General features: G+C 72.8%; 38 protein-coding genes and 3 tRNA genes. 26 read left to right on the forward strand and 15 right to left on the reverse strand.

From position 1 onward, the window contains the following. Window positions 1-779: SCO2400 family protein (locus JFN87_RS14395; protein WP_209340434.1), on the reverse strand; the 779-nt coding region annotated here is incomplete at its 3' end. A 103-nt stretch (window positions 780-882) separates the two neighbouring features. Here JFN87_RS14395 and JFN87_RS14400 point away from each other — a divergent pair. From JFN87_RS14400 to JFN87_RS33680, 5 genes are all read left to right on the forward strand, one after another. Continuing rightward, a complete protein-coding gene (locus JFN87_RS14400) occupies window positions 883-1,539 on the forward strand; it encodes a hypothetical protein (protein WP_245179640.1) in 657 nt (218 codons plus the stop codon). Between the two features lie 151 nt (window positions 1,540-1,690). Continuing rightward, window positions 1,691-2,734 (forward strand): rod shape-determining protein, encoded by a 1,044-nt coding sequence (locus tag JFN87_RS14405; RefSeq protein ID WP_209340435.1) that lies wholly within the window; start codon window positions 1,691-1,693, stop codon window positions 2,732-2,734. Between the two features lie 14 nt (window positions 2,735-2,748). Beyond that, the gene (locus tag JFN87_RS14410; protein ID WP_245179642.1) at window positions 2,749-4,245 is read left to right on the forward strand and encodes a GAF domain-containing sensor histidine kinase; all 1,497 of its coding nucleotides are present in this window, start codon (window positions 2,749-2,751) and stop codon (window positions 4,243-4,245) included. A 139-nt stretch (window positions 4,246-4,384) separates the two neighbouring features. Beyond that, complete coding sequence (locus tag JFN87_RS14415; RefSeq protein WP_209340436.1) at window positions 4,385-4,978, forward strand: DUF1906 domain-containing protein; 594 nt, start codon at window positions 4,385-4,387, stop codon at window positions 4,976-4,978. Between the two features lie 219 nt (window positions 4,979-5,197). Further along, window positions 5,198-5,638: a helix-turn-helix domain-containing protein gene (locus tag JFN87_RS33680; RefSeq protein WP_209340437.1), complete on the forward strand. Its 441-nt coding sequence runs from the start codon at window positions 5,198-5,200 to the stop codon at window positions 5,636-5,638. Between the two features lie 399 nt (window positions 5,639-6,037). On the opposite strand, the gene JFN87_RS14425 is transcribed toward JFN87_RS33680, so the two are convergent. The 5 genes from JFN87_RS14425 to lxmK all read right to left on the reverse strand — a co-directional run bounded on the left by JFN87_RS14425 (window position 6,038) and on the right by lxmK (window position 10,154). Next, the gene (locus tag JFN87_RS14425) at window positions 6,038-6,211 is read right to left on the reverse strand and encodes an LxmA leader domain family RiPP (protein ID WP_209340438.1); all 174 of its coding nucleotides are present in this window, start codon (window positions 6,209-6,211) and stop codon (window positions 6,038-6,040) included. A gap of 83 nt (window positions 6,212-6,294) precedes the next feature. After that, window positions 6,295-6,456, reverse strand: a complete 162-nt coding sequence (locus JFN87_RS14430) for an LxmA leader domain family RiPP (RefSeq protein ID WP_209340439.1) — start codon at window positions 6,454-6,456, stop codon at window positions 6,295-6,297. Between the two features lie 273 nt (window positions 6,457-6,729). Further along, window positions 6,730-8,034: an NAD(P)/FAD-dependent oxidoreductase gene (locus JFN87_RS14435; protein ID WP_209340440.1), complete on the reverse strand. Its 1,305-nt coding sequence runs from the start codon at window positions 8,032-8,034 to the stop codon at window positions 6,730-6,732. Window positions 8,035-8,050: 16 nt separating this feature from the next. Next, the gene (locus JFN87_RS14440) at window positions 8,051-9,031 is read right to left on the reverse strand and encodes a T3SS effector HopA1 family protein (RefSeq protein ID WP_209340441.1); all 981 of its coding nucleotides are present in this window, start codon (window positions 9,029-9,031) and stop codon (window positions 8,051-8,053) included. Then, window positions 9,021-10,154, reverse strand: coding sequence for a class V lanthionine synthetase subunit LxmK (gene lxmK / locus JFN87_RS14445; protein WP_209340442.1), 1,134 nt, complete (start codon window positions 10,152-10,154; stop codon window positions 9,021-9,023). Before lxmK ends, JFN87_RS14440 begins: the two co-directional genes overlap by 11 nt. A gap of 164 nt (window positions 10,155-10,318) precedes the next feature. Here lxmK and JFN87_RS14450 point away from each other — a divergent pair, with 164 nt between their 5' ends. The 8 genes from JFN87_RS14450 to JFN87_RS14485 all read left to right on the forward strand — a co-directional run bounded on the left by JFN87_RS14450 (window position 10,319) and on the right by JFN87_RS14485 (window position 18,866). After that, on the forward strand, window positions 10,319-11,587 hold the full coding sequence (locus JFN87_RS14450; protein WP_209340443.1) for a M16 family metallopeptidase: 1,269 nt from the start codon (window positions 10,319-10,321) through the stop codon (window positions 11,585-11,587). Further along, window positions 11,584-12,825, forward strand: coding sequence for a M16 family metallopeptidase (locus JFN87_RS14455; protein ID WP_209340444.1), 1,242 nt, complete (start codon window positions 11,584-11,586; stop codon window positions 12,823-12,825). The genes JFN87_RS14450 and JFN87_RS14455 overlap by 4 nt, the downstream gene beginning before the upstream one ends. A 4-nt stretch (window positions 12,826-12,829) precedes the next feature. After that, entirely contained in the window at window positions 12,830-13,684 is an 855-nt protein-coding gene (locus JFN87_RS14460) for an ABC transporter ATP-binding protein (protein WP_307865448.1), read from the forward strand. After that, window positions 13,681-14,466 (forward strand): ABC transporter permease, encoded by a 786-nt coding sequence (locus JFN87_RS14465; RefSeq protein WP_209340445.1) that lies wholly within the window; start codon window positions 13,681-13,683, stop codon window positions 14,464-14,466. Before JFN87_RS14460 ends, JFN87_RS14465 begins: the two co-directional genes overlap by 4 nt. Window positions 14,467-14,555: 89 nt before the next feature. Beyond that, window positions 14,556-15,524 carry an LLM class flavin-dependent oxidoreductase gene (locus JFN87_RS14470; RefSeq protein WP_307865449.1) on the forward strand — a complete coding sequence of 323 codons (969 nt, stop codon included), beginning with the start codon at window positions 14,556-14,558 and terminating at the stop codon, window positions 15,522-15,524. After that, window positions 15,521-16,099, forward strand: a complete 579-nt coding sequence (locus tag JFN87_RS14475) for a flavoprotein (RefSeq protein WP_209340446.1) — start codon at window positions 15,521-15,523, stop codon at window positions 16,097-16,099. Before JFN87_RS14470 ends, JFN87_RS14475 begins: the two co-directional genes overlap by 4 nt. Continuing rightward, the gene (locus JFN87_RS14480; RefSeq protein ID WP_209340447.1) at window positions 16,096-17,127 is read left to right on the forward strand and encodes a hypothetical protein; all 1,032 of its coding nucleotides are present in this window, start codon (window positions 16,096-16,098) and stop codon (window positions 17,125-17,127) included. Before JFN87_RS14475 ends, JFN87_RS14480 begins: the two co-directional genes overlap by 4 nt. Beyond that, on the forward strand, window positions 17,124-18,866 hold the full coding sequence (locus JFN87_RS14485) for an ABC transporter ATP-binding protein (protein WP_209340448.1): 1,743 nt from the start codon (window positions 17,124-17,126) through the stop codon (window positions 18,864-18,866). The genes JFN87_RS14480 and JFN87_RS14485 overlap by 4 nt, the downstream gene beginning before the upstream one ends. Window positions 18,867-19,058: 192 nt before the next feature. On the opposite strand, the gene JFN87_RS14490 is transcribed toward JFN87_RS14485, so the two are convergent. From JFN87_RS14490 to JFN87_RS14500, 3 genes are all read right to left on the reverse strand, one after another. After that, window positions 19,059-19,132, reverse strand: a tRNA-Ile gene (locus JFN87_RS14490). Window positions 19,133-19,300: 168 nt separating this feature from the next. Beyond that, window positions 19,301-19,373, reverse strand: a tRNA-Asn gene (locus tag JFN87_RS14495). Window positions 19,374-19,378: 5 nt separating this feature from the next. After that, window positions 19,379-19,451 (reverse strand) — tRNA-Asn (locus JFN87_RS14500). 213 nt (window positions 19,452-19,664) lie between these two features. Here JFN87_RS14500 and JFN87_RS14505 point away from each other — a divergent pair. The 5 genes from JFN87_RS14505 (at window position 19,665) to JFN87_RS14525 (ending at window position 26,019) form a co-directional block, all read left to right on the forward strand. Beyond that, window positions 19,665-19,979 carry a YtxH domain-containing protein gene (locus tag JFN87_RS14505; protein ID WP_209340449.1) on the forward strand — a complete coding sequence of 105 codons (315 nt, stop codon included), beginning with the start codon at window positions 19,665-19,667 and terminating at the stop codon, window positions 19,977-19,979. 87 nt (window positions 19,980-20,066) lie between these two features. After that, on the forward strand, window positions 20,067-21,578 hold the full coding sequence (locus JFN87_RS14510; RefSeq protein ID WP_209340450.1) for an FGGY family carbohydrate kinase: 1,512 nt from the start codon (window positions 20,067-20,069) through the stop codon (window positions 21,576-21,578). 419 nt (window positions 21,579-21,997) lie between these two features. Then, window positions 21,998-23,731 (forward strand): ABC transporter ATP-binding protein, encoded by a 1,734-nt coding sequence (locus JFN87_RS14515; protein WP_209340451.1) that lies wholly within the window; start codon window positions 21,998-22,000, stop codon window positions 23,729-23,731. Then, a complete protein-coding gene (locus JFN87_RS14520) occupies window positions 23,731-25,680 on the forward strand; it encodes an ABC transporter ATP-binding protein (protein ID WP_209340452.1) in 1,950 nt (649 codons plus the stop codon). Before JFN87_RS14515 ends, JFN87_RS14520 begins: the two co-directional genes overlap by 1 nt. A 168-nt stretch (window positions 25,681-25,848) precedes the next feature. Next, window positions 25,849-26,019 (forward strand): hypothetical protein, encoded by a 171-nt coding sequence (locus tag JFN87_RS14525; protein WP_209340453.1) that lies wholly within the window; start codon window positions 25,849-25,851, stop codon window positions 26,017-26,019. Window positions 26,020-26,135: 116 nt separating this feature from the next. On the opposite strand, the gene JFN87_RS14530 is transcribed toward JFN87_RS14525, so the two are convergent. The 4 genes from JFN87_RS14530 to JFN87_RS14545 all read right to left on the reverse strand — a co-directional run bounded on the left by JFN87_RS14530 (window position 26,136) and on the right by JFN87_RS14545 (window position 32,416). Further along, a complete protein-coding gene (locus JFN87_RS14530; protein WP_372449232.1) occupies window positions 26,136-27,452 on the reverse strand; it encodes an RNA polymerase sigma factor in 1,317 nt (438 codons plus the stop codon). A gap of 67 nt (window positions 27,453-27,519) precedes the next feature. Then, a complete protein-coding gene (dnaG, locus tag JFN87_RS14535) occupies window positions 27,520-29,454 on the reverse strand; it encodes a DNA primase (RefSeq protein ID WP_209340454.1) in 1,935 nt (644 codons plus the stop codon). Between the two features lie 134 nt (window positions 29,455-29,588). Next, window positions 29,589-30,860, reverse strand: a complete 1,272-nt coding sequence (locus tag JFN87_RS14540) for an NAD(P)/FAD-dependent oxidoreductase (RefSeq protein WP_209340455.1) — start codon at window positions 30,858-30,860, stop codon at window positions 29,589-29,591. Window positions 30,861-31,009: 149 nt separating this feature from the next. After that, window positions 31,010-32,416: a deoxyguanosinetriphosphate triphosphohydrolase gene (locus JFN87_RS14545; protein ID WP_209340456.1), complete on the reverse strand. Its 1,407-nt coding sequence runs from the start codon at window positions 32,414-32,416 to the stop codon at window positions 31,010-31,012. Between the two features lie 124 nt (window positions 32,417-32,540). On the opposite strand from JFN87_RS14545, the gene JFN87_RS14550 reads away from it, so the two are divergent. The 3 genes from JFN87_RS14550 (at window position 32,541) to JFN87_RS14560 (ending at window position 35,208) form a co-directional block, all read left to right on the forward strand. Continuing rightward, the gene (locus tag JFN87_RS14550; RefSeq protein ID WP_245179644.1) at window positions 32,541-33,356 is read left to right on the forward strand and encodes a SanA/YdcF family protein; all 816 of its coding nucleotides are present in this window, start codon (window positions 32,541-32,543) and stop codon (window positions 33,354-33,356) included. Window positions 33,357-33,601: 245 nt separating this feature from the next. Next, window positions 33,602-34,363 carry a GVDTG sorting domain-containing protein gene (locus tag JFN87_RS14555; protein WP_209340458.1) on the forward strand — a complete coding sequence of 254 codons (762 nt, stop codon included), beginning with the start codon at window positions 33,602-33,604 and terminating at the stop codon, window positions 34,361-34,363. A gap of 182 nt (window positions 34,364-34,545) precedes the next feature. Continuing rightward, window positions 34,546-35,208 (forward strand): class F sortase, encoded by a 663-nt coding sequence (locus JFN87_RS14560; protein WP_209340459.1) that lies wholly within the window; start codon window positions 34,546-34,548, stop codon window positions 35,206-35,208. A 59-nt stretch (window positions 35,209-35,267) separates the two neighbouring features. On the opposite strand, the gene JFN87_RS14565 is transcribed toward JFN87_RS14560, so the two are convergent. Then, the gene (locus JFN87_RS14565; protein ID WP_209340460.1) at window positions 35,268-35,684 is read right to left on the reverse strand and encodes a VOC family protein; all 417 of its coding nucleotides are present in this window, start codon (window positions 35,682-35,684) and stop codon (window positions 35,268-35,270) included. Window positions 35,685-35,778: 94 nt separating this feature from the next. After that, on the reverse strand, window positions 35,779-36,222 hold the full coding sequence (locus JFN87_RS14570) for a MarR family winged helix-turn-helix transcriptional regulator (protein ID WP_209340461.1): 444 nt from the start codon (window positions 36,220-36,222) through the stop codon (window positions 35,779-35,781). A 203-nt stretch (window positions 36,223-36,425) separates the two neighbouring features. Here JFN87_RS14570 and JFN87_RS14575 point away from each other — a divergent pair, with 203 nt between their 5' ends. The 5 genes from JFN87_RS14575 to pcaB all read left to right on the forward strand — a co-directional run bounded on the left by JFN87_RS14575 (window position 36,426) and on the right by pcaB (window position 40,686). Continuing rightward, window positions 36,426-37,262 carry a CoA transferase subunit A gene (locus JFN87_RS14575; protein WP_209340462.1) on the forward strand — a complete coding sequence of 279 codons (837 nt, stop codon included), beginning with the start codon at window positions 36,426-36,428 and terminating at the stop codon, window positions 37,260-37,262. A gap of 74 nt (window positions 37,263-37,336) precedes the next feature. Further along, on the forward strand, window positions 37,337-38,083 hold the full coding sequence (locus JFN87_RS14580) for a CoA-transferase subunit beta (RefSeq protein ID WP_245179665.1): 747 nt from the start codon (window positions 37,337-37,339) through the stop codon (window positions 38,081-38,083). Further along, window positions 38,080-38,844 carry a protocatechuate 3,4-dioxygenase subunit beta gene (gene pcaH / locus JFN87_RS14585; RefSeq protein WP_209340464.1) on the forward strand — a complete coding sequence of 255 codons (765 nt, stop codon included), beginning with the start codon at window positions 38,080-38,082 and terminating at the stop codon, window positions 38,842-38,844. The genes JFN87_RS14580 and pcaH overlap by 4 nt, the downstream gene beginning before the upstream one ends. Next, a complete protein-coding gene (gene pcaG / locus JFN87_RS14590; RefSeq protein ID WP_209340465.1) occupies window positions 38,844-39,419 on the forward strand; it encodes a protocatechuate 3,4-dioxygenase subunit alpha in 576 nt (191 codons plus the stop codon). Before pcaH ends, pcaG begins: the two co-directional genes overlap by 1 nt. Beyond that, complete coding sequence (gene pcaB, locus JFN87_RS14595; protein ID WP_209340466.1) at window positions 39,406-40,686, forward strand: 3-carboxy-cis,cis-muconate cycloisomerase; 1,281 nt, start codon at window positions 39,406-39,408, stop codon at window positions 40,684-40,686. The genes pcaG and pcaB overlap by 14 nt, the downstream gene beginning before the upstream one ends. The last annotated feature ends 95 nt before the right edge of the window (window positions 40,687-40,781 follow it).

Genomic DNA, 40,781 nt, shown 5'->3' on the forward strand with positions numbered 1-40,781 from the left:
ACCAGACGCTGAGACGTGCGCCCACCCGACCTGCGCGCGCCGTCCGTCGGCGACGTCCCTGAGGCGCCCTTGCTCGCGCCGGGGCCGGGGCTGCCGCTGCCGTCGGACGCGGACGGGTCGGCGCCCGGCGTGGCGGAGCCCGAGGCGCCGGCGTGCACGTTCTTCGCCGACGGATCGCTCACCGGGGCGCCGGAGACGGCGGGACCGCCCGAGGCCGACGGGCCCGAGTCGGGATCCGTGCTGTCGCCGCTGACGGCGGAGCCGCCGAGGCCGGTACCGGAACCGGAGCCCAGGCCGTGGTGCCCCGGATCGAGCGCCAGTTGCGCGAGGCTGAGCGCGCCCGCCGCGAGGACGACGCCGAGCGTGCCGATGACGATCCTGCGGCCGCGTTTGCTGCGCGCCCTGCGCGGCGCGGAGCGCGGCCTGCGGCCCGCGCGGCGGTGGCCGTGCCCGGGCTGCTCGCCGGGCGGCACCGCCGGGGTCTCGCCGGCCTCGCCCCGGGGTTCGGGCGGGGCAGCGGGCTCCTGCGCGTCTCCAGCCGCCGCTCCGGGCGCGTTCCCCGCTTCGGCCCCGTTCGAGGGGCCCGGCACTTCCCGCGCTTCCGGCACTTCCCGCATTCGCGGCGCCTGTGCGGCGGCCGCCGGGGCGCTCGCGGCTTCCCCGGCCGCCGGGTCCGGCCCCGGCGCCTGCGCGGGTCGCAGGTCCTGCGCGTACCTGCCGCATCCGGCGCAGGCCAGCGCGCCGTTGAGGTGCCTTCGGCAGTGTTCGCAGTAGTCCATGGCGCTGGCAGGGTATGCGGCGGGACGGCGCGGCGGGCAGCAGCACGTGTGGAGATCTTGTGCGAAACCCCGGGTTCGGCACCGATCTGCCCGATTGGGGAGGATGGCACGCATGACTCAAGGCAGCCAGGCGGCTTTCGGCCCGCACGCCTTCCAACTGGTGCTCCTGCGCAGGATGGCGGACCACCAGCCCGGTCTCGTCGACGAGGCACGGCGCGAACTCGGCGCCTCGCGCGCCGACATGCGGGAGGCGAACCGCCGCTGGCAGGCGATGGTGCGTGCGCCGCGCGGCCGGGGCGCACGGGCCAGGTACCGGTCGGTGCTCGGCCCACCCGAGCGCGCCTTCCCGCGCCGGGTCGGTGACCTGGAGTGCGAGGCGCTCCAGTGGCCGGTGCCGCTCTGGCCGGGGCTGCGCTTCGAGATCATGGTCGCGCCCGGCGGCGCCGTGTGGAACGAGTGGCTCGTACGGGCGCCCGGCGTGCCGGGGCCCGAGCTGAGGACGGCGGCGGACCTGCGCCCGTGGGCGTGCACCGTGGACGAGGTGGCGCGGGCGTTCCCGCCCGCGCGGCCGCTCGAGGGCACGGCGCCGACCCGCTTCGGGCTGGTGTTCGAGGCGCCTGCGGCCCCTCCCGGAGCGCAGGACGGACCGGGAGCGAAGAACGGGCCGGGAGCGCAGGACGGGCCCGGCGTGCCGGCGCCGCCCACGCGGTACGCGGCCGAGTTCACCTGGGGTCTGCTCCAGCGGTGGGCGCCCGCCTGACCCGCTGCCGCCCGGCCGGTGTGGCGCGCACCGCGCCGTGGTACGCCGACCGGCTCAGCCCAGCGCGCGCCGGGGCCCGTACGGCAGCAGGATTTTCCTCAAGGACCGGCCGCGCCGCCGGTGACCGTCCCAGCCGCTCGGGAGATCCGCCGTGACCGTCAGTCTTGAGAATCTGCGCCGCTGCCACATCGCCGTCGACATGGGAGCCGCCAGGACGCGGGTCTTCGTGAAGGGGGCGGGGCTCGTCGTCGACGAGCCGAGTTGCGCGGCGGTGAACACCCGTACCGGCTCGCTGAAGGCGGTCGGCACGCTCGCGGAGCGGATGACGGGCCGCACACCGGACTACATCCGCGTCGTGCGGCCGGTCACCGGCGGCACGGTCATCGACATCGAGATGGCGCAGCGCATGCTGCGCCATCTGCTGGGCGACAAGCTCAGGCGCCAGCTGCGCCGCAAGCCGCGGTTGCGCGCGGCGGCCTCCACCCCGCACGACAGCGACCCGCTGGCGCAGCGCGCGACGATCGAGACGCTCGTCGGGCTCGGCGCGAGCCGGGTCGAGCTGGTGGACACCGTGATCGCCGCGGCCGTCGGCTGCGGCCTGCCGGTCGAGGACGCCACCGCCACGATGATCATCATGTGCGGGGCGGCGACCACGCAGGTCGCGGTGTTGTCGATCGGTTCGATCGTGACGGCGCAGCGCATCCCCGTCGGCGGCAACGCGATCGACCAGGCGGTGCTGCAGTACCTGCGCCACCACCACGAGCTCGTGCTGCCGAGCCAGTCCGTCCGTCCGCTGCAACTCGCCCTGAGCGGCAACGGATTGACGGAGGAGGGCCCGATGACCACGGAGATCAACGGCCGGGACGTCGCGACGGGCGTGGCCAGGTCGGTGAAGGTGGACACGGCGGCCGTGCGTGAGGCGATCTACACGCCGCTGACCGCGGTGAAGGACGGGATCGGGCGCGTGCTGCGCGAGTGCCCGCCCGATCTGGTGGCCGACCTGGCGGACACGGGCATCAGGATGGTCGGTGGCAGCGCGCTGCTGCCCGGCCTCGACCGCCTGCTGGGGGACGCGACGGGCATGCCGGTCGCGATCGCGGACCAGCCCGACCTGTGCACGATCCTCGGGATGGGCGCCATGCTGGACGGCAAGGTCCAGCCGCTGGCCGTCGACCCGACGGCGTCGGCGCACTGATCGGTCCCACCACGATGCCCGGCCGCGACGAGGACGGCCGCGACGAGGGCGGCCCCGGCGCGGGCGCCGACCGGCTGCCGATGCTGCTCGAGGCGGTGCTGGGCATCGGCACCGACCTCGAACTCGGCGTCACGCTCCAGCACATCGTGGACACGGCCGTCGAGCTGGTCGGGGCGCGCTACGCGGAGCTCGGCGTCGTCCAGCCGGAGAGCGCGCCGCTGACCGAGCTGTTCTCGGCGGGCACCGACGAGGGCGGTCCACGCGCCGAGGTGGAAGTGCGGGTCGCGGACGAGGTGTTCGGGCACCTGAGGGTGACCGGCACGCGCGCCGACGAGACAGCCGCGGGCGGCGGTACGGCTGCGCGCGCCGTCGGGTTCACCGCGCACGACGACGTGCTGCTGCGCACGCTCGCCGCGCAGGCGGGCATCGCCATCGGCAACGCGCGCACGTACGGCAGGGCGCGCAGGCGCGAGCGGTGGATCCAGGGCGCGGCGGCCGTCACCACCGCGCTGCTGACGGGCGAGTCCGCGCAGGACGCGCTGGCGACGGTGGCCGAGTCGGCCCGCGTGCTGGCCGACGCCGACGCGGGTGCCGTCCTGCTGCCGACGCCGGAGGGCGGCATGCGGATCGTCGCCGCGTCGACGGCCGACCCCGCGATCGCCGACGGCATGGTCGGCACGACGATCCTGCCCGGCTCCGCGGTTCTCGAACAACTGCTGGGCGGGGAACCGGTGTTCATCGAGGACTCGGCGTCCGATCCGAGGATGACGACGGCGGTGCGCGAGCGGTTCGGGCCGAGCATGATGCTGCCGTTGCAGCACGGCGGCCGGCTGATCGGCACCCTCACCGTGCCGCGGTCGCGCGGCAGGCGCCCGTACACGTCCGTGGACCGGCTGCTGGCCTCGCAGTTCGCCTCGCAGGCGGCGCTCGCGCTCGTCCTGGCCGACGCCCAGCACAACAGGGAGCGGCTGGCGGTGTACGAGGACCGCGACCGGATCGCACGTGACCTCCATGACCTGGTCGTGCAGCGGCTGTTCGCGACGGAGATGATGCTGGAGTCGACGCGCAGGCGGGCGGGTGCGGGCGAGACGGCCGCCCTGCTCGGGCGGGCCACCGACGAGCTGGACTCCACCATCCAGGAGGTGCGGACCGCCATCTTCGCGCTGCAGCAGCCGCCCGCGGAGGCGCCGACGGGGGTGCGTGGCCGGGTCCTGCGGGAGACCGACGGCGCGGCGGCCCTGCTGGGCTTCCGCCCTTCCGTGCGTTTCAGGGGCCCGGTGGACTCGGCGGTCTCCGAGCCCGTCGACGCTCGACTGCTGTCGGCGCTGCGGGGAGCGCTCGCCGCGGCGCACCGCAGGGACGGCGTCACGGCGGTCGAGGTCGAGGTCGACGCGGGCGTCAGGCTGCCCGACGGACGCGCCGCGGTGCGTCTCGTGGTGCGGGACGACGGGGAGCGCGAGGACGGGACGGGCACGGGCACGACGGCGGCCTGGCAGTCCCCCGAGCTCTGACGGCGCGCGCCTCGTCGCGCTGACGCTACGCGTGGCGCGCCCGAGCGCCCCCACCGGCTCCGGTTCGCACGGCATGGGGCGGGTAGATGACGCGGTGACATCGAACGGACACGAACGGTCACGGAAGGAAGTGTCGACGATGGCCGGCACCGCGGGAGTCGACTACGCCTGGTCACATCCGGGCGGGGCGGCGCTCAAGGCGGCGGGCAAGAAGTTCGCCTGCCGGTACCTGAGCAACGACTCGGCCAAGAACCTGACGAAGACGGAGGCCAACGACCTGACGTCGCACGGCGTCTCGTGCGTGGTGGTGTGGGAGTCGACGGCGCGGCGCGCCCTGTCCGGAGAGGCGGGCGGCGCGGCGGACGCGCGCGAGGCGCGACGGCAGGCGGCGGACGCGGGCATGCCGGGCGACCGTCCGATCTATTTCGCGGTCGACTTCGACGCGACGCCGGGCCAGCAGGCGGCGATCGACTCCTACCTGGACGGCGCGGCCGGCATCCTCGGCCGGGACCGTGTCGGCATCTACGGCGGCTACTACCCGGTCAAGCGGGCGCTGGACGCGCACAAGGCGGCCTGGGCCTGGCAGACCCCGGCCTGGTCGGGCGGCCAGTGGGACGAGCGCGCGCACATCAGGCAGGGCGCCCAGGAGACGATCGGCGGCGCGAGCTGCGACCTGGACACGGCGACCGCGGCGGACTTCGGCCAGTGGAAGCTGGGCCGAGGCCGAGGCTGAAGCTGAAGCTGAGGCCAGAAGCAACACCCCAGCTTCACATGTGCGTTGCAATCGGGACGGGCGCAAGTCACCTGCGGCGCGGGCCCGTAGGCGGCACCCGAGCGGGACGGCCGGATTCCGCCTGCCATCAGAAAACGGCACTCGACCAGCGCTTTCGCCGCCGTCTTCACATTCCGTTCTACGCGCGTTAGGTCGCGTTGAGGCAAAGATTACTTCCCCGTGGCGGACCAGGGGCTTTCGCTCCGCCACCGAAAATGTTTACATATGGCTGGTCCGGGGCCAGTCATCGACATCCGGGCCGTTTCACAGGCGACAAAACGGGGAGAAGACTTGTCACGGCCACCCGCGCTGCCCGCGACCAGAAAAACGGACATCATCCTCATGCACTTCAGAGGGGAACTGACCATATCCGCCGCCGCGAAGCTCGCCGGCGTGTCAGAGCAGTCCATAGGCAACTGGAAGCGGAAGTTCATCAGCGCCGGAAGAGAAGCACTCGAATCGGCATCGCACGACGGCGCCGTCCATGTGAGCGACCGCGAAAGACAGCTGCGCAAAGAGGTGCACAACCTCAAAGCCGCACTCGGGGACGCATTCCTGCAGCTCCGCGCCATCAAGGAAGCGACCAGGCGCGACATGGCGACAAGGACGTGGAACCCTTGAGGCATTAATGCCCCGGGAGTTCGGAGAGCGTTAACCCCCACAGGAAACACAATGGCTGGCCTCCGCATCAGGAGACCAGCCATCAGGCTTTCGGAAACCAGTCCGCCGCGCCTAGTGACCTCGGAGTGTCACCCAGAGCAGGACCAGCAGTCCCGTCAGCAACGACAAACCGATCATTCCGTACGCGAGCAACATCGAAGCGTTGTTACCCATACCGTTTCCGCCCTTTTTGGAACTCACCGGCCGTCCCCCTTTTTTGGTCATGTCGCGAAAGCAAAGTCTAGCATCCTGCTACCGCCCAACGGGAAGAACGCACGCGGCGGCCGCGCGAGGTGCTCGTACGACCGCCGCATTCCGGTTCACCGGATCGAACGTGCTGTTTCAGCGGTTGCCGCCGGCTCAGCAGGAGTGCTTGATGCTCTCGCCGATGCTGACGCCGACGCCGGCGCCCGAGAGGGCGCTGCCCGCGATCGAGAGGGCGACCGTGACGGGCGTGGCCGGCGCCTGGCCCGCGGCCTGGATCTCCTCGGCGGAGGCGTAGGCGGCGTATCCCTCGATCAGCTGGTCAGTCATGTCTGCTCCTTGTGATGGTGTTGTTGTGACGTCAGCACCGCGTGGACGGCGGCACTGCGGGCCTGGGCCCGGGGGTGTGTGGGTCAGCAGTTGCCCGCGACGGTGGCGGCGCTGGCGGCCAGCGAGGTGGAGAACGCGCCCGAGATGGCGATGGTGACGGGCGTGGCCGGGGCCTCTCCCGTGGCCGCCACCAGTTCGTCGGCCTCCGCGTAGGCGGCGTAACCGGAGATGAGGTCCTGAGTCATGGTCGTTTCCCCTCGTGTCAAGGAAGTGGATGACCGCGTTCCCGTGACTGCCCGGCAAGTGGTGCGACCGCGCGGTGGGGGTGGTATCTCCGTGCGGCCACGCCGCCCCCACCGCGTGCTGTGCGGTGTGTCCTGCCGGCCGGGGAACTACCGGCCGGGGCATACGCTGCCAGGCCGGTCCGGGCGTTCCAAGGGCCGCAAGAAACGGGTAACTTGCCTTCCTTTCCCGCTTCTTCGCCGGTGTGGCGGCCCTGCGGCGCCCTCGGGGCCAAGTTAAGAAAGTTCCGGCTCGGCCTGCGGGGCGTCCTGGTTGATGCCGACCTTCTTGCCGACGTCGAGCAGGTTGTCCGCCCCGATCGGGTCGAAGTTCAGGACGTCCGGCAGGCTGCTGATGCCCGAGATGAGCGAGATGAATCCCAGCTCCGACTGCTCCGAGACCATCTTGGTGGCCGCGTTGGCCTTGGCCAGGTAGTCCTCCTTGTTCCGCTTCGGGTCGTAGAAGTAGCGGACGTAGGCGAAGATGTCCTTGCCGATCTGCCGGTACACGTTCTCGAACTTCTCCATCGCGAACGGCTCGGCGGCGGGGTCGGCCAGGGACGCGAGCAGCGCCTTGGCGCCCAGCCAGGCGCCCGAGGTGCCCAGCCACACGCCGGAGGAGAACAGCGGGTCGACGAAGGCCGCCGCGTCGCCCACGGCCATCCAGCCGGGCCCGTGGAACGACTCGGTGGAGTAGGACCAGTCGCGGGTCGTGCGCAGGTCCTCCTTGCGCACACCGTCCTTGACAAGGTCCTTGAGCACCTGCGTGGTGGCCAGGCGCCGCTCGTAGATGTCGGCGGGCGACGCGCTCTTCACGGCGTGCGCGTAGACGTCGGTGTGCATGACCATCCCGACGCTCATCTCGAACTCGGAGACCGGGATCGCCCAGAACCACCCGTCGTCGAACGCCTCGACCATGATGTGGGAGTGCAGGTCGCCGGGGAGCGGCGCGTACGGGGTGTAGTAGGACCACACGGCCACCGAGTTGAGGTCCTCGGCGCGCTCGACGCGCGTCAGCATCCGCGACACCGCGCGTGCCTGACCCGACGCGTCGACGGTGTAGCGCGCGGTGGTGGTGTGCTCCTGCCCGGACGCGTCGCGCCACCGCACGCCGGTCACGGTGCCGTCGCCGGTGCGCAGCACGCCGTTGACGGTCGCGCCGTAGGTGATGTCGGCGCCGAGGGCGGCGGCGCGGTTGGCGATCAGGGCGTCGAACTCGGCGCGGCGCACGTGCCAGGAGTACTCGTAACGGCCGGCGTCGCGGAACTTGGTCGACCACGGGGTGGGGTCGTTGCCCCACACCAGGGTGATGCCGTACTTCTTCGGGAACCCCATGTTCTCGAGTTCCTCCCTCAGGCCCAGCTCCTCCATCACCGGGAGCATGCCGGTGATCATCGACTCACCGATGTGGTAGCGGGGGAAGAACTCCTTCTCCAGTACGGTGACGCGGTGGCCCTCCCGGGCCAGCAGCCCGGCGGTGACGGCGCCCGCGGGCCCCGCGCCGATGATGAGGACGTCCATGTCGGTGGTGCGGTTCGCCATGGTGGGGTTCCCTTCCTCAGGCGGGTATGACGGGGGTGACGGGTGAGCTGAGGTTGCGTGCCGGGTTGAGCGGGTCGATGGACGCGTCGTTGCACATCGCGACGATGCGGCCGGTCAGGCTCTGGCCGTCGTCTGCGGCCGCGTGCGTCACCAGCGCCTCGGCGAGTACGCCGCAGCGGTGCTGGCCGAAGCTGAGGCTCTCGCGTCCCGGGCGCTTGTCGGACGGTTCGAAGGCCGCGCCGACCGACGCGGTCAGCGGGTGGGTGAAGGCGGAGGTGCCCTTCGCGAGGTCCCCGCCGCTCTCCAGCAGCGCGGCCAGGTCGCGCGCCGCGACCCACGACACGCGGGGCAGGTAGACGACGACGGCGTCGGTGCGCGGGTAGAGGCCGCGGTTCGACGACGCCTTGGCCTGCCAGGGCAGGCCGCGGTCCTCCAGATGCCCCGCGACCTTCGCGAGCAGGCCGGGGGCGTGGCCGGGGTCGGCGACGTGCGCGTACAGCCGCATCAGCCCGCCGGTGCGGCGCGGCATGGGCGCCGCGCAGGAGGTGAGGAAGAAGAACCCGGGCGACAGGGCGGGCCTGGCCCAGCTCAGGCGCAGAAACGTCTCGCCATCCTCCTGACCTTCCTGGCCTTCCCGGTCGAGGCTGTCGCGGGGGACGGTGACGCGTACCCCGTCGAGTACGACGACGGCGTGCTCGCCGTCCTCCCGGGCGACGCGCACCTCCCGGCGGGTGTCCCGCTCCCCCACCGCTTCGTGGAAGAGGCGGTCGAAGCCGGGGTCGGAGAACGTGCGCGGTGTGAGGCTCTTGCCGTGGTCGAGGCGGGCGTGGGCGCACTTGTAGAGCAGGGCGCCGAGGTCCGAGGCGACCTTCTGGGCGCTTCCGGCGAGGTGCTCGCCCTGGAAGGAGGCGGTGACCTCGTCCTCGTCCGTCGCCGTGACGGTGACCTCGGCGGCCAGCTCGGCCACTGCCGGGGCGAGTTGGGCATCAAGCAGCATGGGCGGGGATCCTTAGTCCGATGGTGTCGAGGAACTGCCGCGGGTCGAGGAGCAGTGAGCGCCCGATGCCCGCGGCCGCGCGGGGGACGGCCGCCAGGATCTGCTTCTGCCTGGCGATGGAGATCATCCGGTCGATCATGTGCCACCCCGCGTAGCGTGCGGCCCGTACGGCGAGGTCGTCGTGGAGGGACGCGTCGAGGCCCGCGTGTGCGAGGTAGCCGGCGAAGAACGCCCTGGTGCGCGGGGCGAACCGGTCGACCTCGGCGGCGCCGGTGGCGACGATCTCCTGGTGGGTGGGTACGTGCCCCACGACGTGGGACTCGCTGAGCACGGTGGGGATCCGGTTGATCGCGTGGTAGAGCCACTCCCCGGCGAACGCGCCGATGTCGCGCGCCGGGTCGCCCAGGCGGGACTCCTCCGCGTCGGTCAGGTACAGCGTGTCGCCGCTGACGAGGAACTGGTCGAGGCGCACGTCGCCGTGGATGGGCACCCACACGCCCACGCCCGGGCCGTCCGCCTCCTTCATGGCGGTGACGGCTGCCAGGACCTCGGGATCGTTGTGCAGCAGACGCCACATGTGCAGTTCCGCGCCGGACTGGCCCAGGTAACCGCGCAGTGTCAGCGCGTTCATCGGGCCGAGCGGCGGCAGCGGGTGTGCGGAGGTGTCGAAGCCGTCGGGTGCCAGGCGGTGGGTTTCGGCGACGAGCCGTGCGGCCCTCAGGCACCACTCGGTGTCGAAGTCCTCACCCGCGTCCTGGGACGCCGTGAAGAGTTCCAGCAACGACCGCGGTTCGTCAAGGAGTTCGAAGGCGACGGTCGCCGTGGACTCCGCGTGGCCGAGCACCCTCGGGGTGGCGATGCCCGCCCGCGCGGCGCGCTCGGCGAAGGTCAGTGTGCGTCGTAGCCGCTCGTCGCGGCCCGGTGGGTCGAAGGTCTTGACGAAGACCTTCTCGCCCCGGTCGGTGGTGCCCATCCAGGACTCGTTGCGCCCGAAGGGCGACGTGACGGTGTCGGCCACGAACCTCCCGAGCCCGGTGCTCTCCAGGAGGGCGTTGACCTCGGGGTGCCGGGCGAGGTCCGCCGGCTCGAACCGTATGCGGTCGGCGCGTGATTGGCTGTCCATAAGCGCCGGACCGTACGGTCGGCCCGGCACGCCTGGCAACGCCGCAAGCATGCTGATGGTTTGCGAGGCACCTCGCGTCTTTGCAGGTCAGGCCGGTGCTGAGCGGGCCTGCTGCGCAAGAAACCATTGATGGACGCGTGACGTTGAACCTAGTCTCGCCGCTCGTGACTGCTTCAGACGAACGCCTCCGGCACGCGGCGCTGCCCAACGGGCTGCGGATCGTGGCGCGGCGCCTGCCCGGCCGCGGGGCCGTCGGCGTGGCGGTGAACTACCGCGCCGGTTTCCGCGGCGAACCCGAGGGGCGCTCCGGCATGGCGCACCTCTTCGAGCATCTGATGTTCCAGGGCTCCGCCGGCTTCGGCGCGGGCGGCCACTTCGGCTACGTCCAGCGTCTCGGCGGCACGGTGTCAGGCAACACGTTCACCGACATCAGCGACTTCCACCAGGTGGTGCCCGCGGGCAACGAGCGGCGCGTCCTGGAGATGGAGGCCGACCGGATGCAGCACCTGATCCTCGACCAGGAACGCCTCGACGTGCAGCGCCGCGTGGTGCTGGAGGAGATCAACCTCAAGGTCAGGGGCGCCCCTTACGGCGGCTTCCCCTGGACGGTGCTGCCGCGCGCGGTCTACTCGGGGTGGCACAACGCCCACAACGGCTACGGCGACGAGGCCGACCTGATGGAGATCACCGTCCAGGAGTGCCGTGACTTCTACGCGTCCGCCTACGCCCCGGGCAACGCGGTCGTCGCCGTCGCCGGGGACGTCGACCCGGGACGGCTCGTCGACGAGGCGGTGGAGGTGTTCGGCGGGCTGGACGACCGGGGCACGCCGAAGCCGCCACCGCTCGACGAGACCCCGGGGACCTCCCCGCGCACCCACCACCACCGCGACGCCCTCGCGCCGCGCCCGGCCCTCGCGATCGGCCGGCCCCTGCCCGCGCCGTCCGACATCGACCGCTACGCCGCCTTCGTTGTGGCGTCGATGTGGCTGACGGGCAACGACCATAGCCCGCTGCGCCGGGCCCTGGACGCGCGCGGCGTACCGTGCGCGTCGGTGTGCGGCCTGTTCGGCCCGTGGCTCGCCGCCGAACCCGACACGTTCACGTTCGTCGCCCACCACGACCCCGGCGGCAGGAACGCGGTCGTCGACCTCTTCGACGAAGCGTGCGAGCGCCTGGCAGCCACCGGTGACGACGGGATCGGCCCGGCCAGGCGCCAGGCGCACGTGTCGCTGCTCGCGCAGCAGGACTCGGTGCTGGGCGAGACGCGCGCGCTGGCACGCTCCGAGCTGCTGTTCGGCGACCCCGGCCTGGTGCGCCGCGCGATGCTCGCCACCGCGACCGTACCGGCCACCCATGTGCACGCGGCAGCACGGGAGTTGGCGGACCACCGCGGCCGGGGCTACGCGGAGCTCACGACGGAGGGCCAGGCATGATCGGCACGGCCGTCACCCAGCCCCGCGTCCTCGGCGCGCGCTCCGCCCACGGCGCGGAGATCCACGTGGCACCTCTCGCCACCACTCCCCTGGTACGGGTCCACCTGGCGATGCGCGTCGGCACACCGGCCCTGGGCGACCTCGCCGAGGCCGAGGTGTTCCAGGCACACTGGCTGACCACCCCGCGCGTCACGGCACTCCAGCGCCTCGGCGCAGCCGTGCAGGTCGCGCGCAGCCAGCACTGGCTGAGCTTCGCCGCCACCGCGCCGAGCGCGCTGGCCGAGGAGGCCGTCGACACCGTGTGCTCGGCCGCCGCGCCCGTGCCGATCGGCGAGGACGAGCTGCGCGGCGCCACGGACCGTGCCAGGCGCCAGGCACTCGGCATGGCCGCGCGCCCCGCGTCCGTCACCACGGAACTCGTCACCCGCGCCGCACTCGGACACGTGCCGCCCGCCCTGTCCACGCAGCTCACCGGCGCCATGTGGGACGCGCCCAGCGCGTCGGCCACCGGCTCCTTCACGGCGCGCCGCGCCGCGAACTCCCCCGCCCACCTGGTGGTCTGCGGGGACGTGGAGCCCAGGCGGACACTGGACGCCGCGCGCGCCGCCATGGACCGGGTGCAAGCGGGCACCCGCGACCCCGCGCCCGTACTGCCGGGCCGCGTCGGAGGCGACGGCGCCCGCCAGGAGCACGCGAGACCCGGCTGGTCCGTCGCCCACCTGCGCTACGCGTACGACGGGCTGCACCGCGACCATCCGCTCTTCCCCGCCTCCCTGGTGGCCACCGCCGCGCTGGGCTACTTCTCGGGCAGGATCAACACGCGGGTACGCGAACGGCTCGGGCTCGCCTACCGCACCGACGCCTCGCCCGGCCAGTACCTCGACCACGACATGGTGTTCGTCGAGGCGGACGTGGCGCCCGGCCACGTCGCCACCGCCGACGCCGAGATCACGTCCATCATCGATGACTTCGCCGACCGGGGCCTGCGGGACGGCGAACTCGACGCCGTCGTCTCCTTCATGACCGGCCAGTACGCGCTCGCGCTCTCCTCGCAGGCCGGGCTCGCCTCGTCCGTGCTGTCCTACGCGACGTCCGGTCTCGGCGTCCCGCGCATATCGGGCGTCCCCCACGCGATCAGCCGCACCACGGCCGGCGAGGTCGGGGAGGCCGCACGGCTCGTGCACGGCGCCGGCCCTGTCGCGCACGTCGTGGTCCGGCCGGCAACCCCCAGGAAGTGAGCACGTGAACCCACCGCGACCCCCCATAGAACTGCGCGGCATCACCATGTCGTACGGGCAACACGACGTCCTCAAGGGACTCGATCTCACCGTTGAGAAGGGCCAGTTGTTCGTCCTGCTCGGGCCCAACGGCGCCGGCAAGACCACCACCATCGAGATCATGGAGGGCTACGCGAAGCCGACCGGCGGGAGCGCCAGCGTCCTCGGCAGCGACCCGCTGACCGCGGGCGACGCCTGGCGCGACCAGGTCGGCATCGTCATGCAGTCCTGGGCGGACCACGCAAGCTGGCGGCTCGACACACTGCTCGGCGACATCGCCTCCTACTACAGCGACCCCTACCCGACGGCCGAACTGCTGGAGCTCGTGGGCCTCGGCGAGCACCGCCGGCGCAGGCTCAACCAGCTCTCCGGCGGCCAGCGGCGCCGTATGGACGTCGCCCTCGGCCTCGTAGGACACCCCAGGGTGCTCTTCCTCGACGAGCCGACCGCCGGCTTCGACCCGCAGGCACGCGCCGACTTCCACCGGGTGATCAGCGGGCTCAAGAGCGAGGGCGTGACCATCGTGCTCACCACGCACGACCTGCAGGAAGCCGAACGGCTCGCCGACCGCATCGGCATCCTGCTCGGCGGTGTCATCCACACCGACTCCACGCCCGCCGAGCTCGCGCAGAGCATAGGACAGCGCACCCAGGTGTCGTGGACGGCGAAGGACGGGGCCAGGCGGACCGAGGCGACCGACGACCCCGACACGCTCGTCCACGAGTTGATGACGTCGAACGGCGGGCCGCTCACAGGACTGCGCATCGACCGGCCGTCCCTCGAGGAGATCTACATGGACATCGTGGAGGCGGCACGGTGACGGTCGCACGCCTGGCCTGGCACAAGGCCGCCATCGATTTGAGGATGACGTTCTCCTCGCCCAAAGACCTCTTCAACATGTCCATCTTCGTCATCCTGATGCTCGCTGCCGCCTTCGCCCAGTGGGACCACCGCGGCGTCGTGCTCCTCGGCGGGATGAGCCTGATGCCGGCCGTCGGGGCGATGCTGTCCATCCCGTCCCTGATCGCGCTGGAGAAGACGGACGGGACGATCCTGCGGCGCAAGAACATCCCGCGCGGCATCCCCGCGTACGTCGCCGCCAGGATCATCTACACCACCGTGACCTCGTTCGTCTCCCTGCTGCCGCTGCTCGTCGTGGTCTTCGCGACCAGCGCCGACCTGCCGGCGGGGGTGTGGGACGTCGTGCTCGCGCTGCTCATCATCATGTTCGGCGGCGCGGCCCTCGTACCGCTCGGCGTCGCCGTCGGCGCGCTCCTGCCCAACCCGCGGGAGGCGGTCGCGATGGTGTCCTTCCCGTTCATGCTGATCGCGGGGGTCTCCGGCGTCCTCACACCCGACCAGGGCCTGCCGAACTGGCTGAAGTACGCCGCCGACGTCTTCCCCCTCGCCTGGATGACCCGCGGGACGCGCGACGCCTTCGCCGGGCACCTGGGCACCTTCCCCGGCTGGATCTTCGTGCTGGTGTGCGTCGGGTGGCTGAGCGCCGGATCGCTGCTCGCCGTCCCGCTGATGCGCGCCATGGTCCGCAAGCAGACCGGCGCTTCGCTGATCAGGCGGAAGGACAAGGCGTCCGTCGCCTGACGCGTCGCCTGACACGTCGCCTGACGCATCACCTGACGCATCACCGTCCAGGCCCGTCCATAGCCCGTCCATACAGAAGGGACACCGCTGTGCCGAGAGCAAGCCTGATGTACCCCCTGCAGTCCGCCGACGTGGGACCGATGGCCGCGTACGGACGGCTCGCCGAGCGCTTCGGCACCCGCCTGTGGTGCGGGCAGTCGATGCAGATCGAGACCCACGCCCTGTTCGCCGCACTCGCCGGCATGGGCGTGCAGGTCTCCTTCGGCACGTGTGTCGCCCTCACCCCGCTGCGCCACCCGTACCACGCCGCCGTCGAGGCTCGCAGCATCGCCGCACTGTCGGGGCAGCCGTTCACCGCAGGCTACGGCCCCAGCGGCGCGAGCTTCCAGGCGAACATCTACGGCGCCGAGCTGGAGAAGCCCGTCTCCCACACCGTCGACTTCGTCACCAAGGTCAGGGCGCTCCTCGACGGAACACCCGTCGCGATGGCCCCCGGTGGGGCGGACATGGGGCTCCTGCCCATCGACGACCTGCCCGGCATCGAGGTCGGCATGGGCGTCCTGCGCCCGGCCATGGCGCGGGCCGCGGGCCGCCACGCCGACGCGGCGATCACCTGGCTCACCCCGCCGGGCCTCCTCGCCGACCAGCTCGTGCCCGCCGCCCGCGGCGCCGCCGCGGAGAAGGGGCGCGCCACGCCCCGGTTCGTCACGGTGGTGCAGGTCGCCGTCGACCGCGCCGGCCGCGACATGGACCGCATCGCGTACCACGGAACACACCAGCACCTCTCGCTGCCCCATTACGTCGACATGCTCCAGCGCTCCGGCCTGCCCGTCGTCCACGGCGACCCCGCCGCGTCGGCACGCACCCTCCTCGAAGCGGGCGTGGTCGTCACCGGCAAGCCCGACGAGATCGCCGAGCGACTCACCGCGTGGCACAGTGCGGGGGCCGACGAGGTCATTCTCAATACCTCGGGCGTCCTCACCACGGAGGGTCTCGGCGAAGCCCTGCGCGACACCACCGACATCCTCACCGCGGTGGCGCAGCGGGCCGCGTCATGACCGCCGCGGCACCGGAGTTCACCGGCGAGCGGCTCATCGTCATGGCCACCGGCGGCATCCAGACCACACTGCTGCCCACCTGGCTCGACTGGCTGCGCACCAACTACCCTGCGACGCACGTACGTTGCGTGCTCACGCCGTCGGCCCTGCGGTTCACCACACCACTCGCCTGCTCGGCCTTCAGCGGCGGGCAGCAGCCGCTCACCGACACCTGGAACCAGGACATCGACCACGCCGTGCACGTGGAACTCGCCGACTGGGCCGACGGCATCATCGTCCACCCCGCCACGTTCCACACCGTCACCCGCCTCGCCCTCGGCATCACCGACACCCCGATGACACTGGCGCTGCAATGCACGTCCGCACCGGTCGTCGTCTGCCCCGCGCTGCCCCCCGGCGGATCCGACAGCCCCGCCTACCGCGCCAACGTGGCCACGCTGGCCGAACGTCCGCGCACCGCGGTGCTGCCGCCCACCCAGGGCGTCAGCACCTCGACGGGCCGCACGCAGATCGGCACCGCCGCGTTCTTCCCGCACGCCCTCACCGCGCTCGAAGACCTCAAGGAGACGCTGTGACGAGCGGCGAGACGGTCGCGCGGTTCACCACCGGGATGACGCGGACGACGGTGACCAAGGCGCCCGGCGGGTACGTGTGGACGCGCCGGCCGGGCAAGGACGTGCGCGACGATCCGCACCACACGCCGGGCCCGGTGCCGGACGACTTCACGCGCCGCGCCGCGGCCGCCTCCGGTGCCACGTTCACCTTCGCCACCCCCGCGACCTGGACGGACGGCGCCTACACGTTTCATGTGGGCGGGCATCGGAGTGTGGCGCAGCTCCTGATGGAGGGCGCGCTCAAGGACGCGGAAGCGGCCGCCGGGGGCGCCCGCGCCTTCGGCCGGCACCTCAAGGCGTTCCACACCGCGGACGCTGCCGACCCCACGCGCAGTGCCCCCGGCCCGGAGTATCCGGCCCCGCGTTACCCCGCCAGACTCGCGTCATGGCTGCGCACGGCCGCGGGCACCCGGGCCGCCCCCGCATTCCACACCATCCTGCGCGAGGGCCTCGGCGCGGCGCGCTGGGACACGCTCGCCGGGTACGCCGACGAGGCGCTCTCCCCGCGGGGCGACCCGGCAGTCGTGATCGGCTGGGCGACGCTCGGAAGCCTCATCGTCGCGGACGACGCCGACGCCGCCGCGAAGGAACCCGGTGCCGCGGAGGGCCCCGGGACCGCGGACGGCGCCGGGGCCGGGCCGCACGCGGCCCTGCTGTGCGGCCCCGACGGCGCGTTCGCCGCGCCCGAGATCGATCTCGGCTGCGCCCTTGGCGAGCTCCACGAGATCGCCGCGTCGCTCACCGCGCGCGGTATGGACACCGAGCCCGTCACCGCGTGGCGCGAGGCGCTGCTCGACGGCTACGGAACGCCGCTGGACCTCGCGAGGACGGCCCGCACCGCCGTCGTACGCATCGCCGCACACGCCCACGACTTCGCCGCGTACGTGGGGTTCCACACCGAACTCCACGCCTACGTCGGCATGCTGGCCGACCTGCTCGACAACGAGGGTTCGCAGACCACAGTGATCACAGCCCGGGAGAGGCCATGACGCAGACCACCGCCATACGGTTGCGCAGAGAAATCACCCGCCACCCCGCGGCGCTGACCGTCTCCCTGCTCACCGGACTGCTGTCGACGGCCGGTTCGCTGGCCGTCCCCCTGATCACCCGCCAGGTCATCGCCGACGTGTCCGCGGGACGCTCGGTGAACTGGCTCATCGTCGGGGCCTTCGTCGTCGCGCTCGCGTCGTCCGCCGCCCAGGGCGGTTCGGCCTACCTGCTGGCCCGCATCGGCTCCCACATGGTCTACCGCATCCGCGTCGCCGTGATGGGCCACATCCTGCGGCTTCCCGTCCAGCACATCAGGACGGAGGGGGCGGGGGCGCTGACCTCGCGCATCACGTCCGACACCCTGATGCTTCGCCAGGTGATCGACGTCGGGCTCGCGCAGATGCCGGTGTCCGCGCTGCTGGTGGCCGCGTCCGTCGCGGCGATGGCCTGGCTGAACTGGCTGCTCACCCTCGTGTCGGCCGGTGTGTTCGCCGCGGTCGGCATCGCCATCGCGTTCATGTTCAAGTGGATCAAGGCCAACGCCATCGAGCAGCAGCAGGCCCTTGGCGGCATCGCCGGGCGCTTCTCCTCGCACCTCGACGCCATCACCACCATCAAGGCGTCGGGCGCAGAGGACACCGTCGAGCAGGACCTGTCCCAGGAGGCGGACCGGGTACGGCGCATCGGCCTGACCGGCGACGTCCTCCAGGCGGCGATGCTTCCGGTGCTGGCGGGCGGGCAGCAGGTCGCGCTCGTCGCCGTCATCCTCGTCGGCAGCGTCCAAATGTCCCACGGGACGCTGAGTGTCGCGTCGTTCTCCGCGTTCGTGCTGTACCTGCTGCAACTGGCCGCGCCCGTCATGCTGCTGTTCACGGGGTTCGGCCGGCTGCGCATCGGGCAGGCAGTCAAGGAGCGCTTCAACACACTGCTGGCCACACCGCGCGAGCAGGACGGCGGGCAGCCGGGCGCGCGCCGCCCCGAAACCCCCGAGGCCGCCGGGCTCGACACCACCGGCATCGTCTTCGACAAGGTGTCGTACACGTACCCCGGCACCGCCCAACCGGCCCTCAGCGAGCTGTCGTTCTCCGTGCCGCGGCACGGCCTGACGACCCTGGTCGGCCCGTCGGGCGCGGGCAAGAGCACCGTGCTCTCCCTGGTGGAGCGCTTCACCTCGCCCGATGAGGGCCACGTCCTCGTACTCGGCTCCGACGTGGACGCCTGGCCGCTGTCCGAGCTGCGCGGGAGCATCACCTACGTCGACCAGTCGTTCACACTGCTCCAGGCCAGTGTGCGCCAGAACCTGTCCGTGCAGCACAAACAGGCCGTTCCCGAGGGCGCGTTGTGGGAGGCGCTCGCATCCGTCGGCCTGACCGCGGCCGTCAAGGCGCTGCCCGACGGCCTGGACACGGTCATCGGCGCGGAGACGGACCTGTCGGGCGGCCAGCGCCAGCGCCTCGCGCTCGCCCGTGCGCTGCTCTCCGACACGGAACTGGTCGTACTCGACGAGCCCACGAGCCAGCTCGACGGCATCAACGAGGACCGCTTCCGCACGATCATCGAGGAGCTGTCACGCACCCGTGCGGTGTTCGTGGTGGCCCACCGCCTGTCGACCGTACGCAGCGCCCAGCACGTGATCATGCTGGACGGCGGCGGCCTGGTCGACGAGGGCCCGCACGACGTCCTGCTGAAGACGTGCGAGCCGTACAGGGAACTCCACACGGCCCAGGCGCTGTCGTAGCGGCCGTTCCGCACCCCGCCGGCGCCACCCGCCCAGCCCGCCGCGGGCGGGCGCGCCGGCCGGCCGTGGGCGGGACGCACGGCCTCACCGGCCGAGCGGACCGCTTCCCATGACTGTTGCTCACCGGCTGCTGATCATCGAAGTCCGTCGGTCGAACGCGGTTCGCATTCGCCGTACGGACGGACATTCGAGTGGGGCGGGTGGGACTCGAACCCACGGCCGACGGATTATGAGTCCGCTGCTCTAACCGGCTGAGCTACCGCCCCCAACGGCGCGTCGCGCACAAGTGTGCGCGCCGTCTGCCGCAGCATAGCCGCTCATACGATCTCCTGCTGTGGCGGTCGGCATGCCGCGGCCTCGAAGACCGCCCCCTGAGCCCCGGGGTTGCCGGGCAAACGAAAAAGGACCCCTTTGGGGTCCTTCCGTGTGATGTGCTCCCCCGGCTGGACTCGAACCAGCAACCCTCCGGTTAACAGCCGAATGCTCTGCCAATTGAGCTACAGGGGATCGCGCTCCCCCGACTGGACTCGAACCAGTAACCTGCCGGTTAACAGCCGGCTGCTCTGCCAATTGAGCTACAGGGGATTGCTGCGTCTGCCGCGGGCCCTCGCCGGTCCGGGTCACCCGGGCGGCGCGTGCTCGCTGCGACACATACATTAGCGCAAGCAGGGGGGTGCTCCGCCAATCGGTATCGTGCCGGGTCACGTCGGGTGATCCCGGGCCGTGACGGGGTAGGCGCATCAGCACGCGAGGGCAGCGATGGCCCCACGGTCCGACGCTAGGAAAGGGTGGCAGCCAATGAGGTACCGCCTCACGTTCATCGCGGGTCTGGCTCTCGGATACGTTCTGGGAACCCGCGCAGGCCGCGAGCGCTACGAGAAGATGAGGAGCGCGGCGCAGCAGATCTCCCAGAACCCGGCGGTGCGCAACGCCACGGAGACCGCGACGCAGACCGGCAAGGAGTTCGCCGGGAAGGCGTACCACTCGGTGAGCGAGCGGGTCGGCGACAAGGTCGGGGACCGGGTGCCCGCGTCCGTCGCGCAGCGCGTGCGTTCCCTGCGGGAGCGCAACGGCCGCGCCGGCGAGGACGACTGGGGCACCACCAATACCTGAGGCGGCCGGTCCCCCGCGCGGTGCGGCGGTCAGCGGGCTCCGACGGGCGTCGGGGCCCGCTGACCGCTGTCCGTAGAATCCCGTGCCATGGGAATAGTCGCCGGTCTCGACAGCTCGTCCGGGGCCACACGCATCGTCGTCTGCGACACCGGCACCGGTGCCGTCCTGCGCCAGGGGTACGCGCCGCACCCCGTCGACCCGAAGGCGACGGACGTCGACCCGCAGGCCTGGCTGCTCTCCCTGGGCGAGGCCGCGACCGGCGGGCTGCTCGAAGGCGTCCAGGCCATCGGCGTCTCCGCCCAGCAGCACGCGCTCATCGCCCTCGACCAGCAGGGCGCCCTCGTGCGGCCCGCGCTGCTCGGCAACGACAAGCGCGCGCAGGTCGCGGCGGCCGACCTGGTGGACGCGCTGGGCGGCAGGCAGGCCTGGGCCGAGGCGGTCGGCGCGGTGCCGTCGGCCGGGCAGGTGCTCGCGAAGCTGGGCTGGCTGGCCCGGCACGAGCCGGAGGCCGCGGGCCGCGTCGCCTCGGTGATGCAGGCGCACGACTGGATCGTCTGGCAGCTGCTCGGCAGGCCCGCGCGCCGCACGACGGACCGCGGTGACGCGTCGAGCACGGGCTACTGGGCCGCCGCCACGGCCACCTACCGGCAGGACCTCGTCGAGCTGGCGCTCGGCCACCGGGTCGGGGTCCCCGAGGTGCTCGGCCCCTCGGAGGCGGCAGGCACCACGCCCGAGGGGCTGCTGATCTCCGCGGGCACCGGCGAGACCATGGCCGCCGCGCTCGGCCTCGGGCTCAGGACGGGCGACGCCGTCGTGTCGCTCGGCGGGTCCGGGTCCGTGATGGCGGTGCACGGGGAGGCGCTGGCCGACGCGTCGGGCACGATCACCTCCTTCGCGGACGCCACCGGCATGCACCTGCCCGTCGTGCACACGAACAACGCGGTGCGCGCGCTGCGCGGCACCGCCGAGCTGCTCGGGACGGCTGACCTCGCCGAGCTCTCCGCGCTCGCGCTCAAGTCGACGCCCGGTTCGTCCGGTCTCGTGCTGCTGCCGTACCTGGAGGGCGAGCGCACGCCGCAACTGCCGCACACGGCGGGCACGCTCAGCGGACTGCGCCGCGAGTCCATGCGCCCCGAGCACCTGGCGCGTGCCGCGTTCGAGGGCATGCTCTGCTCGCTCGCCGACGCGATGGACGTGCTGCGCGGCCGCGGCGTCGAGGTGCGCCGCGTGTTCCTGCTCGGTGGCGCGGCCGAGCTGCCCGCCGTGCAGGCCATCGCCCCCGCCGTGTTCGGCGCGCAGGTCGTGGTGGCGCAGCCGGCCGAGTACGCGGCGCTCGGCGCGGCCCGCCAGGCCGCGTGGGCGCTCGGGGTCTCGAACGGGACGCTGGACCCGGCGACGCCGCCGGCCTGGCAGGGCGCGGCCGCGCAGGTCTTCGAGCCGGGCGACGAGCTGGCGGTCGGCTCCGCCGTGCGCCAGCAGTACCAGGCCACGCGGGAGCAGATCCATCCGGGCGCGTTCGCCGGAACGCAAGCCGGGACGCGGGCCGGGACGCGGGCCGGGGGCTCGGACGCGGTGACCGGCGGCGACGGCACGCCGTAGCCGCCGGTCGCCGCACCCCCGGCGCGCGAGGGGGCATCGCCGGCCTCCTGCCAGTGGAGCGTCTCCTGCCACCGCGCCGCTACTGGGCCCGTGTCGCGCCGGTTCCGTCGCCCTCGCCGGTCCCGCCGCCCTCGCCGGTAGCCTCCGTCCCGTCGGCGCGCGCGTCCCCGGCACGCGGCCACGGCGTCGTCCCGGCGCGGCGTCGTTCCTGCACGGCGGCGCGGCATCGCCGCCGGTCGCGCCGGAGGCGGTGTCGTACCCGCGCCGTAGGGTTTTCCGTGTGCCCGTCGCGAGGCGGCGCTTCTTGACCCGGCCTTGGCCATTCCGCGGGAGTCCGTCCCGGAAATCCTTGGGAATCAAGGGCGCGCGTGCCGCAAGATGGGGGCGACCTCTGCCCGCCGACCCTGAGAGACCCCCGCGTGCTCCTACGACTCCTACGGACCCACCTCGCTCCGTACAGAAGACCCATAGCCCTGCTGGTGGCGTTGCAACTGCTGCAGACCGTCGCCACGCTCTACCTGCCCACGCTCAACGCGGACATCATCGACAACGGTGTCGTGAAGGGTGACTCGTCCTACATCCTGGAGTTCGGCGGCGTCATGCTCGCCGTCTCGATCGGACAGGTGCTGTGCAACATGGGCGCCGTCTTCTTCGGTGCCAGGACGGCGTCCGCCCTGGGACGTGACATCAGGGCCGCCGTGTTCGGCCGGGTGCAGCGCTTCTCCTCGCGTGAGGTGAACCACTTCGGCGCGCCGTCGCTGATCACGCGCACCACGAACGACGTGCAGCAGGTGCAGATGCTGACGCTGATGTCGTTCACGCTGATGGTGTCGGCGCCGATCATGTGCGTCGGCGGCATCATCATGGCGCTCAGCCAGGACGTGCCGCTGTCGGCGATCCTGCTGGCCGTCGTGCCGGTGCTGGCGCTCGCGGTGAGTCTGATCGTGCGTCGGATGCGTCCGCTGTTCCGGCAGATGCAGAAGAAGCTGGACAGCGTGAACCGCGTGCTGCGCGAGCAGATCACCGGCAACCGCGTGATCCGCGCGTTCGTCAGGGACGACTACGAGCAGGAGCGGTTCGCGACGTCGAACGGCGAACTCGCGGGGCTCCAGCTGTCCACGGGCCGCCTGATGTCGCTGATGTTCCCGACGGTGATGACGGTGGTCAACCTGTCGTCGATCGCCGTCGTCTGGTTCGGCGCGCACCGCATCGACAGCGGCGGGATGCAGATCGGCGCGCTGACCGCGTTCCTCTCCTACCTGATGCAGATCGTCATGTCCGTGATGATGGCCACGTTCATGTTCATCATGGTGCCGCGCGCCGAGGTGTGCGCCGAGCGCATCGAGGAGGTGCTGGACACCGAGTCCAGCGTCGTCCCGCCGGCGAGCCCGGTGCGGGAGCTGCGCGCCCACGGCCACCTGGAGATACGGGACGTCGACTTCCGCTACCCGGGCGCCGAGGAGCGGGTGCTGAAGGCGGTGAACCTGGTGGCGCGGCCCGGCGAGACGACCGCCGTCATCGGCTCGACGGGCAGCGGCAAGTCGACGCTGCTGACGCTCGTGCCGCGGCTGATGGACGTCACCAGCGGTGAGGTCCTGGTCGACGGGCAGGACGTGCGCGTACTCGACGAGGCGCTGCTGGCGAAGACGGTGAGCATCGTCCCGCAGAAGCCCTACCTGTTCACGGGGACGGTCGCGACGAACCTGCGCTACGGCAATCCGGACGCGACCGACGAGGAGCTGTGGCACGCGCTGGAGGTGGCGCAGGCCAAGGACTTCGTGCGGAAGCTGGAGGGCGGGCTCGACGCGCCGATCGCGCAGGGCGGCACGAACGTGTCGGGCGGCCAGCGGCAGCGCCTCTCGATCGCGCGGACGCTGGTGCAGCGCCCGGAGATCTACCTGTTCGACGACTCGTTCTCGGCGCTCGACTACGCGACGGACGCGGCGCTGCGTGCCGCGCTCGGCCGGGAGACGGCGCAGTCGACGGTGGTGATCGTCGCGCAGCGCGTGTCGACGATCAGGGACGCGGACCGGATCGTGGTGCTCGACGAGGGCCGCGTGGTCGGCGCGGGGCGCCATGCGGAGCTGATGGAGTCCAACGAGACGTACCGGGAGATCGTGCTCTCCCAGCTGACCGAGGCGGAGGCGGCCTGATGAGCGGCGGAGGACCGGGGCGCATGATGCGCGGCGGCGCGCCCACGCAACGCTCGGCGGACTTCAAGGGGTCGGCGAAGCGGCTGCTGCGGCGGCTGACGCGGCAGCGGGGCGTGCTGGCCGTGATGATCTCGGCGGCCGTGGTGAGCGTGGGGCTCTCCGTGGAGGGGCCGCGGATCCTGGGCAACGCCACCGACCTGATCTTCGCCGGCGTCATCGGGCGCTCGCTGCCCGCGGGCGCGACGAAGGCGCAGGCGATCGAGGGCCTGCGGGCCCACGGCCACGGCTCGATGGCCGACCTGCTGTCCGGGGTCGACTTCGTGCCCGGGCAGGGCATCGACTTCGGCCAGATCGGCACGGTGCTGCTGACGGCGCTGCTGGTGTACCTGGGCGCCGGGCTGCTGATGCTGGTCGCGCAGCGTATGTCGATCCGGATCATCAACCGGACTGTGTACCGGATGCGTGAGGACATCCAGACGAAGCTGGCCAGGCTTCCGCTGTCGTACTTCGACCGGCAGCGGCGCGGCGAGGTGCTGAGCCGTGCGACGAACGACGTGGACAACATCGCGCAGACCATGCAGCAGACAATGGGCCAGATGGTCAACTCGCTGCTGACGATCGTCGGCGTCATCGCCATGATGTTCTGGATCTCCTGGCTGCTCGCACTGGTCGCGCTGGTGACGGTGCCGCTCTCCGTGCTGGTGGCGACGAAGGTCGGCAAGCGGTCGCAGCCGCAGTTCGTCCAGCAGTGGCGGGTGACGGGCAAGCTCAACGCGCACATCGAGGAGATGTACACGGGCCACTCGCTCGTGAAGACGTTCGGGCGGCAGGAGGAGTCGGCCGAGGCGTTCGAGGAGCACAACGACCAGCTGTACGAGGCCGCGTTCAAGGCGCAGTTCAACAGCGGGATCATGCAGCCGCTGATGATGTTCGTCTCGAACCTCAACTACGTGCTGGTCGCGGTCGTCGGCGGGCTCAGGGTCGCGACGGGCGCGCTGTCCATCGGCGACGTGCAGGCGTTCATCCAGTACTCGCGGCAGTTCTCGCAGCCGCTGACGCAGGTCGCCTCGATGGCGAACCTCGTGCAGTCGGGTGTCGCGTCGGCCGAGCGGATCTTCGAGCTGCTGGACGCGGACGAGCAGGAGCCGGACGGTCCCGAGCGCAAGATGCTGACGCCGCCGCGCGGGCGCGTGGCGCTGGAGAAGGTGGCGTTCCGCTACGACCCGGAGAAGCCGCTGATCGAGGACCTGTCGCTGGCGGTGGAGCCGGGGCAGACGGTCGCGATCGTCGGCCCGACGGGCGCGGGCAAGACCACGCTCGTCAATCTGCTGATGCGGTTCTACGAGGTGTCGTCGGGGCGCATCACGCTCGACGGCGTCGACGTGCGGGAGATGACGCGCGAGCAGCTGCGCTCCGGGATAGGCATGGTGCTGCAGGACACGTGGCTGTTCGGCGGCACGATAGCGGAGAACATCGCGTACGGGGCTGCGCCGGCGCGGGACGGCTCGCCGGGCGCCACGCGTGAGCAGATCGAGGAGGCGGCGAGGGCGGCCCACGCGGACCGCTTCATCCGCACCCTGCCCGACGGGTACGACACGGTGATCGACGACGAGGGCACGGGCGTCAGCGCGGGCGAGAAGCAGCTGATTACCATCGCGCGCGCGTTCCTCTCGGATCCGGTGATCCTGGTGCTCGACGAGGCGACGAGCTCCGTCGACACCCGCACGGAGGTCCTGATCCAGAAGGCGATGGCGCGGCTGGCGCACGGCAGGACGAGCTTCGTGATCGCCCACCGGCTGTCCACGATCCGTGACGCTGACGTGATCCTCGTCATGGAGAACGGCTCGATCGTGGAGCAGGGCACGCACGGGGAACTGCTGGCTGCGGACGGCGCTTACGCGCGTCTGTACAAGGCGCAGTTCGCGCAGGCGGTGGCGGAGGTCGACTGACACGCCCGCCCGTACGGCGGGGCATCGCGTCCCGCGGGGCGCTCACGGTGGTGACGGTACGTGCCGCCGCGGGCGCCCTGTGTCGTGCGGCGGGGACGCGTGCATGGGTGTCCGCATTGCGGGTATTCGGCACTCAGGAAGGACCGAGACCACCGTTAGGGGGCTCTCATGGCGGACACGTTCTACAAGCACGGCAGGCCGCAGCATCCCACACTCGAAGAGGACCGGCCGCGTGGAGGCCGCGCGAAGGGCGTCAAGCACCAGGGCTCGTGGTCCGTGGGTGCCATCATCCTCGTGATCGTCCTCTTGGTGATCGTGGGAATCGCGCTGTTCCCGTAAGTTCGGCGCGCTGAGCCAGTGCATCTCGAAGCCCGCCTTCGGACCGGAGGGCGGGCTTCGGGCGTGCCCGGCGCCCGCAGCCGCCGCCCGCCGCTCGCCGTCCGCCGGCCTGCGCCTCAGTCGAGGTAGCCGCGCAGCTGGTCCGCGAGGGCGTGGTCGCGCAGCTTGCCGAGCGTCTTGGCCTCGATCTGGCGGATGCGCTCCCGGGTCACGCCGAATATCCGGCCGATCTCCTCCAGCGTGCGCGCGCGCCCGTCGTCCAGCCCGTAGCGCAGCTGGACGACCTTGCGCTCACGCTCGCCGAGCGTGGTGAGGACGGCCTCCAGGTGGCTGCGCAGCAGCAGGAAGGCGGCGGACTCGACGGGCGAGGCGGCGTCCCTGTCCTCGATGAGGTCGCCGAGCGCCAGGTCCTGCTCGTCGCCGACCGGCGTGTAGAGCGACACGGGTTCCTGGGCGAGCCGCAGGACCTCGCTCACCCGCTCGGGGGCGAGGGCGAGCTGCGCGCCGATCTCGGCGGGCGTCGGCTCGTACCCGCGTTCCTGGAGCAGCCGCCGCTGCACGCGCACCACCCGGTTGATCAGCTCCACGACGTGCACGGGCACCCTGATCGTGCGGGCCTGGTCGGCGAGCGCGCGGGACATGGCCTGCCGGATCCACCAGGTCGCGTACGTGGAGAACTTGTAGCCGCGCGCGTAGTCGAACTTCTCGACCGCCCTGATCAGGCCGAGGTTGCCCTCCTGCACGAGGTCGAGCATCGTCAGCCCGCGGCCGGCGTACCGCTTGGCGACGGACACGACCAGCCGCAGATTGGCTTCGATGAGTCGCCGCTTGGCCATCCGGCCGATGACGACGAGCCGGTCCAGGTCGAGCGCGAGCCGCTCGTCGAGGACGGGCGCCGCCGCGAGCTTCTCCTCAGCGAAGAGTCCCGCCTCGACGCGGTGGGCGAGCTCGACCTCGTCCGCGGCGGTCAGCAGCGGCACCCGGCCGATCTCGCGCAGGTACTGCCGCAGCAGGTCGGACGCGGGGCTGCCGCCGGTGGACGCACGCGCGTCCGGGACGCGCCGGGACGGGTGCGGCTCGTCCGCGGCGCCAGGTGTGTCAACCGGCCGCGGCGGGGCCGATCCCTGGCCCCGGTTCGGGTCCGGGACGTTGCCCCTGGTTCGGGCGGTCGTGAGGCCGGGGCCTGGCCACGCGGTCGGATCCGCTGCGGGCTGGGGCCAACCCCCTGGCCGCGAGCCCGCCGCCGGGGGCTGCGGGCGCGCCGGGGGCTGGGGGCTCACAGGGGGCTGCGGGCGCGGGCCGGACCGCGGCGGCACGCGCGGGGGCGGCTGGGGCCCGCTCTGGTTCTGCGTCTGGCTCCGGGTCTGCACGGGGCGACCTCCAGATGGTCGCTGCCGGGTTCCGAGGTGTGCGGCAGCACGGCCCGCCCCCAGTGTGGGGTACGGCACATCCCGGCCACGAGAGGCCTGCGCGCACTTTCTGCGCGCCCCCCGCGGACTGTTACAGCGCGCCCGCGCCGTTGCTGCGGAGGGTCTGACCGTACTGCTGGAGCACCCACAGCTCGCTCTGCACGGCCGCGTACTGCTGCGGGTCTCCCCCGTTGCCGAGGCGCGTGAGCGACGACGTGACGTCCTGGATGCGGCGGTCGACGGCGCGGATGCGGACCTGCACGAGGTGCTGGCCCGCGTACAGCTCGTCGATCGACTTGCCGCGGAAGACCTCGACCGCGAGCTCCGTCACCAGCTTGCGCACGGTGTCGTCGGGCGCGGCCTCCCGCACCCTGGCCAGGTAGTCCTTGACGTCCTCGCAGCCCTGCTCGGCGCCGCCCGCCTCGTCGATGCACTGGCGCACCGCCGCGTACGGGGGGGCCGTGAACTCGTCGGTCTCGTACGCGTCGAACGCGGGCGTGACCAGCTCGGGGCGTTGCAGGGCGAGCTTCAGCAGCTCGCGCTCCGTCGCGAACACGGGGTTGCGCAGGTAGAGGGCGGGGCCCGACGGGCCCCTTCGGGGCGCGGACTGCTGCCCCTGGCTCGCGGGCCCGGCGCCGCCGCCCGGCGCGCGTCCGCCGGGGCCAGCGCCTTGCGCGGGGCCGCGGCCGCCGCGGTCGCGTGCCCACCGCGCCAGCTGGGCCACGCGCTTGACCACGAACTGCGTGTCGAGGATCCCGAGCATCCCGGCGAGTTGCACGGCCACCTCGTGCTGCGAGGCGCTGTTCTTGATCCGGGCGACGATCGGGGCGGCCTCGTCGAGCGCCGCGGCGCGGCCGGCCGGCACCTCGAGGTCGTAGCGCGCCACGATCTGCCGGATAGCGAACTCGAACAGCGGCGTGCGGGGCTCTACCAGGTCGCGCACCGCGTCGTCGCCCTTGCCGAGCCGCAGCTCGCAGGGGTCCATGCCGTCCGGGGCGATGGCGATGTAGGTCTCGGCCGCGAACTTCTGGTCGTCCTCGAAGGCGCGCAGGGCGGCCTTCTGGCCGGCCGCGTCCCCGTCGAACGTGAAGATCACGCGGGCGCTGCCGTTGTCCATGAGCAGCCGGCGCAGGATCTTGATGTGGTCGCCGCCGAACGCCGTGCCGCACGTGGCGATGGCGGTGGTCACGCCCGCGAGGTGGCAGGCCATCACGTCCGTGTAGCCCTCGACGACCACGGCCCTGCTGGCCTTGGCGATGTCCTTCTTGGCGAGGTCGACGCCGTAGAGGACCTGGGACTTCTTGTAGATCGGCGTCTCGGGGGTGTTGAGGTACTTGGGCCCGTTGTCGTCCTCGCGCAGCCTGCGCGCACCGAACCCGACGACATCGCCCGAGATGTCCCTGATGGGCCACATCAGGCGGCCGCGGAACCGGTCGATCGGGCCGCGCCTGCCGTCCTGCGAGAGCCCGGACATGATCAGTTCGCGGTCGCTGAAGCCCTGGCCGCGCAGGAAGCGCGTGAGGTGGTCCCACCCGGCGGGGCTGTAGCCGACCTCGAAGTGCTCGGCCGCCGCCTGGTCGAAGCCGCGCTCGGTGAGGAACGCCCGGCCGATCTCGGCCTCGGGCGACGCCAGCTGCTCCACGTAGAACCGCGCGGCGACGCGGTGGGCCTCGACGAGCCGCGAGCGCTCGCCGCGCTGGGCCGACGGGTTGTACCCGCCCTCCTCGTAGCGCAGCGTGATGCCGGCGCGGGCCGCCAGGCGCTCGACCGTCTCGGAGAACGAGAGGTGGTCGATCTTCATCACGAAGGCGATGGTGTCCCCGCCCTCCTGGCAGCCGAAGCAGTGGAAGAGACCCTTGCTCGGACTGACCTGGAAGGACGGGGACTTCTCGTCGTGGAACGGGCAGAGGCCCTTGAGGTTGCCGCCGCCCGCGTTGCGCAGCTGGAGGTATTCGGACACGACGGCGTCGATCGGGACGGCGTCCCGCACCGCCTTCACGTCGTCATCGTTGATCCTGCCGGCCACTCGTGAATTCTAAGGGTGCGGACCGACACTCCTGCCCGCGGCCGGAGACCGGCGGCTGCCGCGGCGGACTTCCTCGGCGGGAGGCCGGCGGCCTGCCTCGGCCGGACGCGGGCGGCCTGCCTCGGCCGGACGCGTCAGCCGCCGATGGAGCCCAGGGGCGTGCCGGGGTCGGCCAGGGCGTCCTTGTCGACCACGGCTCCCGAGCGGATCAGGCGCTGGATGTCGTCCGTCACGTCCCACACGTTCACGTTCATCCCGGCGAGCACCCTGCCCTCCCCCAGCCAGAACGCGATGAACTCGCGCTTGCCCGCGTCGCCCCGCACGACGACCTCGTCGTAGCTGCCGGGCGGCGCCCAGCCCGAGTACTCGAGGCCGAGGTCGTACTGGTCGGAGAAGAAGTACGGGACGCGGTCGTACGCCACCTCCTTGCCGAGCATCGCGCGCGCCGCGGCGGGGCCGCCCTCCAGCGCGTTCTCCCAGTGCTCCACGCGGATGCGGCCGCCGGCCGCGGCGCCCCACGGGGACGGCGCGGAGACCACGTCGCCCGCGGCGAACACGTCCGGGTCCGAGGTGCGCAGCCCCACGTCGACGACGATGCCGCCGCCCTCGGCGGCTCCTGCGACGGCGAGGCCCGCGGACTCGGCGAGCGAGACGCGCGGCGCCGCGCCGATCGCAGCGAGCACGTCGTGCGCCGGGTGCTCCTCGCCGTCGTCCGTGCGCGCCGCCAGGACGACGCCGTCCTGGCCGACGATCTCGGTGAGCCGCGCGCCGAAGTGGAAGCGGACGCCGTGCTCGCTGTGCAGGTCGGTGAAGAGCTGGCCGAGTTCGGGGCCGATGACCCGGTGCAGCGGGGTGGACTCCGCCTCGACGACGGTCACCTCAGCGCCGTACGTGCGCGCCGCGGCGGCGACCTCGAGGCCGATCCAGCCCGCGCCCGCGATGACGATGTGGCCGTTGTCCCTGCCGAGGGACGTGAGGACCTGGCGCAGCCGGTCGGCGTGCGCGAGCCTGCGCAGGTGGTGCACCCCGGCGAGGTCGGTGCCGGGGATGTCGAGGCGGCGCGGCTCGGCGCCCGTGGCGAGCAGCAGCTTGTCGTAGCGCACGGAGCTGCCGTCGCCGAGGTGCACGCAGTGGCCCGCGCGGTCGAGCGCGGTGACGGACTGGCCGAGGTGCAGTTCGATCTCGTGCTTCGCGTACCAGGCGGCGTCCTGGACGAAGACGCTCGCGCGCTCCTCGTTCCCGGCGAGGTAGCCCTTGGAGAGCGGGGGGCGTTCGTAGGGGTGGTCGCGCTCGTCGCCGATGAGGATCACGCGTCCGGTGAACCCCTCCGCGCGAAGGGTCTCCGCGGCTTTCGCCGCCGCGAGACCGCCGCCGACGATGACGAATGTGCGATGTGCGTCGACCACTTGATGCCTCCTCGTTGTGCTGCCGCCACCTGCGAGCGTCCCGCACGGAGCGTGGCGGCGGAAGAGGGGCGCTCCATGGGCGTGTCTTCTTGCCCGGGTCCGGCCGGTAATGCCGGAAGCCGTACGAGTGCGCGCGAGTCGATCTTGCCCTACGCGGGGCGCGGACGGTCCGTCGGGGCGTGCACCGGGCGCTCGGCAGGGCCCGTGACCCTGGCGTGCAGGGCGCGCGCGGCCGCGTCCGTGAGGGACGCGATCTGGTCCACCACCACCCGTTTGCGCGCGGCGTCGTCGTCCGCCGCCTCGAACGCGGCGCGGAACTGGGGGTTCAGCCCGTACGGCGCCCCGGCGAGCAGCGCGTCCGCCAGCCGGCCGAGGACCACGCGCTGGTCGGCGCGGATCGCCTCCTGTTCGGGGCGCTGCATGACGTACCGGTCCGCGACGGCCTTCAGCACGGCACATTCGAGGCGCGCGGGACGCGGGACGACGAGCGTCGCGCCGTACCGGGTCAGCGGTCCTGTGCCGTACGCGGCGCGGGTGGCGGCCTCGGCGGCGAGGCAGAACCTCCCGATGAGCTGGCTGGTGGCGTCCTTGAGCCTGGCCTGTGCGACGGCCGAGCCGTCGTGGGCGTGCGGCCACCACTCCTCGGCCGTCAGCCGGTCGAGCGCGGCGGCGAGTTCGGCCGGCTGCGTGCCGGGGTCGGTGTAACGGCGCACCGCCACCTCCCAGATGGCGGCACGCTCCGTGGGCGAGGTGAGGGCGGCGGGGTCGATGTGCCCGGCGTGCAGGCCGTCCTCGAAGTCGTGGACGGAGTACGCCACGTCGTCGGACCAGTCCATGACCTGTGCCTCGAAGCAGGTGCGCCCGGCCGGCGCGCCCTGGCGCACCCAGGAGAAGACCGGCAGGTCGTCCTCGTACACGCCGAACTTGACGCGGCCCGCCCGGCCGCCGGCCGCGGCCCGCGCGGCGGTGCGCGTCCACGGGTACTTGGTCGCGGCGTCGAGGGCAGCGCGGGTGAGGTTGAGTCCGACGCTCACGGCGGACGCGTCGGGGACGGCCTGTGCGCCGGATGGGCCGCCGCCCGGTGTGGTGAACCGCTTCGGTTCGATGCGGGTGAGGAGCCGCAGGGACTGCGCGTTGCCCTCGAAGCCGCCGCAGTCGGCGGCGAAGTCGTCGAGGACGCGCTCGCCGTTGTGGCCGAACGGCGGGTGGCCCATGTCGTGCGCGAGGCAGGCCGCCTCGACGAGGTCGGGGTCGCAGCCGAGCGCGGCGCCCAGTTCGCGGCCGACCTGCGCGCACTCGAGTGAGTGGGTGAGCCGGGTGCGCGGGCTGGCGTCCCACTCGTCGCCCGGCGCGCCCGGCGTGACGACCTGGGTCTTGCCCGCGAGGCGGCGCAGGGCCGACGAGTGCAGGACGCGGGCCCTGTCGCGCTGGAAGGCGGTGCGCCCGGGGCGCTTGTCGGGCTCGGGCACCCACCGGGCGGTGTCGGCGGGATCGTAGTGGGCGGCCGCGTCGTGGGCCTTGGGGCCGGGCGGGGTGGAGCCGGGGGTGCCTGCCATGTGTCCGACCGTAGCCGGAGCCGGTCGGGCGCCGCTCAGCACGGCGTCGGGCCGCCGGCCGAACCGGCGGGCCCCGCACGGCGTCCCTTCAGAGGAACGAAGATCGACGGAGGGGGCCGGTGGGATGCCGAATCGGACGGCGGGCGGGGGGCGGGCGGCGCGGCTCGCCCGGGCGATCCGCGACCGGCTGCGCACCCGGCGCGGTCAGCGGCGGCTGACGCAGGCGGTGATGGGCGTCTGCACGCTCGCGCTCGTCCCCTCGGTGTGGCTCCACCAGAGCGCGGACGGCCGGATACGCACCGCAGCCGACGTGCCGGCGCGGGACGTGGCCGTGGTCTTCGGCGCCGGCCTGCGCGACGGCACACCGTCGCCGTACCTCGCGCACCGGCTCGACACCGCGGCGCTGCTGTACCGGACGGGGAAGGCGCGGGTGGTCCTCGTCACCGGCGACAACAGCAGGAAGGACTACGACGAGCCGGACGCGATGCGCCGGTACCTCACGCGGCACGGAGTGCCGCGCGGGCGGATCGTGGACGACTACGCGGGGTTCGACACGTGGGACTCCTGCGTGCGTGCGAAGAAGATCTTCGGCGTGCGGCAGGCGATCCTGGTCACGCAGGACTTCCATGTCACGCGGGCGCTGGCGCTGTGCGCGGCGGCCGGCATCGACGCGTACGGCGTCCCGGTGGCGGAACCGCACGACGTGACCTGGTACTACGGCGGCGCACGCGAGGTCCTGGCGGCGGACAAGGCGTCACTGGACGCGCTGCTGCGGCCCGCGCCCACCTTCCTCGGCCCTCGGGAGCACGGGGTCGCGCGGGCGCTGGCGTCGGACGGCGACGGGAACGGGGGCGGAAGCGGGGGCGGCGACGGGAACGGGGGCGCGGCCGAGTCGCGCCGTCACCCTCCGGAGGTCTCCTCGGCCACCGCGGCGAGGTAGCCGGCGCCGCCGCGCGCCACGCACGGCTGCCGGACGCGGTGGGCACGCCGTCACCCGTTCGGCGCGACGGGGGCGCGCCGGCCCGGCGGCGGCGGGGCGTGCCGCGCTGAACTGCGGTGATGCCGCACGGATTCACACGCGGGCCGGTACGCCTTTGCCGCGCCTGACCGGGCGTCAGCAGGCGCGCCGCCGGGCCCGCGCCTTACCTCTGGAAGGGAGACGACCCCTTCACGGAGGACGGCAGCATGCTCACCACCGCCCGCACCGCCCGCCTGATGACCGGCGCCGCGCTGGCGGTCGCGTCGCTCGGACTGACCGCCGCGGGCACCGCGCCCGCGCTCGCCGGCCCCCCGGCACACATCACCGGCGCGCCGTACGACGACGGTGCCGCTACGGGCGGCACGGACCAGCCGGACATGGCGGACCCGCAGGCCCCTGCGGACCCGGAGAACCCGGCGGACCAGCAGCCCCCGGCGGACCCGGAGAACCCGACGGACTTGTCGGCTCCCGCGGCGCCCCAGCCCGACGACCCGGGGCAGCGGGCCGCGGCGCCCGAGGACCCGGGCGGGGCGCCGGCGGATGACGGCGGGGACACAGCGGCGCCGAGGACCGACCACGCGGGCGTCGATCCAGGCCCGGTCGGCGGCGATCACGCGGGCGTGGGTCCCGGCCCGGTCGGCGGCGACCACCCGGGCGCGGATCCCGGCCCGGTCGGCGGCGACCACGCGGGCGCGGGTCCCGGCCCGGTGGACGGCGATCACGCGGGCGTGCCACCGCACCCGCACCCGCCGGTGCCCGGGCACACGCCGCAAGGCCACCCGAAGCCACCGCGGTACCCGGCCGAGCCTGTCGAGCCCGCGATTCCGCACGGCCATGTGAGCACCGGGGTCGGCGGCAGCGTGCACGCCGACGTCCCGAAGGTCGCGGCGGGTTCGGCCGTTCTGGCCGGATCGGCCGTGGGCGGGGTATGGCTCCTGCGTCGCCGGGCGAGCGGCACGCAGAGTTGACGGGCGGCGGTTCCCACCCGCCACAGGCCCGCACCCGCCCCTCGTCCCCGCCCGCGTCACGCTCATCGCTGACCCGGGCGGGGATCTCTCCTCCCTGACCGCACCCAGCAGCGGCAGGGCCCGTGAAAAGCCCCTGGAAGCCTCCGGAAGCCCCCGGAAACCCCGCAGAAAGGTCCCGGCAGATGAGCGCCTACGGCACCAGAAGCATGGCGTGGGGGCTGGCCACCGCCGCCTGCGCCGGCATCTGGCTCGTAGGGACCGGCCTGCGGCCCGTGACACCGCCCATGCCGACGGCGGCGCAGGCGTTCTCGGACTCCGCGGGCCCGAAGAGCACGCGTACCCCGGCGGGCCCGGCCGCGGGCGCCAAGGCGGGCCCGGCCCCCCTCGCAGCTTCGGCGCCGGTCAGGCTGCGGATCCCGCGCATCGGCGTCGACGCGCCGATGACGGGCCTCGGCCTGACGCGTGACGGCAGGCTCGCCGCGCCGCCGCGGTCGGACGGCAACCTCGCCGGGTGGTACGAGCACGGCACGACGCCCGGCGCCACGGGCACGGCGATCGTGGCAGGCCACGTCGACACGGCACGCGGCCCCGCGGTCTTCTACAACCTCGGCACGCTCAGGAAGGGCGACAGAATCGAGATCACCCGGCGGGACGGGCGAACGGCCCTGTTCTCGGTGGACGCGGTGGAGGTCTACAAGAACAGCGCCTTCCCCGACCACAAGGTTTACGCGGCGGCGAACCGCCCCGAGCTGCGCGTGATCACCTGCGGCGGCGGCTTCTCGCACCGCACCGGCTACGAGGGCAACGTCGTCACGTACGCACACCTGACGGGCTCACGCCCCTGACATCACCCGCCCCGACACCATCGCCCGGACGCGGGCGCCGGGACCGGCCACACGCCACCTCACGCGGTCGGCTCGACGGCGGACGGGTCCATCCACACCACCTCCCAGTGGTGGCCTTCCGGGTCGAGGAAGGCGCGCCCGTACATGAAGCCCTGGTCCATCGTCTCGCCCACGGCCGATCCGCCGCCGCCCAGCGCCGACTCGACCAGCTGGTCGACCTCCGCGCGGCTCGTGGCGCTCAGCGCGATGATGGCCTCTCTCGTCGTCGCCGTGTCGGCGACCTCGTTGCGCGTGAAGTCGCGGAAGCGGCCCTCGTCCATCAGCATCGCGTAGATCGTGTCGCTGATGACGAGGCATGCGGTGTGGTCGTCGCTGAACTGCGGGTTGAAGGAGAAGCCGACCTTCTCCCAGAACGCCCGCGTCGTGGCGAGGTCCTTCACGGGCAGGTTCACGAAGATCATCCTGGCGTTGTCCATCGGTGGTGCTCCTCGGGTCGCTCGCGTGGTCGCGGTTGTCGCGGTGGGCGCTTCGTGCGTCCTCTGATGGTTGGACCCGCGTCCGGCCGAAAAGTCACCGCTCCCCGCGCACCTTTTCCGCGGCGTCCGCCACCCGGCCGATCAGCCGCAGCAGCGTGCCGCGTTCCTCCTCGTCGAGGGGGGCGAGGAAGACCTGGTTCATGGCGGCCGTCCGCGCGACGAGCCTGGCGTGCACCCTGGCCCCCTCGCCGGTCGCGCGCAGCACGTTGCGGCGGCCGTCCAGCGGGTCGCGTACGCGTTCCAGCAGGCCGCGCCTGGCGAGGCGGGCGACGACGTCCGCGACGGTCGAGCGGTCGAGGCGCACCGCCTCGCCGAGCGTGCGCTGGTCGATGTCCGGTGTCCCGGCGAGGGCGTTGAGCACCGCGAACTGCGGGGAGGTGATCTCCTCCGAGACCAGCGTGGACCACAGCAGGGTGTGTGCCTGCTGGAGCCTGCGGGCCAGGTGCCCGGGGTGTGTGGCCAGATCCACCGCTGCCATGTCCGTCACGCTCCCTTGGTGTCGTGCCCATGGTGTCGTGTGGTGTCGTGCTCACGCGTCATGGGTGTCCCGTCCGCGTTCGCTCCGTGTACTGAGCTATTGACGGCCGCCTGACCGCCTGGAAGTGTACGCACTCGAGAAAGAATCGTCAGTACACGGAGCATTTTCACCGGCTCCGGCGACCCGAGGAGGGAGGGGCTCGGATGGCGGGAGTACGCAGTCTCCACGACGCCGTGGCCGACCTCGTCCACGACGGGGACACCGTCGCGCTCGAAGGGTTCACGCACCTGATCCCGTTCGCCGCCGCGCACGAGATCATCCGCCAGGGCATCACCGACCTGACGCTCGCCCGCATGACGCCCGACGTCATCTACGACCAGCTCATCGGGGCGGGCCTGGTCCGCAAGCTGATCTTCTCCTGGGGCGGCAACCCCGGCGTCGGCTCCCTGCACCGCTTCCGCGACGCGGTCGAGAACGGCTGGCCGCGGCCCCTCGAACTCGACGAGCACAGTCACGCGGGCATGGCCAACCGCTATGTGGCCGGCGCCTCCGGGCTGCCGTTCGCCACGCTGCGCGGCTACCGCGGCTCAGACCTCGCGACGCGCACCGACACCGTCTCGACCGTCACCTGCCCGTTCACCGGCGAGGAGCTCGCGGCCGTCCGCGCCCTCACCCCCGACGTGGCCATCGTCCACGCGCAGCGCGCCGACCGCGCGGGCAACGTGCAGATGTGGGGGCTGACCGGCGTGCAGAAGGAGGCCGTCCTCGCCTCGAAGCGTGCGCTCGTGACGGTGGAGGAAGTCGTGGACGCGCTGGAGCCGCGCCCCGGCGCGGTCGTGCTGCCGCACTGGGTCCTGGACGCGGTCAGCGTCGTCCCCGGCGGCGCCCACCCCTCGTACGCGACGGGCTACTCGGAGCGTGACAACGCCTTCTACCGGGCGTGGGACGCGATCGCCAGGGACCGGGAGGCGTTCACGGCGTGGCTGGACACCGAGGTCAAGGCGGCAGGCGCTACGGGTACGGCGGAGGTGTCACGATGAGCGAACCGGCAGAAGACGAACGGACGGCAGCCGCGGCCGAACCGGCGGCACACGGTGTCACGAGCGACGAGCTGATGGAGGTCAACGCGGCCCGTGCGCTCGCCGGTTCGCGCACCTGCTTCGTCGGCATCGGGCTGCCGTCGACGGCGGCGAACCTCGCGCGCGCCACGCACGAGCCCGATCTGGTGCTCATCTACGAGTCGGGCACGATCGGCTCGCGGCCGACGCGGCTGCCGCTGTCCATCGGCGACGGCGAGCTCGCGGAGACGGCCGACGCCGTCGTCACCGTGCCCGAGATGTTCAACTACTGGCTCCAGGGCGGCCGGATCGACGTCGGCTTCCTCGGCGCCGCGCAGGTCGACAGGTTCGCCAACGTCAACACGACGGTCGTCTCCCGCGGCGCGGGCAGGCCCGAGGCCCGGCTGCCCGGCGCGGGCGGCGCCCCGGAGATCGCCGCGAACTGCCGGAAGGTGCTGCTGGTGCTGCGCCACTCCCGCCGGGGCTTCGTGCCCGCGCTCGACTTCGTCACCACGATGGGGCACGGCTCGGGCCCCGGCGACCGCGCGAAGTACGGCATGCGGGGCGAGGGTCCCGCCGCCGTCATCACCGACCTCGGCATCCTGCGTCCCGACCCGGCCACCGCGGAACTGGTGCTGACCGAGACGCATCCCGGCGTCACCGTCGAGCAGGTGAGGGACGCGACCGGGTGGGACCTGAGGGTCGCGCCCTCCGTCACCACGACCGCGCCGCCCACGGAACACGAACTGGCCGCGCTGCGCGCGCTGAAGGCGGCGGGGAGGAAGGGGAGGGAGACGTCATGACGACCCAGCGGGAGATCACGGCGGAGATGGGGGCGGCGCGCGGCGCGTACGAGAAGCGCCTCGCGGACGGCGGGGGCGTGGAGCACCACCCGTCGCGCGCGTACGCCCCCTACCGCAGCTCGGTGCTGCGCCACCCGCACCGGCCGCTGGTCGCGGTCGAGGGTGACCCGGAGGCGGTCGAGCTCTCGGGCCCGGTCTTCGGCGCGACGGACGTCACCGCGCTGGACTGCGACCTGACGAGGCAGCACACCGGCGAGCCGCTCGGCGAGCGCATCACCGTCAGCGGACGGCTGCTCGACGGTCGCGGCAGGCCGGTGCGGCGCCAGCTGATCGAGGTGTGGCAGGCGAACGCGTCCGGGCGCTACGCCCATCAGCGCGACGACCACCCGGCGCCGCTCGACCCGAACTTCACCGGCGTGGGGCGGGTGCTGACCGGCGACGACGGCGGCTACGCCTTCACGACGGTCAAGCCGGGCGCGTACCCGTGGCGCAACCACGACAACGCGTGGCGTCCTGCGCACATCCACTTCTCCGTGTTCGGTGAGGCGTTCACGCAGCGCCTCGTCACGCAGATGTACTTCCCCGGCGATCCGCTCTTCCCCTACGACCCGATCCTGCAGTCGGTGACGGACGAGCGGGCGCGGCAGCGGCTCGTGGCGGTGTACGACCACGAGCTGTCGGCCCCGGAGTTCTCGCTGGGCTACCGCTGGGACATCGTGCTGGACGGACCGTCCGCCACCTGGATCGAGGAGGGCCGCTGATGCCGGACACACCCGCTTTCCCGCCGACCCCGTCGCAGACGGTCGGCCCGTTCTACGGCTACGCGCTGCCCTTCCCCGGCGGCGGCGACGTCGCGCCCGCCGGCCATCCCGACGCGATCACCGTGCACGGCGTGGTCCACGACGGCGCGGGCGCCCCGGTGCCGGACGCGCTGCTGGAGTTCTGGCAGGGCGGGCCGGGTACGGGGCTGCCGGGCTCGATGCGGCGCTCGCCGGTGAACGGCGGGTTCCTGGGACGCAACGGCGTCGACTTCACCGGGTTCGGCCGGGTGGCGACGGACGCGGACGGGCATTACGCGCTGCGCACGCTGCCGCCGCGTACCCCGGCGCCGCTGCCGTACCTGAGCGTGTGCGTGTTCGCGCGCGGGCTCATGCACCACCTGTACACGCGGGTGTACCTGGCGGACGGCGAGGACGCGCTGCTCGGCTCGCTGGAACCGGCGCGGCGCGCGACGCTGGTGGCGGCGCCGGAGGAGAATCCGGCACGGCACAGGGCGTACCGCTTCGACATCCGCCTCCAGGGAGAAGGGGAAACGGTCTTCCTTGAGTTCCACTGAGCGCGATCCGGACGGACAGCGGGGCCGTGAGCCGGCCGGGCTGCTGTGCCCCGCGACGGCGGGCACGGATGCCGAGGCCGCGACGGACGACCGCGCGCTGCTGCGGGCCCTGGTGGCCGCGGAGGCTGCGCTCGCCAGGGCACAGGGCGCGCCGGCCGAGGCTGCCGACGCGATCGCCTCGGCTGTGGACACCCTGGACGTACGGGAGCTGGCGCTTGCCGCACGGGCGGGCGGCAACCCGGTGATCCCGCTGGCGTCGGCGCTGCGCGCGGCGGTGGGTGGCCGGTGGGCGCGGTACGTGCACCGCGGCGCGACGAGCCAGGACATCCTCGACACCGCGCTCATGCTGGTGGCCGCGCGCACGCGGCGCCTGGTGCTCGGTGACCTTGAGCGTGCGTCGGCGGCCCTGGCGCCGCTCGCGGCGGAGCACCGGGACACGGTCATGCCGGGCCGCACCCTCACCCAGCACGCGGTGCCGACGACGTTCGGGCTGAAGGCGGCGGGCTGGCGCTCGCTCGCCCTCGACGCGCGCGACCGCCTGGCCGCGGTCGTGCTGCCCGCCCAGCTGGGTGGCGCCGCGGGCACCCTCGCGGCGCTCGGCGACTCGCCGCTCGCGACCGCGGCGGCCTACGCGCGCGAACTCGGCCTCGCCGAGCCTGGGCTGCCCTGGCACACGCTGCGTACGCCGGTCGCGGACCTCGCCGCGGCGCTTGCCTTCACGTGCGGTGCGCTGGGCAAGACGGCCGTGGACGTCCTGACGCTGTGCCGTACGGAGGTCGGCGAGGTGGCGGAGGGCAGCGGCGGGGGCTCGTCGGCGATGCCGCACAAGGCGAACCCGGTCCACGCGACGCTGATCGCCGCGGCGGCCCGGCAGGCGCCGGCGCACCTGTGCGTCCTGTTCGGCGCGGTGCCGGCGGAGGACGAACGGCCGGCGGGCGCGTGGCACGCGGAGTGGGCCCCGCTGCGCGAACTGCTCCGTCTCGCGGGCGGCGCGGCCGCGCATGCGGCGCAACTGGCCGAGGGGCTGCGGGTGTTCCCCGGCCGGATGGCGGAGAACCTGGCGCGCACGGGCGGGTTGATCGTCAGCGAGCGGTTCTCCGTCGAGCTGGGCAGGGCGGAGGCGAAGAGGCTGATCGACCAGGCCGCGGCGGCGGACGTGACGTTCGCGGAGGCCGCGGACACCGCGGGCCACGGCGGGCTGCTCGCCCCGGCGGCGTGGACGGGCGCGGCAGGCGCGCTGGTGGACCGAGCCCTGCAACGCGCCTGACGCGCCCGGCGCCGCGCCGCAGGGCCTAGCTGCACCACATCGGAAAAGCTGACGACTGAACTCCAGTCAGCGATGTATCCGGGATCCCGACGTCT

It is taken from the genome of Streptomyces montanisoli (assembly GCF_017813245.1).
Lineage (GTDB): Bacteria > Actinomycetota > Actinomycetes > Streptomycetales > Streptomycetaceae > Streptomyces > Streptomyces montanisoli.

Excerpts from the sequence above, each read along its gene's own strand:
- JFN87_RS14400 (WP_245179640.1), top strand. The coding sequence starts at position 883 with ATGGCACGCATGACTCAAGGCAGCCAGGCGGCTTTCGGCCCGCACGCC.
- JFN87_RS14545 (WP_209340456.1), bottom strand. The coding sequence starts at position 32,416 with ATGGCAGGCACCCCCGGCTCCACCCCGCCCGGCCCCAAGGCCCACGAC.
- JFN87_RS14430 (WP_209340439.1), bottom strand. The coding sequence starts at position 6,456 with ATGACTCAGGACCTCATCTCCGGTTACGCCGCCTACGCGGAGGCCGAC.
- pcaH (WP_209340464.1), top strand. The coding sequence starts at position 38,080 with ATGACGACCCAGCGGGAGATCACGGCGGAGATGGGGGCGGCGCGCGGC.
- JFN87_RS14485 (WP_209340448.1), top strand. The coding sequence starts at position 17,124 with ATGACGCAGACCACCGCCATACGGTTGCGCAGAGAAATCACCCGCCAC.
- JFN87_RS14525 (WP_209340453.1), top strand. The coding sequence starts at position 25,849 with ATGGCGGACACGTTCTACAAGCACGGCAGGCCGCAGCATCCCACACTC.
- JFN87_RS14505 (WP_209340449.1), top strand. The coding sequence starts at position 19,665 with ATGAGGTACCGCCTCACGTTCATCGCGGGTCTGGCTCTCGGATACGTT.
- JFN87_RS14575 (WP_209340462.1), top strand. The coding sequence starts at position 36,426 with ATGGCGGGAGTACGCAGTCTCCACGACGCCGTGGCCGACCTCGTCCAC.
- lxmK (WP_209340442.1), bottom strand. The coding sequence starts at position 10,154 with ATGGACAGCCAATCACGCGCCGACCGCATACGGTTCGAGCCGGCGGAC.
- JFN87_RS14410 (WP_245179642.1), top strand. The coding sequence starts at position 2,749 with ATGCCCGGCCGCGACGAGGACGGCCGCGACGAGGGCGGCCCCGGCGCG.
- JFN87_RS14555 (WP_209340458.1), top strand. The coding sequence starts at position 33,602 with ATGCTCACCACCGCCCGCACCGCCCGCCTGATGACCGGCGCCGCGCTG.
- JFN87_RS14520 (WP_209340452.1), top strand. The coding sequence starts at position 23,731 with ATGAGCGGCGGAGGACCGGGGCGCATGATGCGCGGCGGCGCGCCCACG.
- JFN87_RS14415 (WP_209340436.1), top strand. The coding sequence starts at position 4,385 with ATGGCCGGCACCGCGGGAGTCGACTACGCCTGGTCACATCCGGGCGGG.
- JFN87_RS14425 (WP_209340438.1), bottom strand. The coding sequence starts at position 6,211 with ATGACTGACCAGCTGATCGAGGGATACGCCGCCTACGCCTCCGCCGAG.
- JFN87_RS14565 (WP_209340460.1), bottom strand. The coding sequence starts at position 35,684 with ATGGACAACGCCAGGATGATCTTCGTGAACCTGCCCGTGAAGGACCTC.
- JFN87_RS14560 (WP_209340459.1), top strand. The coding sequence starts at position 34,546 with ATGAGCGCCTACGGCACCAGAAGCATGGCGTGGGGGCTGGCCACCGCC.
- JFN87_RS14475 (WP_209340446.1), top strand. The coding sequence starts at position 15,521 with ATGACCGCCGCGGCACCGGAGTTCACCGGCGAGCGGCTCATCGTCATG.
- pcaG (WP_209340465.1), top strand. The coding sequence starts at position 38,844 with ATGCCGGACACACCCGCTTTCCCGCCGACCCCGTCGCAGACGGTCGGC.
- JFN87_RS14440 (WP_209340441.1), bottom strand. The coding sequence starts at position 9,031 with ATGCTGCTTGATGCCCAACTCGCCCCGGCAGTGGCCGAGCTGGCCGCC.
- JFN87_RS14435 (WP_209340440.1), bottom strand. The coding sequence starts at position 8,034 with ATGGCGAACCGCACCACCGACATGGACGTCCTCATCATCGGCGCGGGG.
- JFN87_RS14580 (WP_245179665.1), top strand. The coding sequence starts at position 37,337 with ATGGAGGTCAACGCGGCCCGTGCGCTCGCCGGTTCGCGCACCTGCTTC.
- JFN87_RS14455 (WP_209340444.1), top strand. The coding sequence starts at position 11,584 with ATGATCGGCACGGCCGTCACCCAGCCCCGCGTCCTCGGCGCGCGCTCC.
- JFN87_RS14570 (WP_209340461.1), bottom strand. The coding sequence starts at position 36,222 with ATGGCAGCGGTGGATCTGGCCACACACCCCGGGCACCTGGCCCGCAGG.
- JFN87_RS14510 (WP_209340450.1), top strand. The coding sequence starts at position 20,067 with ATGGGAATAGTCGCCGGTCTCGACAGCTCGTCCGGGGCCACACGCATC.
- JFN87_RS14550 (WP_245179644.1), top strand. The coding sequence starts at position 32,541 with ATGCCGAATCGGACGGCGGGCGGGGGGCGGGCGGCGCGGCTCGCCCGG.